The sequence below is a fragment of the Vibrio sp. T11.5 genome, from assembly GCF_027587155.1.
GTDB lineage: Bacteria > Pseudomonadota > Gammaproteobacteria > Enterobacterales > Vibrionaceae > Vibrio > Vibrio neptunius.
In genome coordinates, this window is record NZ_JAPPTP010000032.1 from 1 (window position 1) to 48,992 (window position 48,992).

Annotated in this window: 47 protein-coding genes, 1 pseudogene and 1 riboswitch; of the genes and pseudogenes, 34 read left to right on the plus strand and 14 right to left on the minus strand. The window is 45.3% G+C overall.

Going from position 1 to position 48,992, the window contains the following annotated elements; genetic code table 11:
- The first annotated feature begins 379 nt into the window (after positions 1 to 379).
- From OH455_RS21035 to thiH, 8 genes are all read left to right on the plus strand, one after another.
- Positions 380 to 1,762, plus strand: coding sequence for a multicopper oxidase family protein (locus tag OH455_RS21035; protein WP_269982705.1), 1,383 nt, complete (start codon positions 380 to 382; stop codon positions 1,760 to 1,762).
- Positions 1,763 to 1,872: 110 nt separating this feature from the next.
- Positions 1,873 to 2,256 (plus strand): fluoride efflux transporter CrcB, encoded by a 384-nt coding sequence (gene crcB, locus OH455_RS21040; RefSeq protein WP_269982706.1) that lies wholly within the window; start codon positions 1,873 to 1,875, stop codon positions 2,254 to 2,256.
- Between the two features lie 68 nt (positions 2,257 to 2,324).
- Positions 2,325 to 2,423, plus strand: a riboswitch (TPP riboswitch).
- A gap of 171 nt (positions 2,424 to 2,594) precedes the next feature.
- On the plus strand, positions 2,595 to 4,535 hold the full coding sequence (thiC, locus tag OH455_RS21045) for a phosphomethylpyrimidine synthase ThiC (protein WP_269982707.1): 1,941 nt from the start codon (positions 2,595 to 2,597) through the stop codon (positions 4,533 to 4,535).
- Complete coding sequence (locus tag OH455_RS21050; protein WP_269982708.1) at positions 4,535 to 5,806, plus strand: thiamine phosphate synthase; 1,272 nt, start codon at positions 4,535 to 4,537, stop codon at positions 5,804 to 5,806. The genes thiC and OH455_RS21050 overlap by 1 nt, the downstream gene beginning before the upstream one ends.
- Positions 5,800 to 6,555, plus strand: a complete 756-nt coding sequence (locus OH455_RS21055; RefSeq protein WP_206371112.1) for a HesA/MoeB/ThiF family protein — start codon at positions 5,800 to 5,802, stop codon at positions 6,553 to 6,555. Before OH455_RS21050 ends, OH455_RS21055 begins: the two co-directional genes overlap by 7 nt.
- 31 nt (positions 6,556 to 6,586) lie before the next feature.
- Entirely contained in the window at positions 6,587 to 6,796 is a 210-nt protein-coding gene (gene thiS, locus OH455_RS21060; protein WP_269982709.1) for a sulfur carrier protein ThiS, read from the plus strand.
- A 5-nt stretch (positions 6,797 to 6,801) separates the two neighbouring features.
- Entirely contained in the window at positions 6,802 to 7,569 is a 768-nt protein-coding gene (locus OH455_RS21065) for a thiazole synthase (protein WP_269982710.1), read from the plus strand.
- Between the two features lie 18 nt (positions 7,570 to 7,587).
- Positions 7,588 to 8,700 carry a 2-iminoacetate synthase ThiH gene (gene thiH / locus OH455_RS21070; RefSeq protein ID WP_269982711.1) on the plus strand — a complete coding sequence of 371 codons (1,113 nt, stop codon included), beginning with the start codon at positions 7,588 to 7,590 and terminating at the stop codon, positions 8,698 to 8,700.
- 83 nt (positions 8,701 to 8,783) lie between these two features.
- Here the strand turns inward: thiH and OH455_RS21075 are convergent, their stop codons facing one another.
- Positions 8,784 to 10,574 carry an aminopeptidase P family protein gene (locus tag OH455_RS21075; RefSeq protein WP_269982712.1) on the minus strand — a complete coding sequence of 597 codons (1,791 nt, stop codon included), beginning with the start codon at positions 10,572 to 10,574 and terminating at the stop codon, positions 8,784 to 8,786.
- An 89-nt stretch (positions 10,575 to 10,663) separates the two neighbouring features.
- Entirely contained in the window at positions 10,664 to 11,605 is a 942-nt protein-coding gene (locus OH455_RS21080) for a LysR family transcriptional regulator (RefSeq protein ID WP_045977558.1), read from the minus strand.
- 109 nt (positions 11,606 to 11,714) lie between these two features.
- On the opposite strand from OH455_RS21080, the gene OH455_RS21085 reads away from it, so the two are divergent.
- Both OH455_RS21085 and tsrA read left to right on the plus strand, forming a co-directional pair.
- Positions 11,715 to 12,908, plus strand: a complete 1,194-nt coding sequence (locus OH455_RS21085) for a multidrug effflux MFS transporter (protein ID WP_206376358.1) — start codon at positions 11,715 to 11,717, stop codon at positions 12,906 to 12,908.
- 85 nt (positions 12,909 to 12,993) lie between these two features.
- Complete coding sequence (gene tsrA, locus OH455_RS21090) at positions 12,994 to 13,278, plus strand: H-NS-like global regulator TsrA (RefSeq protein WP_269982713.1); 285 nt, start codon at positions 12,994 to 12,996, stop codon at positions 13,276 to 13,278.
- A gap of 30 nt (positions 13,279 to 13,308) precedes the next feature.
- Here the strand turns inward: tsrA and asnC are convergent, their stop codons facing one another.
- On the minus strand, positions 13,309 to 13,773 hold the full coding sequence (asnC, locus tag OH455_RS21095; protein WP_269982714.1) for a transcriptional regulator AsnC: 465 nt from the start codon (positions 13,771 to 13,773) through the stop codon (positions 13,309 to 13,311).
- 93 nt (positions 13,774 to 13,866) lie between these two features.
- On the opposite strand from asnC, the gene OH455_RS21100 reads away from it, so the two are divergent.
- The 3 genes from OH455_RS21100 to OH455_RS21110 all read left to right on the plus strand — a co-directional run bounded on the left by OH455_RS21100 (position 13,867) and on the right by OH455_RS21110 (position 18,510).
- The gene (locus OH455_RS21100; RefSeq protein WP_269982715.1) at positions 13,867 to 17,013 is read left to right on the plus strand and encodes an ABC transporter substrate binding protein; all 3,147 of its coding nucleotides are present in this window, start codon (positions 13,867 to 13,869) and stop codon (positions 17,011 to 17,013) included.
- 52 nt (positions 17,014 to 17,065) lie between these two features.
- A complete protein-coding gene (locus OH455_RS21105; RefSeq protein ID WP_045977553.1) occupies positions 17,066 to 17,845 on the plus strand; it encodes a class I SAM-dependent methyltransferase in 780 nt (259 codons plus the stop codon).
- Positions 17,846 to 17,946: 101 nt separating this feature from the next.
- Entirely contained in the window at positions 17,947 to 18,510 is a 564-nt protein-coding gene (locus tag OH455_RS21110; protein WP_269982716.1) for a hypothetical protein, read from the plus strand.
- A 33-nt stretch (positions 18,511 to 18,543) separates the two neighbouring features.
- On the opposite strand, the gene OH455_RS21115 is transcribed toward OH455_RS21110, so the two are convergent.
- Both OH455_RS21115 and uspA read right to left on the minus strand, forming a co-directional pair.
- Positions 18,544 to 19,428: a carboxylate/amino acid/amine transporter gene (locus OH455_RS21115; RefSeq protein WP_206371106.1), complete on the minus strand. Its 885-nt coding sequence runs from the start codon at positions 19,426 to 19,428 to the stop codon at positions 18,544 to 18,546.
- A 56-nt stretch (positions 19,429 to 19,484) separates the two neighbouring features.
- On the minus strand, positions 19,485 to 19,910 hold the full coding sequence (gene uspA, locus OH455_RS21120; protein ID WP_045977550.1) for a universal stress protein UspA: 426 nt from the start codon (positions 19,908 to 19,910) through the stop codon (positions 19,485 to 19,487).
- Between the two features lie 155 nt (positions 19,911 to 20,065).
- Between uspA and ftnA the strand changes: the two genes are divergently transcribed.
- The 3 genes from ftnA to OH455_RS21135 all read left to right on the plus strand — a co-directional run bounded on the left by ftnA (position 20,066) and on the right by OH455_RS21135 (position 22,291).
- On the plus strand, positions 20,066 to 20,593 hold the full coding sequence (gene ftnA, locus OH455_RS21125) for a non-heme ferritin (protein ID WP_045977549.1): 528 nt from the start codon (positions 20,066 to 20,068) through the stop codon (positions 20,591 to 20,593).
- 73 nt (positions 20,594 to 20,666) lie between these two features.
- Positions 20,667 to 20,990, plus strand: coding sequence for a universal stress protein UspB (gene uspB / locus OH455_RS21130; RefSeq protein WP_045977548.1), 324 nt, complete (start codon positions 20,667 to 20,669; stop codon positions 20,988 to 20,990).
- A gap of 107 nt (positions 20,991 to 21,097) precedes the next feature.
- Positions 21,098 to 22,291 (plus strand): NAD(P)/FAD-dependent oxidoreductase, encoded by a 1,194-nt coding sequence (locus OH455_RS21135; RefSeq protein WP_269982717.1) that lies wholly within the window; start codon positions 21,098 to 21,100, stop codon positions 22,289 to 22,291.
- A gap of 63 nt (positions 22,292 to 22,354) precedes the next feature.
- Here OH455_RS21135 and OH455_RS21140 read toward each other — a convergent pair whose 3' ends face one another.
- From OH455_RS21140 to OH455_RS21155, 4 genes and pseudogenes are all read right to left on the minus strand, one after another.
- Positions 22,355 to 23,836 (minus strand): aerolysin family beta-barrel pore-forming toxin, encoded by a 1,482-nt coding sequence (locus OH455_RS21140; protein ID WP_206371104.1) that lies wholly within the window; start codon positions 23,834 to 23,836, stop codon positions 22,355 to 22,357.
- 300 nt (positions 23,837 to 24,136) lie between these two features.
- The gene (locus tag OH455_RS21145; protein ID WP_269982718.1) at positions 24,137 to 24,598 is read right to left on the minus strand and encodes a hypothetical protein; all 462 of its coding nucleotides are present in this window, start codon (positions 24,596 to 24,598) and stop codon (positions 24,137 to 24,139) included.
- Complete coding sequence (locus tag OH455_RS21150) at positions 24,595 to 25,362, minus strand: winged helix-turn-helix domain-containing protein (protein WP_269982719.1); 768 nt, start codon at positions 25,360 to 25,362, stop codon at positions 24,595 to 24,597. The genes OH455_RS21145 and OH455_RS21150 overlap by 4 nt, the downstream gene beginning before the upstream one ends.
- A gap of 113 nt (positions 25,363 to 25,475) precedes the next feature.
- Positions 25,476 to 25,718 (minus strand): annotated as a pseudogene (locus OH455_RS21155) (hypothetical protein); the annotation flags it as partial.
- Between the two features lie 161 nt (positions 25,719 to 25,879).
- Between OH455_RS21155 and OH455_RS21160 the strand changes: the two are divergent.
- Positions 25,880 to 26,704, plus strand: a complete 825-nt coding sequence (locus OH455_RS21160) for an HDOD domain-containing protein (RefSeq protein WP_206371101.1) — start codon at positions 25,880 to 25,882, stop codon at positions 26,702 to 26,704.
- Between the two features lie 5 nt (positions 26,705 to 26,709).
- On the opposite strand, the gene OH455_RS21165 is transcribed toward OH455_RS21160, so the two are convergent.
- On the minus strand, positions 26,710 to 27,615 hold the full coding sequence (locus OH455_RS21165; RefSeq protein WP_269982720.1) for a DMT family transporter: 906 nt from the start codon (positions 27,613 to 27,615) through the stop codon (positions 26,710 to 26,712).
- A 164-nt stretch (positions 27,616 to 27,779) separates the two neighbouring features.
- Here OH455_RS21165 and rmuC point away from each other — a divergent pair, with 164 nt between their 5' ends.
- From rmuC to tatC, 7 genes are all read left to right on the plus strand, one after another.
- Positions 27,780 to 29,330 carry a DNA recombination protein RmuC gene (rmuC, locus tag OH455_RS21170; protein WP_206371099.1) on the plus strand — a complete coding sequence of 517 codons (1,551 nt, stop codon included), beginning with the start codon at positions 27,780 to 27,782 and terminating at the stop codon, positions 29,328 to 29,330.
- A gap of 55 nt (positions 29,331 to 29,385) precedes the next feature.
- Positions 29,386 to 30,168: a bifunctional demethylmenaquinone methyltransferase/2-methoxy-6-polyprenyl-1,4-benzoquinol methylase UbiE gene (gene ubiE / locus OH455_RS21175; RefSeq protein WP_269982721.1), complete on the plus strand. Its 783-nt coding sequence runs from the start codon at positions 29,386 to 29,388 to the stop codon at positions 30,166 to 30,168.
- A 15-nt stretch (positions 30,169 to 30,183) separates the two neighbouring features.
- A complete protein-coding gene (locus OH455_RS21180) occupies positions 30,184 to 30,789 on the plus strand; it encodes a ubiquinone biosynthesis accessory factor UbiJ (protein ID WP_269982722.1) in 606 nt (201 codons plus the stop codon).
- Positions 30,786 to 32,420, plus strand: coding sequence for a ubiquinone biosynthesis regulatory protein kinase UbiB (gene ubiB, locus OH455_RS21185; RefSeq protein ID WP_045977538.1), 1,635 nt, complete (start codon positions 30,786 to 30,788; stop codon positions 32,418 to 32,420). The genes OH455_RS21180 and ubiB overlap by 4 nt, the downstream gene beginning before the upstream one ends.
- A 49-nt stretch (positions 32,421 to 32,469) precedes the next feature.
- Positions 32,470 to 32,706, plus strand: coding sequence for a Sec-independent protein translocase subunit TatA (gene tatA / locus OH455_RS21190; protein ID WP_045977537.1), 237 nt, complete (start codon positions 32,470 to 32,472; stop codon positions 32,704 to 32,706).
- 3 nt (positions 32,707 to 32,709) lie between these two features.
- On the plus strand, positions 32,710 to 33,138 hold the full coding sequence (gene tatB / locus OH455_RS21195; protein ID WP_045977536.1) for a Sec-independent protein translocase protein TatB: 429 nt from the start codon (positions 32,710 to 32,712) through the stop codon (positions 33,136 to 33,138).
- Between the two features lie 61 nt (positions 33,139 to 33,199).
- Positions 33,200 to 33,952 carry a twin-arginine translocase subunit TatC gene (tatC, locus tag OH455_RS21200; protein WP_045977535.1) on the plus strand — a complete coding sequence of 251 codons (753 nt, stop codon included), beginning with the start codon at positions 33,200 to 33,202 and terminating at the stop codon, positions 33,950 to 33,952.
- A 53-nt stretch (positions 33,953 to 34,005) separates the two neighbouring features.
- Here tatC and OH455_RS21205 read toward each other — a convergent pair whose 3' ends face one another.
- A complete protein-coding gene (locus tag OH455_RS21205; RefSeq protein WP_206371095.1) occupies positions 34,006 to 34,767 on the minus strand; it encodes a TatD family hydrolase in 762 nt (253 codons plus the stop codon).
- 148 nt (positions 34,768 to 34,915) lie between these two features.
- On the opposite strand from OH455_RS21205, the gene hemB reads away from it, so the two are divergent.
- The 4 genes from hemB (at position 34,916) to OH455_RS23445 (ending at position 40,113) form a co-directional block, all read left to right on the plus strand.
- The gene (gene hemB / locus OH455_RS21210; protein ID WP_269982723.1) at positions 34,916 to 35,962 is read left to right on the plus strand and encodes a porphobilinogen synthase; all 1,047 of its coding nucleotides are present in this window, start codon (positions 34,916 to 34,918) and stop codon (positions 35,960 to 35,962) included.
- A 60-nt stretch (positions 35,963 to 36,022) separates the two neighbouring features.
- Positions 36,023 to 36,457, plus strand: coding sequence for a GNAT family N-acetyltransferase (locus OH455_RS21215; RefSeq protein ID WP_269982724.1), 435 nt, complete (start codon positions 36,023 to 36,025; stop codon positions 36,455 to 36,457).
- 619 nt (positions 36,458 to 37,076) lie between these two features.
- A complete protein-coding gene (gene polA, locus OH455_RS21220; protein ID WP_269982725.1) occupies positions 37,077 to 39,872 on the plus strand; it encodes a DNA polymerase I in 2,796 nt (931 codons plus the stop codon).
- 193 nt (positions 39,873 to 40,065) lie between these two features.
- A complete protein-coding gene (locus OH455_RS23445; protein WP_438356636.1) occupies positions 40,066 to 40,113 on the plus strand; it encodes a hypothetical protein in 48 nt (15 codons plus the stop codon).
- A 211-nt stretch (positions 40,114 to 40,324) separates the two neighbouring features.
- On the opposite strand, the gene OH455_RS21225 is transcribed toward OH455_RS23445, so the two are convergent.
- The gene (locus OH455_RS21225; protein ID WP_269982726.1) at positions 40,325 to 40,573 is read right to left on the minus strand and encodes a hypothetical protein; all 249 of its coding nucleotides are present in this window, start codon (positions 40,571 to 40,573) and stop codon (positions 40,325 to 40,327) included.
- Positions 40,574 to 40,621: 48 nt separating this feature from the next.
- Positions 40,622 to 41,284 (minus strand): ribosome biogenesis GTP-binding protein YihA/YsxC, encoded by a 663-nt coding sequence (gene yihA / locus OH455_RS21230; RefSeq protein ID WP_269982727.1) that lies wholly within the window; start codon positions 41,282 to 41,284, stop codon positions 40,622 to 40,624.
- 148 nt (positions 41,285 to 41,432) lie between these two features.
- Here yihA and OH455_RS21235 point away from each other — a divergent pair, with 148 nt between their 5' ends.
- The 5 genes from OH455_RS21235 (at position 41,433) to hemN (ending at position 46,104) form a co-directional block, all read left to right on the plus strand.
- Positions 41,433 to 42,050 (plus strand): c-type cytochrome, encoded by a 618-nt coding sequence (locus OH455_RS21235; protein ID WP_045977530.1) that lies wholly within the window; start codon positions 41,433 to 41,435, stop codon positions 42,048 to 42,050.
- 787 nt (positions 42,051 to 42,837) lie between these two features.
- The gene (locus tag OH455_RS21240) at positions 42,838 to 43,476 is read left to right on the plus strand and encodes a class I SAM-dependent methyltransferase (RefSeq protein ID WP_269982728.1); all 639 of its coding nucleotides are present in this window, start codon (positions 42,838 to 42,840) and stop codon (positions 43,474 to 43,476) included.
- Complete coding sequence (gene yihI / locus OH455_RS21245) at positions 43,476 to 44,033, plus strand: Der GTPase-activating protein YihI (RefSeq protein ID WP_269982729.1); 558 nt, start codon at positions 43,476 to 43,478, stop codon at positions 44,031 to 44,033. Before OH455_RS21240 ends, yihI begins: the two co-directional genes overlap by 1 nt.
- A gap of 8 nt (positions 44,034 to 44,041) precedes the next feature.
- A complete protein-coding gene (locus OH455_RS21250; RefSeq protein WP_269982730.1) occupies positions 44,042 to 44,530 on the plus strand; it encodes a DUF2489 domain-containing protein in 489 nt (162 codons plus the stop codon).
- Between the two features lie 185 nt (positions 44,531 to 44,715).
- Positions 44,716 to 46,104, plus strand: a complete 1,389-nt coding sequence (gene hemN / locus OH455_RS21255; RefSeq protein ID WP_269982731.1) for an oxygen-independent coproporphyrinogen III oxidase — start codon at positions 44,716 to 44,718, stop codon at positions 46,102 to 46,104.
- Positions 46,105 to 46,181: 77 nt separating this feature from the next.
- Here hemN and ilvY read toward each other — a convergent pair whose 3' ends face one another.
- Positions 46,182 to 47,072, minus strand: a complete 891-nt coding sequence (ilvY, locus tag OH455_RS21260) for an HTH-type transcriptional activator IlvY (protein WP_206376396.1) — start codon at positions 47,070 to 47,072, stop codon at positions 46,182 to 46,184.
- 145 nt (positions 47,073 to 47,217) lie between these two features.
- On the opposite strand from ilvY, the gene ilvC reads away from it, so the two are divergent.
- Positions 47,218 to 48,702, plus strand: a complete 1,485-nt coding sequence (ilvC, locus tag OH455_RS21265; RefSeq protein ID WP_045977524.1) for a ketol-acid reductoisomerase — start codon at positions 47,218 to 47,220, stop codon at positions 48,700 to 48,702.
- Positions 48,703 to 48,992 lie beyond the last annotated feature (290 nt).

Genomic DNA, 48,992 nt, shown 5'->3' on the forward strand with positions numbered 1-48,992 from the left:
CAATCTCTCCATCCCTGCCATCTTCAGAAAGACTAGAGCCCTTTTCAATTCACTGTTTACTGATTACCCTAATTACCAAAGCATCACATATCAGGAATTTCTATTTTCTAGAGCATATGACATATGAATAGTCATCTCATATCGACTGCGAGTTCCAGCTACAAGAGCAGAGCATCCGGCCCTAAATTCCAACTAATCGCTTAAGTCGTATAGGCCAGTACTCTTTTAGATTGAGCAGCAATGAATGAGATATTTCTTAAGCCAACTCCAAATTGGTACATCCAATTTATCGTGGTTTGCCAAAACTTGCTCTCTTGGTGAGAATTATTACTAATAGTTTGTTACATTTTGCGGATGCATCATTAAAAGTTATAAGTATATGGAAATTTCTCGTCGTCGCTTCCTGCAATCCTCACTCGCCATTTCGGCGCTCAGTATTTTGCCCGCTTGCTCAGTCAATCGTTCAACCGATCCTGAGGGGCGCTATGTCTACGATATAACGGCTGAACCTGCTACTGCAGAATTGGTGCCTGGTTATCAAACCCAAGTGCTTGGATTCAATGGACAGATTCCTGCCCCAACGATTCGTTGTCGTCAAGGTGAGCCTGTCATCATAAGATTCACTAATAAGCTATCAGAGCCTACTACCATCCATTGGCATGGCCTGAGAATACCGATTGAAATGGATGGTGTCCCATTCCTTAGCCAGCCTCCTATCATGCCAGGTGAGACCTTCAGCTATGAATTTACACCACCTGATGCCGGCACATTCTGGTACCACCCGCACATGAACAGTGTTAAGCAGCTTGGAATGGGGTTAGTTGGGCTGATCATTGTCGAAGAAAGTCAGCCTGTTGTCTTCGATGAAGAACACGAGTTGATGCTCAAGCACTGGCACCTCGATAAACAAGGCCAGTGGAAAGACTTAATGATCCCGCGTATGAGCGCGCGAATGGGCACTCCAGGGGAGTGGAGCAGTGTGAATGGAGTACATGAGCCGATTTACCAACTCAAGACCAGAGCAACAACACGGTTACGAATCGCCAACGTCGATAATACCATTACCTACCCGATTGTAGTGGAAGGTGCTGAGGCATGGGTCATCGCTATCGATGGTAACCCCGTAAAAACGCCCTATAAGCTATATCAGCATAAAGTTGGCCCAGGAATGAGGGTTGATATAGGTCTTATTGCTCCTCAAGCTGGCGAACGTGTCTATGTTCGTCAAATGAAGGGGCGTTTCCCATTTCCTTTGTGTGAATTCGAAGTTGTCGATTCCTCTTTGCCTGAGTCTCAGCTGTTGCCCAAGTTACCATTGAATCCAGTGCCCCAGCTTGATTTGGCTAATGCTGAGGAAATTGACTTTGTTTTTGAGTGGGAGGGAGCGGTTACTCCAACGAGTAAAGATGGTAAAGCTATGCCCAAGTTCTGGTTAACCAATAAGAGAGCGTGGGAAGGCATGAGTAAAGATAACATCCCGGCTCCGTTGGCGACGCTCGAGTACGGTAAAACTTATATATTTGATTTGAAGAACGTTACCCAATATCACCACCCAATTCATATTCATGGTCATACATTCACTGTTCTGGAAATGGACGGTAAAAAGATTGCTGAACCGTTCCATACCGATACCGTACTACTAGGTAAAAACGGTAGAGCCAAAGCGGCGTTTGTTGCCGATAATCCAGGGCGCTGGATGTATCACTGCCACGTCATTGAACACATGAAAACCGGACTAATGGGTTACATCGAGGTAAAGTGACTCCTGTAACTTTTTAAATTTCAAAATTAATTTGAGATAATGTGTTGCGATTTTGATTCGAAAATAGCCTTATTCCAGATACAATACGGCAGAATGTGACAGGAGGAACCATGGGACAACTTTCTATACTTGGATTTATCGCATTAGGTGGTGCCTTTGGTGCATGCTCACGATACTTGGTTTCAGAATTTTGCGCGGTATTACTCGGGCGAGGTTTCCCCTATGGTACGCTCACGGTCAACGTTGTGGGTTCATTTATTATGGGCTTGTTGATTGCCGCTTTTGAAAATGAAGTGTTGGCCACCGAACCATGGCGTCAAATCATCGGCCTAGGCTTCCTTGGCGCACTGACCACCTTCTCAACCTTTTCCATGGATAATGTACTTCTTATGCAACAAGGTGCATTTTTCAAGATGGGGCTAAATGTACTGCTCAATGTTGTCTTGAGTATATCGGCGGCTTGGATTGGCTTTCAAATTCTGATCAAAAGCTAATACTTGATAAAATTGTTCTAAAAATAGACAGCTCGGCTTGGTTTCACCAGGCCGTTTTTATATACTGATTTTACTTGTCGGAGTGCCATAAGGCTGAGACCGTTAATTCGGGATCCGTTGAACCTGATCAGGCTAACACCTGCGAAGGGAACAAGAGACGATACCTACACCAGAGTTCTCTCTGGGTGCATCTATCAAATAGTCGAAGTTGTTTCGGTGATCATTAGTTAACACTCTAGTCGCATCACCTGGATTTTGACTCCTCTTGTCGCATCTATCCGCCAAGCATTTTTATCCAAAATCTTTTTATCTAGAATAACAAAGCAAGGAAAAATGCTATGTCGAGTCGCAAGCAAGCGAGACTGGAAGCAAAACAGTTCATTGATTCTCTTTCTGTACAACCGTACCCAAATTCTCGCAAAGTATACGTTGAGGGTTCACGCCCTGACATTCGTGTCCCGATGCGCGAAATATCTCTCGCAGATAGTTTGATTGGGGGTACCAAAGACTCTCCAATTTTTGAGCCAAATGAGCCAGTACGTGTTTATGATACTTCAGGCGTCTATACCGATCCTACGCATAAAATAGACCTGTACAGTGGCTTACCTAAACTGAGAGAGGAATGGATAGAAAAACGTAGCGATACAGAAGTACTCGATGATGTCAGCTCTGTATACACCAAGCAGCGATTGAAAGATGAAACGCTCGATGAGCTTCGATATGGCAACTTGCCACGCATCCGCCGTGCGAAAGATGGCCAATGCGTTACTCAGCTGCACTATGCCCGCAAAGGTATTATCACACCTGAGATGGAGTACATTGCATTACGCGAAAATATGGGCCGAGCAAAGTATCGGGATCAGGTTCTCAATCAGCAGCACCCTGGGCAAAGTTTTGGTGCCAATCTTCCCGATGAAATCAGCGCTGAATTCGTGCGAAAAGAAGTCGCCGAGGGTCGTGCCATTATCCCTTCAAACATCAATCACCCAGAATCTGAGCCTATGATCATTGGTCGTAACTTTCTTGTGAAGGTAAACGCCAACATTGGTAACTCCTCTGTGACCTCATCAATTGAGGAAGAAGTTGAAAAGCTGGTTTGGTCGACACGTTGGGGGGGCGATACAGTGATGGACTTGTCTACTGGTCGTAATATTCACGAGACTCGCGAATGGATTCTGCGTAATAGCCCTGTCCCAATTGGTACAGTACCTATGTATCAAGCATTGGAGAAAGTGAACGGCGTTGCTGAAAACCTCAATTGGGAGGTGATGCGCGACACTTTAATTGAGCAAGCGGAGCAGGGCGTCGATTACTTTACTATCCATGCGGGCTTACTCCTTCGCTATGTACCTATGACAGCCAAACGCGTGACAGGCATTGTTTCACGCGGTGGCTCTATCATTGCTAAATGGTGTCTTGCTCATCATCAGGAAAGCTTCCTCTATACCAACTTCCGCGAGATCTGTGAAATCTGTGCTAAATACGATGTGGCGCTTTCGCTTGGTGATGGCCTGCGTCCTGGCTCTGTCGCCGATGCAAATGATGAAGCCCAGTTTGCAGAATTACGCACCCTTGGAGAGCTTACAAAGATCGCATGGGAGTATGATGTTCAGGTGATCATTGAAGGCCCAGGACATGTGCCAATGCATATGATTAAAGAGAACATGGAAGAGCAGCTAGAGCATTGTCATGAAGCCCCTTTCTATACGCTCGGCCCTCTAACCACAGATATTGCTCCGGGCTATGACCACATTACATCAGGTATTGGTGCGGCGATGATCGGTTGGTACGGGTGTGCAATGCTGTGTTATGTGACCCCAAAAGAACACTTAGGCCTGCCTAATAAAGAAGACGTAAAAACTGGGCTGATTACCTATAAACTTGCCGCGCACGCTGCCGACTTAGCTAAAGGGCACCCAGGAGCACAAGTGCGCGATAATGCACTATCAAAAGCACGATTTGAGTTCCGTTGGGAAGACCAGTTTAACCTTGCGCTCGATCCTGATACTGCACGTGCTTTCCATGATGAAACCCTGCCTCAAGAATCGGGTAAAGTCGCCCATTTCTGCTCTATGTGTGGTCCAAAATTCTGCTCAATGAAGATCTCACAAGAAGTGCGTGAATACGCCAAAGATACTGAGCAAGTAGCAGCGGACCAAGCGATCAGTGTCAAAATGTTGGATGATCCACTTGAAGGTATGCGTCAGAAGTCGAAGGAGTTTCGTGACACGGGCTCAGAGCTTTACCATCCCGCTGCTACGGCTGTAACGGAGGAGTAATGGCAAAGATCCTTATTCCAACAGCGTTAGCTGATGTCAAACCTGAAATTGAGCAATGCTTACAGCTGGCCAAGGAAAAAGGTTTCGAGATACAAAACATTGAGCTGGGCGTCAGTCCAGCTCAAACAGTTCAAATATCTCATGGCTCAGAATGGACAAAGTTGGCTACAGATTTAGTGGAGTCCGTTGTGGTGGGCCATGAATGCACGTACTTTATCGAGTATTGCTCTGGGATCACTATCAAGCCATCTAGGTCCATAATAGCTTCATCTCACGCTTACATTGATGTCTTAGATGTAAATCAGGTACTAGATATCTGGCTAGACCCTAGTCGTGATCAAGTATGTGCGTTAGCGAGTTCAGTCAATCAATCAGAGTTTGATCGTAAACGTCACTTTGCATGGGTTGTTACCCTCATCAGCTTGGCATTTACACTTGAAGATGCTCTTACACTTTCACGAGCCATGGTGAATGTTTCACGTGAAACATGGGCGGAGAACATTATCGATTTTCCATCCCCTGTTCTCGAAGATCACCGACTAGGAATTAGCGCTGACTGGATTAAATCAGGTAACCAATTGGCATTTCCATCCGTATCTAAATGTGATTTAGGGCTTTACCCAGTTGTTGATAGCGTTGAATGGGTCAAGAAGCTTTTAGAAAGTGGTGTCAAAACTGTTCAGTTGAGAATTAAAGACCCACTGGCAAATGATTTGGAGCAACAAGTTAAAGATGCGGTTGCACTTGGTCGTCGACATGATGCTCAGGTTTTTGTCAATGATCACTGGCGCCTAGCAATTAAACATCAGGCTTATGGTGTTCATCTAGGTCAAGAGGATATTGAGGAAAGCAACTTAGCTGAATTAGCTAAAGCCAATTTGCGTCTAGGGTTATCGACCCACGGTTATTATGAGTTGCTTCGAGTTGCACAGACTAATCCAAGTTATCTAGCTTTGGGTCATATTTTTCCCACCCAGACGAAACAAATCGCAACCAACCCTCAAGGGCTAGTGAAACTGGCACTCTATCAAAAGCTGGTTAATACCATGCCTTATATAAATTCGACAGGCATACCTACCGTCGCGATTGGTGGCATTACTCAATCCAATGCGCGTTCAGTATGGAATTGTGGGGTTACTAGCTTGGCGCTGGTGAGTGCTATCACTAACGCGCCATCACTGGAGCATGCGATTGAATTCTTTACTCAGTTAACAGCCGAAGAGCGGGGAAACATTAGTGTTGATGTTTTGAAGGAGGTTTCTGCATGCTAAGTGACCAAGATTTCCTACGTTACCAAAGGCAGATTTCTCTGCCGGAAATTGGCGAGTATGGGCAGGAAAATATTACTCAATCGCATGTTTTGATTATTGGCTGTGGCGGATTGGGCAGTGCAGCGAGTCTGTATTTAGCTGCAGCTGGAGTAGGGCGAATGGTGTTGGTCGATGATGATGATGTTGATTCTAGTAATCTACAACGTCAAATTGTCTATCGTGAGGACAATCTCGGTAAAGCCAAAACAGAGGCCATACGCCAACAGTTAAACCAGCTGAATGCAGGTGTGCAGATACGCACCATTGGCAAGCGGTTAGAGGCACCTCAATTAGCATTAGAAGTGATGTTAGCGGATGTGGTTTTAGATTGTACCGACAATATTCAAACGCGTCAGTTGATTAACTTAGTTTGCTATCAACAAAGTAAGCCGCTTGTTTCCGCGGCCGCTATTGGTTGGCAAGGACAATTTGCTGTCTTCGATTATTCATCGAACAAGGAGTCTGGATGTTATCGATGTCTCTACCCCTTTGATGAGCTAATCAAACCAAGCAAATGCAGTGAAAATGGAATCATGGGTCCTGTCGTCGGCACCTTAGGCAACTATCAAGCCTTAGCGACATTACAGAAATTGGCATTAGGACATTTTGATTTTCCGATTGGCCAATTGCACCTATTCAATGGACTAAAACTTAATTGGCAAGTGATGACGATTACACGCGACCGGCAGTGTTCTGTGTGCAGTCAATAACAACCAAACTACATAATTAAGAAGTGAAGCAATGAGCGAAATACACATAATCATCAATGAACAGTCTCAGCGTGTCAGCGCAGGTGCGAGCCTAAAAAATATCATTCAACAGTTTTCACTGCCTGAAGTCGGATGCGTCTTTGCCATTAACAATACCGTTGTGCCGCGTAGTGATTGGCCAACCACTTGCCTCAATGAAGGCGATGCGATTTCACTTTTTCAAGCCATGGCTGGGGGGTAATAACGATGCTTAACATTGCAGATAGAGAATTCAAATCACGACTGTTTACGGGCACTGGAAAGTTCGCCAACAAATTTCTAATGGAACAGGCGATTAAGGTGTCGGGCTCACAACTGGCGACTATGGCTTTGAAGCGTGTTGATATACACGATCAACAAGATGATATTCTTCAGCCTTTAATTGAAGCAGGAGTGCATTTATTGCCTAACACTTCGGGAGCAAAGAATGCCAAAGATGCAGTATTTGCCGCGCACTTAGCAAGAGAGGCTCTGGGTACCAATTGGCTCAAACTTGAGATTCATCCAGACCCTAAGTATCTAATGCCTGATCCGATAGAAACGCTATCTGCAGCGGAGCAACTGGTCAAAGATGGGTTTACGGTACTGCCTTACTGTCATGCTGATCCTGTTTTGTGTAAGCGATTGGAAGAGGTAGGGTGTGCAGCAGTGATGCCTTTAGGAGCTCCAATTGGCTCAAATAAGGGCATAGCATCGCATGATTTTCTTGAGATCATTATTGACCAAGCTAACGTTCCTGTTGTTGTTGATGCTGGTATTGGCGCACCTTCCCATGCAGCGCGCGCGATGGAAATGGGTGCAGATGCCGTATTGGTCAATACTGCGATTGCTGCCGCAGCCGACCCGGTTACGATGGCGACTGCATTTAAAATGGCCGTTGAATCTGGGCGAATGGCCTATGAAGCCGGTTTAGCGGGCCAGGTCTCTCATGCGGTGGCATCAAGTCCGTTGACGTCTTTTCTCGATGAACTTTAGTTAGAGTAGGTATTGAGAATGACTTTTGTTGATCAATTCAAAAAGCTGAGTTGGGATGACACTTCGATGTCAATTTATGCCAAGACAGCTAAGGATGTTGAGCGAGCGCTAGCGAAACCCAAAAGAGATCTGGAAGATTTCAAGGCGCTACTATCACCAGCAGCTGAACCCTACTTGGAGCAAATGGCTCAGCTGTCATACGCATTAACTAGAAAGCGATTTGGTAATACGCTGTCATTGTACATTCCCCTATACTTATCGAATTTGTGCGCTAATGCTTGTACCTATTGTGGCTTTTCAATGGAGAATCGTATTAAACGGCGAACATTGAATAAAGATGAAATCCAAGCCGAGGTTGAAGCCATTAAACGCATGAAGTTTGATAGCGTTCTCCTAGTCACTGGTGAGCATGAAACTAAAGTCGGGATGAATTATTTTCGTGAGATGTTGCCCGTTATAAAAGAGAAATTTAATTATTTAGCGATGGAAGTGCAGCCGCTTGAACAAGAGCAGTACGCAGAACTCAAAACACTGGGTCTCGATGCTGTCATGGTGTATCAGGAAACTTATCACCCTTCGACGTATTCGGAACATCACTTGCGTGGCAACAAAACGGATTTTGAATATCGCTTGGAAACTCCGGACCGGTTAGCAAAAGCAGGTATTGATAAGATAGGAATTGGTGCATTGATTGGGCTAGAAGAATGGCGAACTGACTGCTTTTATGTAGCTGCGCATCTCGATTATCTTGAACGCACCTATTGGCAAACTCGATACTCGATCTCTTTCCCACGCTTAAGGCCTTGCGAGGGTGCGCTTCAACCTAAGTCAGTGATGACAGACAAACAACTAGTACAGCTTATTTGTGCATTTCGCTTACTGAACCCTGAAGTTGAACTGTCATTGTCTACTCGCGAGTCACCGGAATTTAGAGACAATGTTTTGCCGCTTGGTGTTACGTCAATGTCCGCCGCATCGAAGACTCAACCCGGTGGCTATGCCAATGGAGAAGCAGAATTAGAACAGTTTGAGATAAGTGATGAAAGAAGCGCTGGTTCAGTAGAGGCGATGATTAGAGCGAAAGGGTTTGACCCTGTTTGGAAAGACTGGCACTCAGCTTACTCTGGTTGAATCGTAAAAGCAGTTATGTTTCACGTGAAACATCAATAGAAGCTCTCCAATGGAGAGCTTTTTATTTGCTGAAGAAATAGCGATCAGCTATGTGCTATTGGTTGAGTTGATTTTTCCAACCAAGTTTTAACATCACCTTGCACTAATGGGCTGATATCGTTCCAGACTTTTTGGTGATACTCATTTACCCAATTCAATTCTGGTTTAGTCAACATGTCGACATTGATGTTTCTAGTATCAATCGGACAACGAGTGAGGGACTCGAAACAAAGGACTGGGAAATCGCCGTTAGTTTTTGTTTCTACGACCAGTTCAAGGTTTTCGATACGAATACCAAAAGCATCAGCGCGGTAATACCCCGGCTCGTTTGAAAGCACCATGCCTTCGACTAAAGGAACATCAATCTGTCGCTTCGATATACTGGCAGGGCCTTCATGGACATTGAGGAAGTGCCCCACACCATGGCCTGTGCCATGGTCATAATCAAATCCCTCAGCCCACAAATGCTGGCGTGCTAATGTGTCAATCTGATAACCACGTGTGCCTTTCGGGAAGCGTGCGCGAGCAACACCAATATGGCCTTTCAGTGCAAGTGTGAATTGCTTAATCATTTCGTCACTTGGTTGACCAATAGCGATTGTACGGGTGATGTCTGTGGTGCCATCGAGGTATTGACCGCCAGAGTCGACCAAGTAAAGTGTATTGAGTTCTAGCTTACCAGGTTCAGGCTGATTCTCATGATTGTAGTGACACATGGCTGCGTTTCCGCCTGCTGCGGAAATCGTATCAAAGCTAAGATCCATCAAGGTTGGATCTTGTCTACGGAATGATTCCAGCTTGTCTGACAAAGTAGCTTCATCATGCAGTCTTTCATTTGCTACTTCATCATCTAGCCAACACAAAAACTGACTCATCGCCACGCCATCACGAATATGACACGCTTTCATACCAGCAATTTCAACAGCGTTTTTCGCTGCTTTTGGCATAAGACAAGGATCGGCAGCACTTACAACGTTAGCACCACTGTTCTGAAGTACTAACTTAAACCATGCGTTGCTTGTCGCTGAGTCGACTAAGACACTTTTTCCTGACAAAGCTTCGAGGCGCGTTTTTAGGGCTTCTGGGTGATGCACACTTACGCCTTCACCTACGTGTTGAGCGAAACCTTCAGGTAAGCGAGTAGGGTCTAGGAAATATTCCAAAGTTGAATCGGCATGGAGAATGACATGTGATAACAAAACAGGAAGACGAGATACATCTAAACCGCGCACGTTGAGCAGCCAGCAGACGGAATCTAAAGCGGTTATTACCGCGCTATCGGCGCCTGCCTGAGCAACCAGCTGGGCAATCTCTTTTCGCTTAGACTCACATGATTGCCCCACGGCTTTTGTCGCCATCAGACGTACGTCTGAAACGACGGGGTCAGGGCGGTCATGCCAAAGTTCGTCGATAGGGTTACTAGCAATTACTTTTAGTTCCAGTGAACCTGCAAGCTTTGATTGTGCCATCGTTAGCCAAGCGGAATTGTGCATTCTTGGGTCTATCGCGACCGTTTGGCCTTGAGAAAGCTGGTCTTTCACCCAGTCCAAAGCTGGCTCTTCGATCAAGTGACGGTATTCGAATAGATCGGCTGGTACTTCTTTGGTCACCTGAACGGTGTAGCGACCGTCGACAAACATTGCGGCTTTGTCTTGTGTAATTACTGCAGCACCCGCAGAACCAGTAAAGCCCGTCAACCAGTGCAAGCGTTCGTTATGAGCGGGCACATATTCGCCTAGGTACTCATCTTCATGTGGGATGAGCAACGCATCTATATTGTGCTGAACTAGCCATTCACGAATGGCCGCCAAACGTTGTTCAGTAGTGGTAAGCATCTATTAATCCTTTATCATTTATTCACGCGTCCTTTCAAGAAAACGGACGATGTGGCAATAAGCTACTCCTTTTACCGTCAGCCTGCAAATCATCTCAATGCAGTGGTTTTATCCGTAATTATTCGACGTAACCAAGACAACGCAGGATCATTTTCTCTATCTCGATGCCAGAACAAAGTGTAGGCCATCGGAGGGAATTCTAGTGGTAGAGGCAATACGGTGAGGCCTAGTTGTTTAGACGATAACTTCACGAAATGACTAGGTGCTGTGAAGATGAAATCGGTATAGGAACAGAGGCTAGCTGCGCTATTAAAGTCTGGTACCGTGATGGCGATATCGCGCTCTTTACCTATGTCTGCGAGTCTGTAATCCAATAACCAGCGGTCATTACCATCACAGCGAACTTGAACGTGCCTTTGTTCAAGATAAGTATCGAGATTCCAGCTACCTGAGAGAATCGGGTGGTTATGGCGCAACAGACACATCTGATTGTCTCGATAGATTTCTTGCTCACAAATATCGTTGGGCGGCAACATGGTCAGCTTAGCATCATTGATATCGATGTCTTTTCCTGTGATACCGAGATCAATTTCGCCACGTTGAATCTGCTTAAAGGTTTGGTCTGCCCAAGAATGTGTGCTGATGGTGACGCCTGGTGCCCGCTTAAAAATCTCAGGTAAGAAATGGGGTAGGATCAACGGATACACACTTTCTACAGCGGCAATTTGGAACTTGTGATCACTCGAGTCTGGTGCGAATTGTTCTGGTTGAGTGATTTGTTCCAAATGGTTAATCAGGCTATCCAGTTTGGGCTTGAGGAACAGTGTTTTTGGTGTCGGCTTTAATCCATGAGCGTGGCGAACAAAAAGAGGATCTTCAAACTGTATGCGTAACTTGGCGAGGCTTTTACTGACCGCCGATTGGCTTAAGCACAAACGGTGGGCGGCTCGAGTGACATTAAGTTCTTCAGCAAGTACTTTGAGGCAGACTAAAAGGTTGAGGTCGAGACGGGCGAGTTTTTCTATATGCACATGAAATTCCTTAAGGGAATATCTTTAATGATAAAGCGTCATTGGAAGTCATATCTAGACTAGCTTACACTGCAAACAATTTCATCAATTCTATGCGGGAGTCTTCTTCGTGCAAACTGCTTCTCAACAAAATCACGGTAAAATGCAAATGGTGTTGCTCACCTTGTTGGTGCTATTCAGCCCCTTGGCAATTGATATCTATCTGCCTGCTTTACCTCAGATTTCTCAGGCGTTTCACGTGGAACACGCACTTGCGCAAGATACGATTACATGGTTTTTGTTCGCTATGGGTGTTGGTCAATTATTTGCTGGCCCACTAGCTGACAAGATAGGACGTCGAACTGTTGCATTGGGTGGTATTAGTATCTATGCATTGAGTGCCTTATTGGCGTGGGGGGCTCAAAATATTGAATGGATGCTAGCTGCTAGGCTGCTGCAAGGCTTAGGTGCGTGTGCGACATCAGTGGCAGCTTTTGCAACAGTTCGCGATATTTTTGGACCACAAAAAAGTGGCAAGATGATCAGTTACTTGAATGGCGCTATTTGTTTTATTCCGGCATTAGCTCCAATTCTTGGCAGTTGGCTTACTCAACAGTTTGGTTGGCGCTCTAACTTCTCATTCATGGCTGGGTTTGCCATACTCGCGTTTATTGTGATGTGTATGGGTATGAAAGAGACCAATCCGGCACCCAGCAAAGAGCCCGTATTTCGTCTCAGCCGCTATCTAGCGGTCGTTAAAACACCTTCATTCTTATTCCACGCATCACTCTGTATGTTGGCGATGTCTGTCATTCTAGCTTATGTTACCTCTGCACCTGTTGTTCTTATGGAAAAACAGGGGCTCACCATGAATGAATTTACCATGTGGTTTGGTATCAATGCAGTGATCAATATCGTCACTTGCATGACGGCACCTAAGTTTATGGAAAAGTATGGAACACATAAAACATTGGTCGTGGGCATCATGACGCTTGGTTTCGGTGGCATCGCAATGCTGGCCCTAGCTGAGATACAGACAGCCTTAGCGTTTATGTTACCAATCTTCTTGTCTTCGATTGGATTTGCTTTGGTTTTGGGTGCTGCAGCAGGTAAAGCCTTGGCGCCATTTGGCGACAAGGCTGGAACTGCTGCCGCTTTATTGGGCTTGTTCCAGATGAGTGGTTCTGGATTAGTGGTTGGGACAGTTCAGCGACTGGGAATGGAGCCTCAAGTCATGATTGCTGTGCAGATGTTGATTATTGTTCCAGGTATTTTTGTACTGATGAGTAAAGCGGGTAAAAAATGGCATACAGCAATGGCGTAAGTTTGGCCTAATTGCTTTGAACAACTAAAAAAACATTGTATATTTGAGCTTCACTTCTAATAACTATTTTGGATACTAAACCTCGATGTCGATGACAACTTATGAAATGGCTCGTGTACTTGAACAACTGGAAGATGCTCCTGAAAAAGTGATGTTTGGGAAACTGTTAAACGAGCTAGGCAATCAAAGTGGCGAGCGCATTCGCAGTGCGGCGAAGCAAGTTCCACTTCATATGTTGCGTGATATTGTATATCAGTTTCAGCAAGTGGTTGATGACCGAAAAGAGGAAGAGACAGCTTCAATTGCAAAAAATATCGCAGAGCAAGGTATTTCGGCAGAAGAACTGAAAAAATATTTCGAATCCAAATAGCAAAAGGCTCGCATCATGCGGGCCTTTTGTTTATGGATTGACGTTACGGTTGATAGGATTCTGCAGAGAAATTAAGGTTTCAGTTGATTGCACCTCGTCAATAGCTTGCAGTTTATCAATCAGAACATACTGTAGCTCTTCAATCGAACGACACATCAATTTTACGAAGATGTTATAAGCCCCAGTAGTGTAATAAGCCTCAACCACTTCTTCCAAAGCATTGAGCTTTTCAAGCGCCGAATGGTAGTCACGTGCAGCATTGAGGTTAATGCCGATAAAGCAACATACATCGTAGCCCAGCTTTTTGGTATCAACGATGACTTCTGTGCCTTGTATGATGTTTGCCGCCTTCATTTTTTCGATACGCACATGAATAGTCGCTGGGCTGACTTCGAACTTTTTTGCCATTTCCGCATAGGCGGTTTTGGCATTTTCCATTAGTGTTTTTAAGATCGCTCGGTCAAGCTCGTCGAGCTTGTTATGCTGAGTTTGCATCTTTATCCCTACTTAACGCTATGTATGTGTTCAAAATATCAACAAGAGTGATAATATTAAAGTAATTGTTAACCTCACCTGAGAGCTATTTTAGTGCGCTTTTGCCTGATTCTTCTAGCCGTATTTTCGACAGTCCTTTCACATGCACATGCGACAGACAAAGATGTACTAATTGTTCATTCTTATCATCAAGGTTTCTTTTGGACTGACGCTTTTCAGCATGGTCTTGAAGACGTGTTATCAGGGGAAGATATCACCACGCGAGTGGTGTATCTAGATTCGAAACGACTACAAAACCCTGCATACTTGGAGCAGCTTTATAAGCTCTATCAAACCAAATTTTCTCAAGAAACCTTTGCTGCTATCGTTGTCAGCGACAATAATGCCCTCAATCTCATCCAACGGCTCGCCCCTGAAGTGGGTAATACTCCAGTGATATTTGGAGGCATCAACAACTACAGCCCACAAATGCACTCGCAGCTCAGAGCTACGGGCGTGATTGAAGATATTGATATTTACAGCAACGTTAACTTGATTGAGCGTATTCAACCGAAAGTAGAGAAGATTTATGTCGTTAGTGACTACTCGGTGACAGGAGAAGCAGTGAGGTTACAAGTTGAACGCTTTCTCGCTCTCAATAATCAATATCAGCATATGGTTGAGCAGTTAGTGCCTGAAAGCTATGAGCAACTAATTGATTTTTCTTCCAACCTAGATGCTACCAGTAGTGTGTTGTTTTGGGTGTATTACCGAGATAAGCAAGGTCGGATTGCGACAGATAAAAATTGGAAGAGGTTCAATCAGGTATCCAAGTCTCCTATCTATATGGTGCATGACCTCGGGCTTGGCAATGGGGCTGTAGGTGGCGTTATTTTAAATGGCCGGACACAGGGGCAACAAACAGCTAAGCAACTTATCAAAGTACTCAAGGCGAATAGTGGAGAATTACCCAAAGTAGAAGTGGGTACTCCTGAAATAAAACTCGATTATCAAGCTGTTGTTAAATGGGGATTGGGTATCGATGGTGAGGTTGCTACAACCTTGTTCAACAAACCTCAGTCTTTTGCTATTCGGTATCAGAAAGAACTTAAAGTGATTGGCAGTCTAGTCGTCTTTCTTTCTCTCGTTATTCTGGTCTTGATTTATTACTTGAGCCGATTGAAAAAAAGTGAGGCTCTGGCCAAAGAGAGCCAGACGCTAATTGAGATGGTGTTTGACCAGAGCTATCACTTCATCGGTTTACTTGATGGCCAAGGTCGAACTATTTCAAGCAACAGTAAGTTGCAGGATCTTCTTTATCATCAGGACTTCAGTATAGACAGACCTATTTGGCAGCATCAGCACTGGGAAGACCAAGCGGTTGACAAACTGAAGCGTTATTTTAACGGCCACCAGAAAAACCAAAATACTCAATTTGAAGCGGAAATTTGGCATCCAGAGCAGGGAGCTATGGTGCTTGAAGTATCTTTAAAACCTTTACCAGAGACAGGTCAAGGCGCTGAATATCTTTTAGAAGCGCGTGAGATAACTTCTAGGAAGATAACTGAGGCTCGACTCTACCAGCGAGAAGTTAACCTTAGCCATTACTACGATCAGCAACCTGTGATGATGATTACTCTCGATGAGCACAATCGCATCCAACAGGTAAATCAGTTTGCGGAGCAGCTTTTGGGCTTTTCATCCGATAAAGTGCTTGGCCATCGATTGAGTGAGTTTTATCTGCATTCCGATGCGATTATTCCTCGTCAGGTATTGTTACAGCCCAAGCAGGCAATGCGTGGAGTGTGGCGGCGTGAAATTGAGTACCGTCATGCCGATGACAAACCAGTATGGATTCGAGAGAATATTCGTCCACTTATCGAATCAGGACATTTACTGATTGTGGGTGAGGATATTACAGAAACCAAGAAGCTAGCGGAGCAGCTAGAGTATCAGGCGCGCCATGACTTGCTGACTGGTACGTTTAATCGCAACCATTTCGAAATGGAGCTAGCGAAATCGCTGCTGGAGGTAGAAAGCTACACACGTACTCATGCGATGTTGTATTTGGATCTCGACCAACTCAAAGTTCTCAATGACACAGCAGGCCACGAAGCAGGTGATACCGCCATTCAGTTCTGTGCCAGTATGTTGGAAGAAGTGCTACCTTATAACGCCATTTTGGCGCGTATGGGCGGAGACGAGTTCGCTGTGTTACTCAAAGACTGTACCGAGCGTGATGCCAAAAATGTTGCCAATACCATTGTGATGACGCTTGGTGAGCAGCCTTTTGTCTGGGACGACATTCGTCTCAACATGACTTGCTCGATAGGCATACGTTTGATCGACCATACTGCGGATTCTCCGCAAATGGTTCATGCTCAGGCTGATACGGCTTGTCATGCCGCCAAAGAGGAAGGGCGCAACCGTTATAACCTCTACTGTCAGGATGATGCAGATTTACGTCGACGTGAACAGGAAATGGAATGTGTCAGCATAGTACATAAAGCGCTGGCGAATGATCGGATTGAATTGTTTGCTCAGCAGATCATCGCTTTGAACCAAGACGATACACTGATGCACTTTGAGATCCTGATCCGTATTCGCAATGCCGAAGGGGAATACATTTCGCCGGGTATCTTTATGCCAGCGTCAGAGCGTTACAATATTGCTCAATTGTTAGATAAACAAGTGGTCACTCAAACGTTAGACTGGCTAGCTGCCAATCCCGTGGCGTTAGCGAATCTTGGCATGTGTTCTATTAACTTATCTGGCCACTCGATGGGAAATAAGGAGTTTATTGCCTTCTTGCTGGATAAGCTTCAGTACAGTTCTGTTCCGTGCGAGAAAATCTGTCTTGAAATCACAGAAACAGCGGCAATGAGCAACATGAACCAGGCTATCGATCTGTTTTCTCAGTTCAAGCAATTGGGTTGCAAAATTGCACTCGATGACTTTGGTTCTGGCCTCTCTTCGTTTGGTTATCTTAAAAAACTGCCAGTAGATATCGTGAAAATTGATGGCTTGTTTGTACGCGACATTGATGTCAATGAAGTTGATCACCTAATGGTCCGTTCAATCAATGATTTAGCTAAACAGATGGGTAAAAAAACCGTTGCTGAATTCGTTGAGAACAATCGTATCATTGATCTGCTGGTGGAATTGGGTGTGGATTACGCACAAGGTTATGTTATTGGTAAGCCTAAGCCACTAGAAGCGCTAGTAGCAGAGCTATTGAACAACAAGCGTAGTGTCGAATAGCAAAATCCATTACACTGGCGGCCCGACAACATGACCCCCAATGGAGCCCATCGTGCAGTTACAACTCATTAGTGAAGACCCGAACCGAAATGAGCAACTGAATCAGTTGGCTCAACGCTGGGGGCTATCACATGATGAACAAAGCGCTTTTGCGTTGGTTCTGACTGCGGAACGTTTAGAGCTGCGTAAAGTTGATGAGCCTAAGTTGGGCGCTATCTGCGTCGATTTAGCGGGTGGGGCAGTGGCTCATAGGCGCAAGTTTGGTGGTGGAAAAGGGCAGGCGATTGCAAAAGCCGCTGGTTTGAATAAAGGTGTGATTCCTACAGTACTTGATGGCACAGCTGGGCTGGGGCGTGATGCGTTTGTACTCGCTTCACTAGGGTGTAAAGTGCAAATGGTAGAACGCCATCCTGTTGTGGCTGCATTACTTGATGATGGCCTTGAACGTGCGAAACAGGACCCAGAAATTGGAGACTGGGTCAGTGAGCGAATGTCCTTACTTCATGCCTCTAGCCATAACGCCCTAGAATCTCTGGCTAACGACGCTGAGTTTGCTAAACCTGATGTGGTGTATTTAGACCCGATGTACCCACATCCAGAAGGTAAAAAGAAAAGTGCGCTAGTTAAAAAAGAAATGCGAGTGTTTCAGTCTTTAGTAGGTGCCGATCTGGATGCTGATAAGCTGTTAGAACCTGCGTTAGCCCTTGCGAGTAAAAGGGTGGTGGTTAAGAGACCTGACTACGCAGAGTGGCTGAATGGGCAAAAGCCCGCGATGGCAATTGAGACGAAAAAAAATCGTTTTGACGTTTATGTGAATGCATCAATGACTTAGCACTCAATCGTATTTGACAGTGTTATTTAGTGCTTGCTTATTCGTCACCATGCAGGTATATCATACTAAGAATTATTCGTATTCTTAGCTGGAGTAGTAGCATGGCTAAACGACTTTGTAAGATGAATCGTAAGCAAATAGCTGATGGATTGAATGAAATCCATCGTTTGGTGGTTGCACCTAAGTTTGTCTGTCGTTCTTGTGCTCGTTCTTCAGCAGATAAAGCTTCCTTGTGCAAACCTGCAGCCATTCCTCCTCAGCAGTGCCAGAACAAACCTATAGAGCAGCAACGCGCCTGTGGTTTGTTAGCGGAAGCCTTGCCATCGCAAGATAATCAAATAAGTCAACTTTCTGAACAGAAGTCCCAAGCAGTTCGCCGAGTCCTTGAACGGGTCAAAGAGAAGGCTCAGCCTAAGGTATCTACAGCAGCCAAAACCACTGCCGACGAGCTGACGCTGGATTTGTCCGACAAGAAAGCGATTAAGAAGGCCAAGAAAGCGCTGAAGAAACAGTATAAACAGCAGAAGAAGCTCTTAAAGCTAGTTAAGAAGCAACATAAATTGCAAAAGCACGAGTTTCGAATCAAGGCTCAACTCAGTCGGAAACCTGCTCTGAGTTTGTCGCCTGAGCAGTTTGAACCCGCATCGACGTCCAATATGCATTGATAAAAAAACGCTCTCCAGTTGGAGAGCGTTTTTTTATTCGCTTACCGAGTGATAACTTTGGGCAACTTTGCGTTTGACCCATGTTTCGTTAATCCACAACGACAGCATGATGATCGTACCACCAATTGATAGGCGGACGAGATCAACATCTCGGTTCCAAATCACTATATTGACGATCAGTCCTGCAGGAACCAGTGCGTTATTCATGACCGCGAGAGCACCAGCGTTAACCATAGTCGCTCCTTTGTTCCAGGCAAAGTAGCCAAAACCTGAAGCAATCAGTCCAAGGTAGATCAGGATGCCCCATTGCGTGTTGGTAGTCGGCATCTTTTCGATGTTGCCCATTAACGCGAAAGCCACCAAGGCAACACACAGAGCGCCTAGGTAGAAATAACCAAAAATTGTATGCTGCGGCAATTCAACCGGCTGTTTCTCCATCAAATATTTGTAGCCTACCTGACCAATGGCAAAGCAGACATTAGCACCTTGAACGACAAGGAAACCAAGAATGAAGTTTTCATTAATACCTGCGAATTTAATAAACGCTGCGCCAGCGACAGCAATGACGGCAGTGACCAAATACCAAGGAGAAAAGCGACGTTTAAGTAAATCGTAAATTAGGGTCACGTAGATCGGTGTGAAAATGGTGAAAAGTAGAACTTCTGGCACGGAGAGCAAAAGAAAAGACTGGTAGTAGAAGCAATACATTAAGCCAAGCTGGAAACCACCCACGGTCATCAGCTTAATGATCAAAGATTTATCTACCCCCCTAAACTTGAGGAATGGAAGAAATACCAAACTCGCCAGCGCAACGCGCATCAGTACAGAAAACCATGAATCGACCTGACCAGCGAGATAAACGCCGATTAGGCTAAACGAGAAAGCCCACAAAAGGGTGACTGCAGATAGATAACCCATAATTAATACTCATTATCAATAACTGCTCTGCAGTCTATACGAAAACGATGCTGCGATCAGTCTTTAAGTGGCACGACCAACATGTCAACCGGAGAGCAATTGATCAATTGTCGGGTTGACGAGAGCAGTTTGCTCCAGAAATCCTGATGATGACCACATACCACCATGTCGATATTGAACTCTCGGATGGTATCGCACAATTCATTACTCAAATCACCGCTACCCACCAGCGTATGTTTGATCGGATAGTTGGCGTGCTCGGCAAAGTTTTTCAACTGTTGTTGAGATGCTTCAATTGCTTGATGCTGGGTTTCAGCCAAGTTGATATCAATCAAGCCAGTGTATAGTTCTGCGTAGTTGACATCGATATGAATGAAAGAGACATCGGCGCCGAGAGGTTTGGCAAGGGCTACCGCTTTATCGACTAAGGTTTTGCTGTCTTCGGACAGGTCGATGGCAACTAAAATATGCTGATAACTCATAGTGCTATCTCCATTTAAGTATCTAATCAAAGGTTAGCATTAAGGTCAGAATATTTTTGTCGCAGTGATCTCAGATCCACATTCATTCGTCAAAGTGTTATTGTGAGCTAATGATATAGTTCATAAAAGTTTATCGAGTTAATTAGGAGTGATAAATGCTTTCACAGGCAATGGTTGATCAATTGAATGAGCAAATTAATCTCGAATTTTTCTCATCCAATCTATACTTACAGATGAGTGCTTGGTGTGAAGACAACGGTTTCGAGGGTGCTGCTGAGTTTTTACGTACACACGCCGTAGAAGAAATGGAGCACATGCAGCGACTATTCACTTATGTGAGCGAGACTGGCGCGATGCCAATTCTAGGTGCGATCGATGCACCAAAACATGAATTCGGCAGCTTAGGCGATGTTTTCCGTGAAACCTATGAGCATGAGCAGATGATAACTCAGAAAATCAATACGCTTGCTCACCTAGCTTTTACGTCCCAAGATTACTCTACTTTCAACTTCTTGCAGTGGTACGTCGCTGAGCAGCACGAGGAAGAGAAGTTGTTCAAAGGGATTTTAGATAAGCTAGAGTTGGTTGGTGAAGACGGCAAAGCGCTGTTCTTTATCGACAAAGACCTAGCCGCTCTAGCGAAAGAAGGTTCATCTTCTATCATGGATGCCTCTGCTGAATAAACTTCAGCGAAAGACGCGCTAAATCGATCGTCTTTTTCTTCTGGGCTGAGGGTAGAAGAGTAGGGAGGAAAAGATGATCAATGCTGATACTATTTTATTCACGCTTATGTTGATAACGCTGGTAAATATGCTCAGATACCTGACTGCACTGCGTTCTCTTATTTATATCATGCGTGAAGCCCACCCGCTGCTCTATCAGCAAGTTGATGGGAATGGTTTCTTCACCACTCATGGCAATGTTTCTAAACAAGTGCGCTTGTTTCATTACCTGAAGAGTAGAGAATATCACCATCATCATGACGAAGTGTTTACCGGCAAGTGCGAACGAGTCAGAGAACTCTTTATTCTTTCTACTTCACTACTCGGCGTCACTTTATTTGCAGCGTTCATCTTATAATTGGTGAATTGGCAAGCGTTCCATTTATCGCTAGAATAGCGTCGAAACTGGCTAAGGATGTGCTAAATGCACATCCTTTTTTATTGGATTTTGGTTGAGAAAAGGTCATGGCGGAAAAGTTTGATGTCGTCGTCATCGGTGCAGGTGCGGCAGGATTAATGTGTGCTGCAGAAGCGGGCAAGCGTGGGCGGAAAGTCCTCGTGCTGGATCACGCTAAGAAACCGGGCCGCAAGATTATTATCTCGGGTGGTGGGCGTTGTAATTTCACTAACTACGATGTATCGGCCAAAAACTACCTGTGCAGTAATCCGCATTTCGTCAAATCGGCGCTTGCCCAGTACACCAACTGGGACTTTATTTCGATGATCTACAAACATGAAATTCAGTTTGAAGAACGCGATCATGGTCAACTGTTCTGTGTCGGTGATTGCGACTCTAAAGACATAGTCAAAATGCTGTTGGCCGAGTGTGATTTACCAACCGTCGAACAACGTTATCGTCAAGATATTCACCATATTGAAAAAACGGACACGGGCTTTGAGCTGCACGCCAATACCGATGTGATTGAATGTCAGTCCTTGGTCGTGGCGACTGGCGGATTGTCGATGCCAAAACTGGGTGCCACGCCCTTTGGCTACAAAGTGGCAGAGCAGTTTGGTCTGCCTGTGCTGCCGACAACGGCGGGCTTGGTACCATTTACCTTACACAAAGAGGATAAAGAGGACTTTGCCGAGCTGTCTGGTATTGCAATTCCTGTCGAAATCACCACGCAAAACAATACCACTTTCAAAGAAGCTTTATTGTTTACTCACCGAGGGTTATCTGGTCCGTCTGTCTTACAGGTTTCGTCCTACTGGAAGCCTGGCGAAGCGGTAACCGTGAATCTAGTGCCGGAAGTGGATCTAGATACCTTGCTGAATCGTTCTCTGGAAAAGCACCCAAATCAAAGCCTGAAAAACACCTTGGCCAAAGTCTTGCCAAAGCGTTTGGTTGAAGTGTTGATTGAGCGTAAAGTGCTGATCGATTTGCCACTTAAGCAATTCGGTATCAATCAGTTGAAGCAGATTGTTCAGCAATTAGAAAACTGGACCATCGCGCCCAACGGCACCGAGGGGTACCGCACTGCGGAAGTAACGCTAGGTGGTGTTGATACCGATCACCTGTCTTCAAAAACGATGGAGTGTAAGGAGATCAAAGGCCTGTATTTCATCGGTGAAGTCATGGATGTGACGGGCTGGCTCGGAGGTTATAACTTCCAGTGGTGTTGGAGTTCCGGTTTTGTAGCTGGCCAGTGGGTATAAATCCCTACTAAAAAAACGGAAGAGCGGGGAACTCTTCCGTTTGTGTTTCGGGCTACAGGCAAGTTATTTAGCAGGAGTGATGGTCAGTTGAGCATCACCAAAGCCAAGTGCCTCAAGTTCTTGTGCGTCAAAGTTGGTTGTGACTTCTATATCACCGATATGTTCACTAACCAGAGCTTCCGCAGAGCGTTTGACGCGGCTGCTTTGTGCTGCGTTGCCAATCGGTGTGGCTTGACCTATTTCGATCGTGCCAGCAAATTGAGATTCCGCGTAGAAATCGCCGGAAACATGAGAGTAAAACGGGCGTAGGCTTGCTCCAGTCGCGTACTGCATATTACCTAAGCCATTTTCATTGATGGCCCAGCTCCAATCCCACCATTTGACTTCACCTGGGATATAACGGTGATCCCATTGATAACGAATATCTGCCGAGTTCTCGCTACCGCGTCCCATTGTAAAGGTGTGAGCTTTGTATGGACGGTTGTCTGGGTGAGAATGCCAAGCGTTGCCACCCCAGCGCAAGAAGCCATTAAATTCGACGTCGTAGCTGATATCTGCGCCAAAGCGATATGGATAAGAGATGCTAGAGCGGTAGAGCTCGACACGAATTGGAATTTCCGAGTTCGCGGGAACCGTAGGCCTTGCCTGAAGCGTTACCTGTTCGCTGCTGGAACCACCATTGGTATTAGCGAAGCTTTGGTTGGCTTCTAGGGTAATGGTTAGCTTGGTATCGCCGACCAAAGGCCATTTAAACGTGTTTTCTGTCGATACTTTCTGAGCAAAGCCATAACTATTGGTTTTTGACCAATTGGTTGACTCATCGACTTTCAGATCCACGACCACCTGTTGCGGGATGTTACTGTGGTTGCGAGCCATCGCCGTCACGGTTTTCACTAGCTGGCGATCAGACTCGGTTACAGTTCCATGCCAGAAATCGCTGTCATTGAGGGTATAGGCAAAGTTATCGACAGTGATTTTGGTTTTTTCATCGCAGCGATAGCCGTTACATGAGCCGCCATTGTTACCTTGAATCACCCATCCGTTGCCTTCACGTCTGACATCCATATCTTCGCCGACATATTGGCCATGATTGCCCCCAACCCAAGCATAACCAAGGTAATGAGCGAGATAGCTCAAAGGGCGAACAAAATTAGAGTGGTTGGTCACCAGCTCATACTGAATGTCCAATTCGTCACCTTCTGGAATGGACTTTGAGGCGTAGCTTGGAATTTCAGACAAAGCATCGTCAGGGTAGCACCAAGTACTGCCATTGGGATTATCCTGCTTAATTTGACCATGATAGCCAGGTCCCATGATCACCCAATTGTCTTTTAAACCAGCGATTTGCCACTGACCCATTCGAGAAACAATGTAGTCCTTTTGTTCGGATGCTTCGAAGCGGTCAATCGGGCGGTAGCCAGAACGGCAGACATCTTCACCCAGTTGGTCAAGTACTAACTGGTCAGGATAAATCTTAGCTTGTACCCCAGCAGACAGGACGGAAAGAACCGCAGCTGATAACACATGTTTTTTCACCGTAGACATAGACGTTTCCTTTCGTAACTTTTCTTAGTTTTATGATGTTGTGTTGTCATTGTTGGCTGCTTGTTAAAAGCAACAGGTTTACCTTTCCATAGTCATATTATTTACAGTACTGAAAAGAGTTGAATTTTATTACCATTAAAATTCAATGACTTGTATTATTTGTTTTGTATATTACATGCAAGTTAAGTATGGGTTATGTGCTGATTGTGATCTTGCTTCGATGAGATTTAGAAAATTGTTGGGTGTTTAAATAGGGGAAAGACAGAGAGACTAGCCCAAGTAAAGACTGAGCACGTAAGTTTAGCGTTTAGCGAGCAGTTGAGTCCGACCCGTTTTTCTATCACGTACTATTATGAAGCAGTTAGCCGAATAAAGGATGTCGATATCAAGAGTGTAAGGGTCGTCATTGAGCAGCAGATATGGCGAGATGGTGGCATCATTCATAACAGGTCTTAACTTATGGACCGAGAGTAGATTAATGATACCAGAGAGTGAAAACCCAAACTGGCTGAACGACTCTGCTTGTCCTTCAAAACGAATTACTATCGGCTGTTCCATCTTGTCATCTTGAAGTGAGGCAAGATGAACGATCTTGTTGTTGTCAACTCGTGTTATCCCATCTGAACGAAAAATATGGTTGTCTGATTGAATATGAATCTCGCTGTGCTGGTAACGGTGATCCTCAATACGATTGGACCAAGGTAGGCTGAGGACAATAGAAAAGATGACCGTGGCGATGATCAATGTGAAGTATGGGATCATTGTTTTCCCTCCTGTAAAAAGCGTTCAATCTGAACGGATACCTGTTTTAGTTGGTCAGGTGTGTAGAAGACATTAATCGCCTGTTGACGCTGTCTATCTAACCATGACAGTTCTGAAAATTGGGCGTTTTCTTCTATGTAAACCACGCAATCACATTGGTTCTGTGATAGCAGTTGTCGCAGTGGTAGGCTGAGTTGAGTGTGGGATTCGGTAAAGACTTGAAGTTGGCCGACGCTATGCTGATTCAGGTACTTATCAGTAGGAATATCCTCCCAGCGCCAGCCATGCACCTTACTGAGTGCCAAAATACTGGAGGCAAATAGCAGCGCTATTGCTGCAACGTAACACACGGGTGATTTGCACTCACTAAAAGATAAATTAGATGTGAGGCGACGATTTGATATGGAAGCCGAACTGGATAGTTCGGGAGTCGATTTGGCAGTGGATAGGTCTGGGATCGGTTCTGTGGGGGCATAGTCAATACAGTGGCTGACGAGTCGATAGCCGACTTTAGGCACAGTGACAATCGGAGATTCTTTAGCACCAAGCTTAACTAAGGCTTGCCTCAGTGTACTGATGCTTTTAGCGAGCGATGTATCACCAATGTACTCACTGCCCCATGCATGCTGGATAATGTCGTGTTTCTTGACGACCTCTGGGGAATGTTGGAGTAGCAGGTCAAGCACCTGTGCTTCACGATAACCAATCTTAATGACGCGTTGTGTGTTAGAAAGTTTGTTCTGAACGGAGTGAAATATAATCATACAGCCAGCGTTTTATAGTTATTGTTGTCATCTCAAATGTTATTGAGAGTATCAATATACTATTATGCTGGTTCAACCGCATGAATATTTTTTAATCAATTATCGACTTTGTCTCATTGAATTGACATCTTGTATTGATGTGATTTAGGAGACTTATTAGAGCTGAGAATGAATATAGGATGGAACGCGGAAAAAGAGGCGTACCGAATGAACTTTTGAGTGTTTTCCCACCAAGGACTTTGCACTGTTTTATCTAGATTGAGATACAACTTGCCGTTTTCTATCTTCCAAGCTTTTGGTTCGGTCTCGAACTTTTTACCCATAGCAACGCCAAAGGCACAATAGCCACCATATCGGGTGTCTATCGGTGGCGCAATCTTTGCCGTTGCAGCGAAAGCCATTGAAATTGGTTGCGATATACACACTAGCAATAGTGCGACTGCACCTCCGTTATTAATCTTTTACTCAATTTATGTCCTATAGTAAATGAGAACAGAACGTGCTTAAGGAGTGGTATATGAGCTATCAAGCGCTGATCTCAAGAATCAATGAACTACCTAGAATCGAAAGTGTGCTTCAGGAATTGCTGGAGATGGTGAACAGGGAGCAAATCGATTTTGGGGAACTGGCAAAGAAAATGGCCATGGATCAGGTATTGTTAGCGCGTGTGCTAAGGATGGCAAATTCAGCACAGTTTGGTGGCGTAAAAGGGGTATCAAACATCAATGATGCGATCGTGCGTATTGGCGTTGGTGCGATTCGAAATTTAATTTCTTCTTCGATTCTAGCCTCCACTTTCCCCAAGCTGGAAACCCTTAACATCAAAGACTATTGGGCAAGCACTTTTGAAGTCGCAACTATTGCCAGTACCATTGCCAAACAAGCCAAAGTCGATCCCAATGAGGCATTTATTGCTGGCGTTCTTCATAATATTGGTGAACTGATGATTCACTCTTTGGAGCCTGAACAAGCAGTGAAGATCAGCCGTCGCGTGGAAGATGGTGAAAAGCCCGTGGAAGTACAAAGAGATGTGTTAGGTACTGATGCGCAGCAACTGGGTGCTGCGTTAGCTGAAAGCTGGAAATTTCCTTCTGAACTCATTGACGCGATTGCGAATGTGAATCACCCGAACAAAGCAATGGAGTCGAAGCGACTAGCTTGTCTGATGTTCTTAGCACGTGATATTGATCATCAGTGGGATTCAATGCTAAGTAGTGATGAAAAGCAGAGTTATCTCAGCCAACACAAAGCGGCGATCGCGTTACAAATTTCCCCAGACTTCACAGAGAAAATTGATGAAGTGCGAGGTCAGGGAAGTGAGATGGCCTACCAGTTGTTTTAAAAATGTTAACTCACAGGCCGTGTGAGATCTTTCTTGCCGAATTTGATCTGCTGGATCACAAGCCCTGCAATGATCAACATTAAGCCCACCAAGGTTGTAGGATGAATTTCTTCACCAATGACAGTTGCCAGCAACGCCAGAGAAATAAACGGTGAAGCGAATATCAGATTGCTGATACGTGCGGTGTTTTGCGTCAGTTTGAGTGCGCTGAGCCACAGTACGAAGGTTACGCCCATCTCAAATAGGCCAACATAGCTGACCGCGAGCCAACCTTGCAGAGAAATACTGTTCCAACTGGTGCCTTCGTATAGGCTCAGGCCAATTGCGAAGGGTATTGCAACCAAAAAACCGAGTAATACGCCGACAATAGGGTCGGCTTTGTTTTTGGTATTGAGTATCCAGTAGCTGGCCCAAAGCAGAGTTGATAGCAAAGCCAGTCCCACCCCTAGCGGGCTCTCGAAACTCAGGCCCAGCACATCGCCTTTAGTGGCAATGACAATCACGCCAAAGTAACTCAGCGTGCAGGCTATCCAGTCCTGCTTGCGGATTGTTTGGCCAAGGAAGACGGCGGCCATCAGAGTCAAAGTGATAGCCCAACTATAGTTGATCGCTTGTGCTTGTGAGGCGGGAAGTAAATCATAGGCTTTAAATAAGATGACGTAGTACGCCAATGGATTGATCAAACCAAGTAGCAAGTAATACCAAGGGTTGGCGAAGAAAGTACGGGATAATAAAGACAGTTTACCTTGCAGCGCACACACGGCGGTTAGAGCGAGAGCAGAAACCCCGCTAGCCGCGGTAACCATTTGAATCGGAGTAAGTTCGGCGAGAGTCAATTTAAAAGCCGTAGCGACAGTAGACCAAAGCAAGACGGCAGACAGACCAAAACCTAAAGCATGGCGCTCGTTCATGATGTTCCTTCATAAAAACCAACGTTAGACTTGTTGGTGACTGATGGTAGGTAGAATTAAGAGCACCTAGTCTAGCTGTTCGATATCTAGCCGACAAACTGGACATTTATCCAGTGGTAAAATACCATTGAAACAGTACATGAAATAAGAGTTAACCCTTTATTATGCAATGGATTCTGGATAACCAAGCCCTACTTATCAGCGCTATTAGCAGTGCGGCGATCAGCGGAGTCGGAGTGGGCTGGTGGATCAGGCAGAAAACACGTTTTGATCAACAGCTTTTGAAACAACAACTTGAATCCAACCAGCAACTGGCAACAACACAGATCAGCCAGTTACAAAAAGAGCTAGAACAAGCACAGCAGGAACTGGACGAGCTAGATAGTGAGCGTGATAAAGCTGCTTATGAGCTCAAACAGTCGCACGGTAAATTGATGGCAGTATTGGAAAAGTTGCGTTACTTCGAGGCAGTTAAGCAAGAGCGACAACAATATGCTGAGGAACTGACTCAAAGCCGCGATCAGAAAGCTCAACTAGAGGCTCAACTTAGAGAGCAAGAAGCTCGCCATCAAGAAGAGAACAAAGCCAACCACGACAAATTGCAACTACTGGAACAAGCCGAATCTCGTCTTAAACAGCAATTTGAACATCTGGCCAATCAGTTATTTGAAGCAAAGACTGCCAAAGTCGACCAACAAAACCGACAGAGTCTTGAAGGTTTACTTTCTCCTTTAAAAGAACAACTCGATAGTTTTAAGAAGCAGGTAAACGATAGCTTCACGGTTGAAGCCAAGGAGCGACACACCTTAGTTTATGAACTGAAGAACCTGCAACGCCTCAATGAACAGATGACGCGTGAAGCAGTCAACCTGACTCAGGCCCTCAAAGGCGACAATAAACAGCAAGGTAACTGGGGAGAGGTCGTCCTTGCTCGCGTTTTGGCAGAGTCTGGACTGCGTGAAGGGCACGAATACCAGACTCAGGTGAGCCTGCAAAACGAAGCGGGTAAACGCTATCAGCCGGATGTGATTGTCTACCTCCCGCAAGACAAACAAGTGGTTGTTGATTCAAAAATGACCCTGGTCGCTTATGAGCGCTATTTCAACGCCGAATCAGAGTTAGATAAAGAGCAATCTTTAAGTGAACACTTACTATCGGTTAGGAATCATATTAAAGGGCTGTCACAAAAGGACTATCATCAGCTTAAAGGGATTCAGAGCCTCGACTATGTGCTGATGTTTATTCCCGTTGAGCCAGCGTTTCAGGTAGCGATTCAGGCAGACCCAGATCTTGTTAAGGATGCGATGGAGCAAAATATCATTCTAGTTAGCCCGACAACCTTGCTGGTGGCATTGCGTACGATCGATAACTTGTGGCGCAACGAACGACAGAATCAGAATGCACAAGTCATTGCTGAGCGAGCCAGTAAGCTCTACGACAAGTTGCGCTTGTTTGTTGATGATATGGAAAGCTTAGGTGGTGCGCTGGATAAAGCGAACCAGAATTATCAAGGTGCGATGAACAAGCTCGCCACTGGCCGAGGAAATGTGATTCGCCAAGCTGAAAGCTTTAAGCAGCTTGGTGTTGAGGTAAAAAAACCAATATCTTCGAGCCTGACAGAACTGGCTCAATATGATGGGCTCACAGAAAACAACTCGGTGAGTGAAAATGATTCTATCGCTGAAAGACATCCGACTGAGGATAAAGTAAACTAATCGCCCGCAGCGCTCAGTCGTATTTATTCATAGCGTTGCTCGAAGAGGAATCATCATGACAGATACAAGCGTGCAGTCGAATACAGCTTTAGAATCAAATGAAACCACGCATTTTGGTTTCACCACAGTCGCCAAAGAAGAAAAAGTCACCAAGGTAGCAGAGGTATTCCATTCTGTTGCAGCTAAGTACGACATCATGAACGACTTAATGTCTGGTGGTGTGCATCGCCTTTGGAAGCGTTTTACGATTGATTGTAGCGGCGTACGCCCTGGTCAACGCGTGCTGGACTTGGGGGGAGGGACTGGCGATCTAACCGCGAAGTTTTCTCGTATCGTGGGTGAAAAGGGACATGTGGTTCTGGCTGATATCAACAACTCAATGCTGAATGTTGGTCGTGACAAACTGCGTGATAATGGCATTGTTGGTAACGTGCATTATGTTCAGGCTAACGCCGAAGAGCTGCCTTTCCCAGATGATTACTTTGACGCCATTACGATAAGCTTCTGTCTGCGTAACGTGACAGATAAAGACAAAGCCCTGCGCTCAATGTTCCGCGTTTTGAAGCCTGGTGGTCGTCTTCTTGTGCTCGAATTCTCTAAGCCTGTGTTTGAACCTCTGTCAAAACTCTATGATGCTTACTCATTCCACTTATTGCCGAAAATGGGTGAGTTGGTAGCGAATGATTCTGAGAGCTATCGTTATCTGGCAGAGTCTATTCGTGTGCATCCGGATCAAGAAACCCTTAAAGGTATGATGGAAGAAGCCGGCTTTGACAATACCAGCTACTACAATCTTACGGGTGGCATTGTTGCGCTCCATCGTGGCTACAAATTCTGAGGTTAAAGGATCGTTATGCCATTTGAACCTCTTGTAACTGCTGCGATTGAATCGACACTCAATACACTGATCAACGACGACCCTGAGTTGGGGCGTCGTCTTGCTCGTCTTAAAGGACAGGTGATTCAAGTTCACCTCAAAGAGCTCAATAAGACACTGACTTTTATCTTCAGCCAGCAAATTGATGTTTTGGTGAATTACGAAGGCCAGCCAGACTGCTACCTATCATTGAACCTATCGGTATTGCCAGAGCTGCGTGACCAGTCCAATATCACCAAGTTGATTAAGCAAGACAAAGTGATACTGGAAGGGGATATTCAGCTGGCACAAAAATTCTCTCAACTCATGACGGACTGTAAACCAGATATTGAAGAATGGCTTTCGCGCGTCACAGGTGATGTAGTCGCGCACAATTTAGTTCAAGGCGTGTCCAACTTAGGGCAGTTTGTCAAAGCGAAAGCGGATAAGCACCAGAACCACCTTGCTCAGGTCATTACTGAAGAGTGGAAGCTGGCGCCAGCGCCGTTGGAAATTGCGCATTTCTGCGATCAGGTCGACGACGTCAGAAGTCAGGCTGCTCGTGTTGAAGCTAAGTTAAATCAGCTACTGGAGCGCGCATGACTCCGGCTGAACTGAAACGACTTTACCGCATTATCAAAGTTCAGCTCGAATACGGTCTCGACGAACTGCTGCCTAATCACCAGTTAACCAAAGGCCCTCTGCTTGCTCGAAAAGCGCTGTTTTGGATTAAAAACCAACATGCTGACAAAGAGTTAGGTGAAAGGTTACGCCTTGCTCTGCAGGAGCTTGGTCCAGTATGGATCAAGTTTGGTCAGATGATGTCGACCAGACGTGACCTCTTCCCTGCGCACATTGCCGATCCGCTGGCGTTGCTGCAAGACCAAGTCTCTCCCTTTGACGGTCAGTTAGCTAAAGAGCAGATTGAGCTGGCGTTAGGTGGCCCGTTGGAAAATTGGTTGACCGATTTTGATATCAAACCACTGGCTTCCGCATCGATCGCTCAAGTCCACACCGCCAAGCTTAAGTCGACTAACCAAGAAGTGGTATTGAAGGTTATCCGGCCAGATATTCGTCCGGTCATTGATGCAGATCTAAAACTGATGTACCGAATGGCGCGTATAGTCGCCAAAGCACTTCCTGAAGCACGTCGTTTGAAACCAGTTGAAGTGGTGCGTGAGTATGAAAAAACGCTCCTTGATGAGTTGGACTTACGACGAGAAGCGGCCAATGCGATTCAGCTGAGAAGAAACTTTGAAGGCAGTGATGAATTGTATGTTCCTGAAGTAATTACGGACTTTAGTAATGAAACTGTCATGGTTTCTGAGCGAATATACGGCATCCAAGTTTCTGACATAGAAGGCTTGAAGGCCAACGGCACCAATATGAAGCTCTTGGCCGAGCGTGGTGTGAGTGTCTTTTTCACTCAGGTGTTCCGCGACAGCTTTTTCCATGCCGATATGCATCCGGGCAACGTTTTTGTTAACCCCGAGCACCCGGACAATCCACAATGGATTGGTTTGGACTGTGGCATTGTTGGAACGCTGAATAGTGAGGATAAACGCTATCTGGCGGAAAACTTCCTCGCCTTCTTTAATCGTGATTACCGTCGTGTGGCTGAGTTACACGTAGAATCAGGTTGGGTTCCACGTGAAACGAACATTGATGAGTTTGAGTTCGCCATTCGCATTGTGTGTGAACCGATTTTTGCGAAGCCGTTGTGTGAAATCTCGTTCGGACATGTATTACTGAATCTGTTTAACACCGCGCGTCGTTTCAATATGGAAGTGCAGCCACAGTTGGTCCTGCTGCAGAAAACCTTATTGTATGTAGAAGGCTTGGGACGTCAGCTCTACCCACAGCTTGACTTGTGGGAAACTGCGAAGCCATTTCTTGAAAAATGGATGATGAATCAAGTAGGGCCGCAGGCGGTGATTAATGCAGTTAAAGATCGCGCACCGTTTTGGGCAGAGAAGTTGCCTGAATTGCCAGAGCTACTGTATGACAGTTTACGTCAGGGCAAGATGATGAATCAGCGTATGGATCAGCTTTATCAAGGCTACCGTACAACGAAACGTCAGCAGGCAACGGGGAAATTTTTATTTGGTATTGGGGCCACATTAGTCGTATGCTCGGCAATATTGGTCAACAGTGCATATGAGCAGCTATCCATGGTAAGCGCTATCGGTGGTGTCACATTTTGGTTGCTCAGTTGGCGAGCTTATCGTCAATAGACGTTAAGCTCTTGAAATAATTTGTTTAATAAGACCCGAGGTATAAAAAATGGGTGGTATTAGTATTTGGCAACTTCTGATTATTGCTGTCATTGTTATTCTTCTGTTCGGTACTAAGAAACTACGTGGTATCGGTGGTGATCTAGGTGGCGCAGTGAAGGGCTTCAAGAAAGCCATGAACGATGACGATCCGGCGAAAAAAGACGCGGATTTTGAGCCAAAAAACATTGAGCAGCAGAAAGCTGAAGCTTCTGCTGAAACCAAGAAAGACAAAGAGCAGGCGTAACACGTGTTTGATATCGGTTTCTGGGAACTGGTATTAATATCTGTCGTCGGGCTGGTGGTTCTCGGTCCAGAGCGGTTGCCTCATGCGATTCGCAGTGTGTCACGATTTATCGGCGCAGCGAAAAACATGGCAAACAGTGTGAAGGACGAGCTTTCGCATGAATTAAAGGTTCAGGAACTGCAAGAAAACTTGCGTAAAGCTGAGAAAATGGGGATGGAAGATCTATCACCAGAGCTAAAGTCTTCTGTTGAAGAACTCAAGCAAGCCGCGCAAGATGTGCAACGCCCATATGCGAGTAAAAGCGCTCCAACGCCTACCAGCGTTGAAACTGAAATGGATAAACCGTCCATTACAGAAGCGAAACACTCCATAGACGCGGTCGAGTCACTGGATACTGAGCCAGCACCTCAGGCAGATAAAAAAGCCGAATAGTCTCGTATTAGGGGAGCTGCTGTGAGCAGCTCCTTTTCGATCTTTTAGAGTAGAGGTTTTCATGTCTTCTGTAGAGCAGACACAACCTTTGATCAGCCATCTTCTAGAACTGCGTAATCGCCTGTTACGAGCGATTGTTGCCGTTCTAGTGGTGTTTATTGGCCTGATCTATTTCGCGAATGACATCTATGAGTTTGTCTCGTCGCCTCTCGTTGAACGCTTACCTGAAGGGGCGACAATGATTGCGACCGATGTTGCATCGCCTTTCTTCACACCACTTAAACTGACTTTAATCGCGTCAATTTTTGTGGCTGTGCCGTACATTCTTTATCAGGTCTGGGCGTTTGTTGCTCCCGGTTTGTACAAGCATGAACGACGACTGATCATGCCACTGATGTTTTCCAGCTCGCTGCTGTTCTATTGTGGCGTCGCTTTCGCGTACTTCGTGGTATTCCCACTGGTGTTTGGCTTTTTCACGGCGATATCACTGGGCGGTGTAGAGTTCGCTACGGATATTTCCAGTTACCTCGATTTTGTGCTGGCGCTGTTCTTAGCCTTTGGTATTGCGTTTGAAGTGCCGGTTGCGATTATATTGTTGTGCTGGACGGGGGCGACGGATCCGAAAAGCTTAAGCGAAAAGCGCCCATACATTATCGTTGGTGCGTTTATCGTCGGCATGATGCTGACGCCGCCGGATATGATTTCGCAGACGTTGCTCGCGATCCCGATGTGCTTGTTGTTTGAGGTTGGCCTGTTCTTTGCCCGCTTCTATGTGCGTAAGAGTGACGATGAAGAGCAACAAGAAGAAGCCTGATATCAGGTTATGATCTAAGAAAAAGGCTTGCCACTTGGCAAGCCTTTTTTGTACTACAGCTGGAATAGTTGAGTAGCGTTGGATGTGGTGATGGCATCGACTTGGTCGACACTGATGTCACGTAAATCAGCGACTCGCTGGGCAACCAAGGATGTGTATGCAGGTTCATTGCGTTTGCCGCGGTGTGGCACTGGAGCTAGGTAAGGGCAGTCCGTTTCAAGGATCACATAGTCCATATCCAGCGACGGAATGACTTTATCCATCCCGCCATTTTTAAACGTCGATACCCCACCCAAGCCGAGGTGAAAGCCTAATCCATTGATCGCTTTTGCTTCGTCAATGCTGCCACCAAAACAGTGGAAAACACCAGACAACGATCCATCCTGTTCCTGCTTAAGCAGTTGGAGCGTTTCTTCAATGGAATCGCGGGTATGAATGACGACAGGTAATTGCATCTCTTTAGCCCAGTTGAGCTGGGTGACAAATGCCATTTCTTGTTCGGCTTTATAAGTCTTATCCCAGTAGAGATCGATGCCGATTTCCCCTACAGCAATAAAGTTGTGTTTCTCAAACCAATGGCGAATGACTTGCAGTGTCTGTTCAACATTGCCATCGACATAACATGGGTGAAGCCCCATCATAGAGCGACACACCTGAGGATAGGCCGCCTCGGTTTTTAGCATAGGCTCAATAGAATCTAGATCGATATTAGGCAGCAGGATTTTGTCTATTCCTTGAGCTAAGGCTCTTTCTACCACTTGATCGCGGTCATTATCAAATTCGCTAGCATAGATATGGGCGTGAGTATCGATCATGATTTGTCTCTCTAAAGCAGGATTGGCCAGAGTATACGGCAGTGTGAGCATTTGGTCATTTTTTGCATTTTTATCGCTTGCCGCTAGCGTCACCACACAAGAGTGATATTATGCAAATCAAGCACTTTCACCACACAAGGAGAACAGAGTGTCAGTTTCCATTCAAGGTCAGTTCCCTGGCCGTCGCATGCGTCGTATACGCAAGCATGACTTTAGTCGTCGCCTCATGGCTGAGAATCAATTAACCGCAAGCGATCTGATTTACCCAATGTTTATTTTGATGGGGAAAGACCGCCGCGAAACCGTTGACTCTATGCCTGGAATTGAGCGCCTGTCTATCGACCTGATGTTGGAAGAAGCACAATACTTAGCCAGACTCGGTGTGCCGGCGATTGCATTGTTCCCTGTGGTGAATCAGGACGCAAAAAGCTTGTGTGCGGCTGAAGCATACAACCCAGAGGGTTTGGTTCAGCGCGCGGTTCGTTCTTTGAAAGAGCATGTGCCAGAAATTGGCGTAATTACCGATGTGGCATTGGATCCGTTCACGACTCATGGTCAAGATGGCATCATCGATGATGAAGGTTACGTCCTGAATGATGCGACGACAGAAGTTCTGGTCAAACAGGCTTTGTCCCATGCGGCAGCGGGCGCTGATGTCGTTGCGCCGTCTGATATGATGGATGGCCGTATTGGTGCGATTCGTGAAGCGTTGGAAGAAGCAGGGCATATCAATACTCAGATCATGGCGTACTCTGCGAAATACGCATCTTACTACTATGGGCCTTTCCGTGATGCAGTCGGTTCAGCGACGAACCTTAAAGGTGGTAACAAGAAAAACTACCAGATGGATCCGGCCAACAGTGATGAAGCGGTGCACGAGGTTGCGATGGATGTCAACGAAGGCGCGGATATGGTGATGGTCAAACCGGGTATGCCATATCTTGACGTGGTGCGCCGTGTTAAATCGGAACTGCAAGTCCCGACGTTCGCTTATCAAGTATCGGGTGAATACGCGATGCACAAGGCGGCATTCCAAAATGGTTGGCTTAAAGAGCGCGAGACTGTGATGGAATCACTGCTTTGCTTTAAGCGCGCAGGAGCCGACGGCATCCTGACTTATTTTGCTAAAGATGTCGCTGAGTGGTTAGCCGAAGAAAATGCTCAGCCTGCTCAGTTTCTAAAAGACGCCGAATAGCTCAGTTTACAAAGATGAAAAGGCTGGCTTTTGCCAGCCTTTGTTGTTTAAGGAGGAGCGATGAGCGTTGAATATCGACTTGGCACACTCGAAGAGTGTGTTGAGATTGTTGCGACTATCAAAGAGTTCATACACAAAGAAAGCGTAGAAAGCTTGTCCGAACGATTAGAAGGTAAGCGGCACCTTATTCAAGTGGCTGAAGAAAATGGCCAATTACTTGGGTTTAAAATTGGATATGAGATCGACGAAAACACATTTTATAGCTGGTTTGGTGGGGTATCACCATTGGCTAGAAATAAGGGGGTAGCACAGAAGCTGCTCGATTATCAGGAGATCTGGGTCAAAAAACACGCTTATTCTAAACTTAAGGTGAAATCTCGTAATCAATTTCCTTCCATGTTGAGACTCTTGCTTAGGAATGGCTATCTAATTGAAAAATTTGAAGTAAAAGATCCTCTCGTCGAATCAAGAATTCACTTCGTGAAACAGTTTTAGCCCTGTCATAAAAATTAAATGAGATTTTTTCTCATTTAGGGGTTGACGAGATAAATGAGAATAATTATTATTTATCTCGTCTTAGGGAATAAGAGAAGTTCACAAGGACGTCGAGTTACCAGATTCAACTTGGAGACGGTGATGACACTGAACTTAATTGAACTTGCACTAGTTCTTTTTGACACGACATTGCTCACATTGCTTCCAGTGTAATTTATAGCTTTATGGTAAAGCGCACTATTCGATTGAATAAGCTTTAACCCCTTTTTGCTAGGCGACATCGATAAGATGTCGCTTTTTTTATGTCTAAAATTCATGGCTGTATAAAAGGACACCGATGACCTTTTCCACAGTTAAAGATCATGTTCGGATCGTTATTATGATGCTGGATCTAATTATTTATTGTTAAATATCAATTAATTAAAATGTTTAATTGCAGTTTTGTGACTGATTTCAGTATTGGGGGGTAAATAATATAAACAGAGTTATCCACAGATTGGGGTGCGGTTCAGAGGATTATTCGTTAAATGTGTGAGTAGTGCAGGCAGAGTTAAAATGGATCCACTGAAAGAGTCATGGCATCCTAGGCAGATCTTTTTTCTTTGGATGCTTAAAGACTATGGCTCGTATTCCTGACAACCCGTTGATTTTGATTGACGGTTCTTCTTATCTTTACCGCGCATTTCATGCTTATCCGGGCACTATGAGCAATGGTGATATCCCGACTAATGCGGTTTATGGCGTTGTGAATATGTTGCGCAGTATGATGCGCCAGTTCGCGTCTGAACGCATAGCTGTGGTGTTTGATGCAAAAGGGAAAACATTCCGTGATGAGATGTACCCGGAATACAAAGCCAACCGTCCGCCAATGCCAGATGATCTCCGCTGTCAGATTGAACCTCTGCACAATGTGATTCGTGCAATGGGTCTGCCTTTAATCTGTGTACCAGGTGTGGAGGCTGATGATGTCATTGGTACATTAGCTTACCAAGCATCACAAGCGGGGATGCCAGTGTTAATCAGTACTGGCGATAAAGATATGGCGCAGTTGGTGGATGACAACGTGACGCTGATCAACACCATGACCAATGTGGTGATGGATCGAGAAGGCGTGATTGAAAAATTTGGTATCCCACCAGAGCTGATTATCGACTATCTCGCCTTGATGGGCGATAAAGTTGATAACATCCCAGGTGTGCCGGGTGTCGGTGATAAGACCGCAACCGCGTTACTGCAAGGTATCGGTAGCTTGAAAACGCTGTATGACAACCTTGATGACATCGCACCGCTTGGGTTCCGTGGTTCGAAGACCATGGCGAAAAAGCTGGTCGATAACAAAGAAGAAGCGTTTCTTTCTTACGAGCTCGCCACGATTAAGTTGGATGTTGAGCTGGATGAAACACCAGATTCACTGCTCAAGGCCGAACCGAATACTGACGAACTGATCAAACTCTATGGCCAGTTAGTATTCAAATCCTGGCTCAATGAATTACTCGAAGGTGGTACGGGTGTTGTCTTGGCAGATGAAAAGTCCGGTGCAGCGTCGGGGGCAGGAGTCTCTGCGACAGCCAGCGAAATTGACACCTCTGCAGTGACCATCGATCGCAGTCAGTACGAAACCATTCTTGACCAACAGGCATTCATCACTTGGTTGGATAAACTCAAAGCGGCGGACGTTTTTGCGTTTGATACCGAAACCGACAACCTCGATTACATGGTCGCTAATCTGGTTGGTGTGTCGTTTGCGACAGAAGAAGGCATCGCTGCATACGTACCTGTGGCACATGATTACCTTGATGCCCCGCAGCAGCTAGAACTTGACTGGGTTTTAGAACAATTGAAGCCGATTCTTGAAGATGATGCTCAGGCGAAAGTGGGACAGAACCTAAAGTACGATGCGTCGGTATTGGCTCGTTATGGCATTGAGATGAAAGGCATTGAGCATGACACCATGTTGGCGTCTTATGTATACAACAGTGTCGGTGGTAAGCATGACATGGACAGTCTAGCATTGCGCTTCCTACAGCATAGCTGTATTTCTTTTGAGCAGATAGCGGGTAAAGGCAAAAAGCAGCTTACGTTCAACCAGATTGAATTGGAGCAAGCCTCACCATACGCGGCGGAAGATGCTGATGTGACGCTTCGTTTACACAATCGCCTATTAGCCAATATTAAACAAGACGAAAAACTGAAAACCATCTATGAAGAGGTCGAGGTCCCTTTGGTTCCTGTGCTATCACGTATTGAGCGCACTGGTGTTCTGATTGACGACATGAAGTTAGCGGCTCAGTCTCAGGAAATTGCACAGCGTTTAGACGAGCTAGAGCAGAAAGCTTATGAGATTGCTGAGCAAGAGTTCAATATGAACTCTCCGAAACAGCTACAGGCACTGTTATTCGAAAAAATGGGTCTGCCGGTCATTAAGAAGACGCCGTCTGGCACGCCTTCAACCAATGAAGAGGTTCTACAAGAGCTGGCATTAGATTACCCGTTGCCTAAGTTAATTTTGGAGTACCGTGGCCTGGCTAAGCTTAAGTCAACCTACACCGACAAACTGCCGAAGATGATTAACTCTGAGACAGGGCGTGTACATACTTCTTATCATCAGGCTGTTACCGCGACAGGCCGTTTATCATCGACTGATCCTAACTTACAGAACATCCCTATTCGTAATGAAGAAGGTCGTCGTATTCGTCAGGCGTTTGTTGCTCCACATGGTTACAAGATCATGGCGGTCGATTACTCCCAGATTGAATTACGTATTATGGCGCACCTTTCAGGAGATAAGGCACTGTTAGACGCTTTCCAGCAAGGAAAAGACATTCACGCAGCCACAGCTGCAGAAATTATGGGTACGACTATCGACCAAGTGAGCTCAGAGCAACGTCGTCGTGCTAAAGCCGTTAACTTTGGCCTGATTTATGGCATGAGTGCATTTGGTTTGGCCAAACAGTTGGGCATTCCACGTGGCGAAGCACAGCAATACATGGATACCTACTTTGAGCGCTACCCAGGTGTGATGCAATACATGGAAGACACACGTAGCGCCGCCGCTGAACAAGGTTATGTCGAAACCATCTTTGGCCGCCGTTTGCATCTTCCGGAAATAAAATCACGTAATGGTATGCGTCGCAAAGCGGCAGAGCGTGCCGCGATCAACGCACCAATGCAAGGCACAGCAGCAGATATCATTAAGAAAGCCATGTTGCTGGTTGACTCATGGATTGAAAACCAAGGTCAGGGGCGAGTGAAGCTGTTAATGCAAGTACACGATGAACTTGTTTTTGAAGTTCAAGAGTCAGCTTTAGCCGAAATTGAAAGTAAAGTACAAGAATTGATGGAGTCAGCGGCTCAGCTTGATGTGCCTTTGATAGCCGAATCTGGTCATGGCGACAACTGGGATCAAGCACACTAGCCAGAAAATAGCGTAAATTCGCCGAATTACATGAGCCAGCGCCCAATCGCTGGCTTTTTTTTGAGTCTAAAAAAGCCAATGTTTATAAGTGAGTAATGTAGTTAAATAAAATCTTAATGAAAAAAAATTACAAAAACAGTTTCCATTTCTGACCAATTGTTGTACATTAATCTGCGTAGGGTACAGAGGTAAGATGTTCTATCTTTCAGACCTTTTGTTTCACGTTATTGGATTAGGCTGATTCAGCCGCCCCAGTCAGTATTTGACTGGGGCGTTTTTTATTGTGCAAAATAAAAACTTTATATATTTCAAAAACTTTCTGCAATTCCCCTATATTGTGCCTCCTTGTTCAGTATCTATCACCAGATCACATATTCTTAATCGTGAGTATTGAGAGTATTTGGTAACTCAGGCCAATTTTGTAATAAAACTTCAGTCACACTTTTATTTTTTCAACTAGAAAACCAAGCCTTAACTTGTGCACATAGTTTGGTGGTTAGAGTTTTATTTCTTATATTTATCATGTTTTTAGATATAATTTTTGTGGTGAGAGAGCAAAGGAGAAGAGAGAAAACAAGCGTTGCATTGTCTGCGGCTTTGAATAATTCTACTGGGATAATAATAACAACCATTATTTCTCTCCCGTTACCCCACCAAGTGGTGGGGATTTTTATTTTGTACGTTCCTTGTTGTGCTGACACAAAAAAGCCCCACTGGAACAGTGAGGCTCGTGTTACTCAAAAGTGTGATTATTCTTGTTCGTCGCTTTGCTGGTCTTCAATAATCTCACCCGTTAACTGTTGTGCGACGGCAGGCGCAAACCACTCATCGAGTTTGTTACGCAGTACGTCAACGCCAAGACCTTTCAAAGAAGAAAACGCTGCGACACTAACGTCGCCACCAAAGCCGACCGCGTCATTTTTAATCTTCAGTACCTGGGCTTTGCGTGCTCCACTTTTGAGCTTGTCGGCCTTAGTCAACAGCACTTGCACTGGTATACCGCTGTCTACAGCCCAGAAAATCAGTTGTTGATCTAGGTCTTTCATTGGATGGCGGATATCCATCAGTACCACCAGCCCTTTTAATGATTGACGCTTTTGTAAATACTCTCCCAATGACTTCTGCCATTTCTTTTTCATCTCCAGTGGAACTTGGGCGAACCCGTATCCTGGTAGATCGACGATGTGGCAACCTTCAGTGACTTTAAATAGGTTGATCAATTGAGTTCGGCCTGGTGTCTTACTGGTTTTTGCTAAACTCTTTTGGTTGGTAAGTCGGTTAAGAGAACTCGATTTGCCCGCGTTGGAGCGTCCCGCGAACGCAACTTCGATACCTTCATCTTCAGGCATGTGACGAATATCAGGTGCGCTGGTGATGAAATGGGTGTTTTGATAATGAATTTTTACGCTCACTGTTAACTCCATCTCGACTTTGTGTAGTCGATTGATTACTTTTATGTGAAATTGTGTAAAATAACCGTGCTCGGCATAAGGTCGCCTATTGTACCATGAGTGGCAACTCGGAGTGGTACTGGAAGCTTGATAATTATAATGGAATGTCATGAAGAAATTAGCGCTAATCTTGAGTCTTTTAGCCAGCTGCTCTGTATGGGCCCAAGGCAGTATCGAAGCTGGTAAAGCAAAATCCCAAACTTGTGTTGCTTGTCATGGTGCTGATGGCAACAGCCAACTCGCAATGTACCCTAAACTAGCAGGTCAGCATGCTAAGTATATTGAGAAACAGCTGAAAGACTTCAAACTGGGTATGACCAGTGGTGGTCAGCAGGGTCGTGTGGATCCAGTCATGGGCGGTATGGCGATGCCACTGTCTGAGCAGGATATGAAAGATCTTGCGGCTTACTATACATCTCTACAAATTTCTCACAACACGACGCCTGAAAACGTGGTGGAGCAAGGCAAAACCCTATATACAGCGGGTGATGCAAAACGTGGTCTGACGGCATGTATTGCATGTCATGGCCCTCGCGGTAACGGTACTGAGCTTTCAGGTTTCCCTAAAATTTCAGGTCAGCATGCTGACTACATTAAAGCTCAGCTAGTAAAATTCCGTGATGGTTCTCGTGCTAATGATATGAATGGCATGATGCAAGATATCGCGAAGAAACTGACAGACGAAGACATCGATACTTTGTCTAAATATGTTGGCGGCCTACACTAAGCCCTATTAAATACTGCCCGAGCAATGTTGTATTGAATGAGCCCAGACGAAAGTCTGGGCTTTTTCGTATGACACACGTCACATCGGGTTTTTCCTTGTGTGGCTCCATCTTTCCCGAGTTTTTGTGAGAGATCGGCTATGCTATCTTGTGCTCATTTCTTCACACTGTTTATAACTGTTTGAAAAATAATGGAAGAGGATTGAAGGGAAAAAAAAAGACGTTTTTTTTCTTCAAGTGGATTGTTCAAAATTGGTCAATCGTTAAAGTGTATTCATCGGCAGGGCGCTGATACGGAATTTAGACCATGATGGTCTCCAAGGATGCAGGCGATGGATGCTTGGAGGTCTTAAAGGAATATAGGTAAGCAGGAAGCTTACTGGATAGGGATGGTCGACTCGTCTAATGGTGTAGACAGCGAAAAGGATCAGGCTAAGGACTAGCCCAGATACGGGAAGTAAACGGAAAGCCAAAATTCACCAGGACGGTGAAAAACGACACCTTTTGCAGGGAAAGCGCCTAAAACAAATGGAAATTTGGTGCACGATAATCCGTGTAACACAGTTTCGCCGAAAGGCATTTTTAGAAAGCGATAGAGTTATCTATCGCTTTTTTTATATCTGAAATCCACTAGCCTCTATCTCTCGTCAACACGGTTGCTTTATTCCATCGATAAGATTATTGCTCGGAGAGGGAATATTTCACTGAATCGATGATTATTTGCACAATAGTACTCCACTCTCTGGCCACTTTCTGGTATGTTTCGCATCCCTGTTTGAGGATGTCATCATGCACCACTGCCCACTTTGCCATAACCCGGAATCAATGAATTACTTTGGAGACAAGCGTCGTGAGTATCTCCAATGTCCGCGATGTGAGCTGGTGTTTGTTAACCCAGAGCAAAGATTGGATGCAAAGGCTGAAAAAGCCCACTACGATCTGCATGAGAACGATCCAAATGATGCTGGCTATCGTACCTTTTTATCGCGGGTTGCAACCCCCATATTGGAACGTATTGAGTCTGGCTCGACAGGAATAGATTTTGGTTGTGGCCCTGGGCCAACACTCTCCTTGATGTTGCAAGAGCAGGGACACAACATGTCGTTGTACGACCTTTATTATCACCCCAATACTGAGGTGCTAAATCGTACTTATGACTTTATGACTGCCACTGAGGTGATCGAGCATTTGTATTATCCAGATCAGATATGGCAGCAATGGTTGAATTTAGTTAAGCCAGGTGGCTGGATTGGTCTGATGACCAAGATGGTCATTGATGTCGAAGCGTTTGCTAGATGGCACTATAAAAATGACCCAACGCATGTGGTCTTTTTTAGCCGTAACACGTTTAAGTACTTGGCAGAGCGGGATCAGCTCAAGCTTGAATTTATTGGTAATGATGTAATTTTACTGAGGAAAGCCCAGTAATGAGCCGTAGTAAGAAAGTAAGATCGGGCGGTAATGGCGACGTTATTGTTGTTCGAAATCGTACAGAAGCTGACGTTGAAGGACGTCTGCGTAAAAAAGAGAAGAAACGTAAAGGTCTAAAGACCGGTGGTCGCAATTCTGAAGCGAAGCAACTTAAACAGCAGACAGCGGGACAAAAGCGCGATACACGTCTAGGTAGCAAGAAGAAAATTCCTCTCGTGGTTGAAGCGGTGAAGAAGCCAACCAAGGCCGAACGTCGTGTTAATGCAGAACAAGAGCTGGAGATGCTGGAAAATGACGCCCAGTTGAATGTCCTGCTTGATCGCCTTGATAATGGTGAAAGTTTAGGTGCAGGTCTTCAGAAGTATGTCGATGAGAAATTGGCACGTATTGAAATACTGATGAAGCAACTAGGCCTCTATGAAGAGGAAGAAGAGCCAGAAGTCGTTGAAGAGCCGAGCGCACCGGTAGCGAAAAAGGCGAGCAAGAAAACCTCATCAGAAGATGAACTGCTATCGCAGTTTGAAGATCTAGATTTGGACCAGTTTAAAGGGTAAAGCGATTCATGAACGTAACCTTGTTAGCCATTGCTGGTGGAGTCATTGTTCTCGGCTTAGCGTCCTATGCAGGTTACCTTCTGCTCCAGTTGAAGAAGCAAAAGGAATTGCAGGAACAGCATAAGAAGCTGGCCATCGAAAAGCGTAACGCCAACATCTTTGAAAACGTCCATATATTGTGTATGGCCGGTATTCAGGGCCAGTGTGATTTATCGGAAATCAGTATTCGTGTCTACAACATCATGGACTACGTTCAGGGTGAAGATCGTGTTGATTTTGATAAGGAATTTCCGGCGACAGCCGAGCTTTTCCACATTGTAAAAGATATGCCTCGTGGTGACGATCGCCAACAAATGGCGAAGAAAGATCGCATGAAGCAAAATCTGCAACGCCACAAAGCCGAGTCGCGTCTTCAGGATGCGATCGTCGAAGAGCTAAAACTGCTGCAGAAAAAAGTTCAGCCTTTAAACAACCAGATCAACATTCAGATGATCTAGATTGATACTTTAGTCACTCGATCACTTACACTGATGAGTGAGTGATCGAGTTATCAATTCTGACTATTGTCACTCAATAATTACGTTGCCACCCGGTGACCCGCCTCAGTGTGTGGCAAAATAGCCCCAAATTTATCACGGTCAATCACACCGGATACGCATTACAGCATTAACGGAAGTACACCATGTCTCAGCAAGCCGTCGCAAGCCAACAAATAGTGTGGGATCAAGCCATCCTAGATAAGTACAACTATTCTGGTCCACGCTATACGTCTTATCCAACTGCCTTAGAGTTTCATGAGGCGTTTACCATTGCCGACTACGACATGGCTTGTACTGAGTATCCAGAGCGACCTCTGTCGCTTTACATCCATATTCCTTTTTGCCACAAGCTTTGTTATTACTGCGGTTGTAATAAGGTCATTACGCGTCATGCCCATAAAGCGGATGAGTATCTCGATGTACTGGAGCAGGAGATTCTGACACGTGCCGCCTTACTGCAAGGACGTAAGGTGACCCAGTTGCATTTTGGCGGTGGTACACCCACATTTTTGACCCAAGCCCAAATCAGCCGTTTGATGAATATTCTGCGCGCTGAATTTAGCTTTGAAGCTGAGTCAGAAATCAGTATTGAAGTCGATCCGCGTGAGATTGAACTCGATATGCTCGATCACTTGCGACAAGAAGGCTTTAATCGCTTGAGCATTGGTGTTCAGGATTTCAATAAAGAAGTTCAGAAACTGGTCAATCGTGAACAGGATGAAGCATTCATTTTTGCTATGGTTGAGCGTGCGAAACAGTTGGGCTTCCGTTCGACAAATTTAGATCTGATTTACGGGCTACCGAAACAAACTCAAGCTCGTTTTGCTGAAACACTGGCTCAAGTGCTTGAAATGCAGCCGGGTCGCCTGTCTATCTTTAACTATGCTCATATGCCGCAACTGTTTGCTGCTCAGCGTAAAATCAAAGATGAAGACTTGCCACAAGCAGAAGAGAAAATGGCCATTCTTCAAGACACTATCGCCACTTTGACCAACGCCGGTTACCAATTTATTGGTATGGACCATTTTGCTCAGCCGGATGATGAATTGGCTGTGGCTCAGCGTAATGGCATCCTTCACCGCAATTTCCAAGGCTATACCACGCAAGGTCAATGTGACTTGATTGGCTTTGGTGTTTCTGCTATTTCGATGATTGGTGATGCCTATGCGCAGAACCAGAAGGAGTTGAAAAAGTACTATGCTCAGGTCAATGAACAGCGTCATGCATTATGGAAAGGTCTCTCTCTTGATAGTGATGACTTACTCCGAAGAGAGGTTATTAAACAACTCATCTGTAACTTTAAGCTTGATAAAGTAGCAATAGAAACGGAATTTAATGTTCAGTTCAACCCGTACTTCAGCGAAGATCTAGAGTTGTTGCAAACCTTTATTGATGATGAGCTAGTGGAAGTCGACGACAAAGAAATACGAGTGACATTACGCGGTCGTCTACTAATTCGTAATATCTGCATGTGTTTTGATAAATATCTCCGAGCGAAGGCGCGTCAGCAGCAATTCTCGCGAGTGATTTAATCGTCTCAGTTGCCTCGATAACCATAAACAATAAAGCCACCGAAAACGGTGGCTTTATTGTTTATGCGGGTAACCAGTTAGGGCGCAATATAGGCGTCTTGTGCGACTTCCCATAGTGCTTTGACTAGTGGATTATCCAGTTGTGAACGCTTGCAGCACACCCCAAGCTTAAAGGGTTTAATCGAGGCCACTTTGAGCCGTTGAATTTTCTCTTTGACAGGGCTGTTGTTGATCACCACATCGGGTGCGATCCCAACACCGCAACCCAACGCTACCATGCTGACAATGGCTTCATGACCTGAAACTTGCGCGTAGATGTTCGGCTTAATTCTCATTGCTTTAAACCAAGTGTTGGCGCGGTCTCGTGCGGTACCTGATTCCGGCACAATAAAAGGAATAGACGACCAGTCAGGTTTATCCTTTTGTAGAGCTGGTGCAAAGTTGCTCACTCCGACCGGGGCGATCACCGACAGCGGAATCTCACTTATGGTTTCAAATTTGAGCTTGGCGGGCAGTGTTTCTGGCTGAGCAGAGATGGCGACATCGACTTCATCGTTAAGGATTTTGTCTATCGCCTGAGCCGGATCACCAGTAGACAGTTTAAACTCGATAAACGGATGTTGAAGGCGAAACTCTGACAACAGCTCAGGCAGGTGGCTATAGCTGGCGGTCACCGAGCAAAACAGGCGAATTTCACCTTTTAACTCCTCTTCATGCCCCTGTAGCTGCGCATTGAAATTTTGCCATTCTCCGAGAATCTTTAAAGCAACAGGCAAAAGTTTTTTGGCCGCTGGGGTCAACTCAACGCTGCGGTTATCCCGTACGAACAGTTCTTGGCCTGTTTCTGCTTCTAACTTTTGTACCTGACGGCTGAGAGCAGAAGGACTGATGTGCATGGCAGACGCTGTTTTGGCGAAACTTTTGCTATCACACAGGTGAATGAACAATTGCAGACTTTTAATGTTCATAAAATAAGTGCTTCCTTGTTGCATTTTTTGCAATAACTAATTGTGAATATATCACTTTAAGCAACCCAATGTCTGATTTAGTATCGAGGCATTCGGTAATGAAACACCGACCCAAACGGATAAATTCTCAAAGGAGAGCCCTAACATGGCTAACTATTTCAATACATTAAACTTACGTGAGCAGCTAGATCAGCTTGGCCGTTGTCGCTTTATGGACCGCAGTGAATTCGCGACAGAAGCGGATTATCTGAAAGGTAAGAAAGTGGTTATCGTTGGTTGTGGTGCACAAGGTCTGAACCAAGGTCTGAACATGCGTGACTCAGGTCTTGATGTGGCTTACGCACTGCGTCAGGCAGCGATTGATGAACAGCGTCAATCGTTCAAAAACGCGAAAGAAAATGGTTTTGAAGTAGGCAGCTACGAGACACTTATCCCTCAAGCAGACCTAGTGGTTAACCTAACACCAGATAAGCAGCACACCAATGTGGTTGAGACGGTAATGCCGCTAATGAAAGAGGGCGCAGCATTAGGTTACTCACACGGCTTCAATATCGTTGAAGAAGGTATGCAGATTCGTAAAGACTTAACAGTCGTGATGGTTGCGCCTAAGTGTCCAGGTACAGAAGTACGTGAAGAGTACAAGCGTGGCTTCGGCGTTCCTACCCTCATTGCGGTTCACCCAGAGAACGATCCAAAAGGTGAAGGTTGGGATATCGCTAAAGCTTGGGCTGCGGGCACTGGTGGTCACCGCGCGGGCTGTCTAGAGTCTTCATTCGTTGCTGAAGTAAAATCTGACCTAGTGGGCGAGCAGACTATTCTATGTGGCATGCTACAAGCGGGTTCAATCGTTTCTTATGAAAAGATGGTTGCTGAAGGTATTGACCCAAGCTACGCAGGTAAGCTAATCCAGTATGGTTGGGAAACCATTACAGAAGCGCTGAAGTTTGGTGGCATCACACACATGATGGATCGCCTATCAAACCCAGCAAAAATCAAAGCATTTGAGCTTTCTGAAGAGCTGAAAGAGCTGATGCGTCCACTGTACAACAAGCACATGGATGACGTAATCACAGGTCACTTCTCTAGCACTATGATGGCTGACTGGGCAAACGACGATGCCAATCTACTAGGCTGGCGTGCAGAGACAGGTGAAACAGCATTTGAAAACTACCCAGCAGGTGACGTTGAAATCTCAGAGCAAGAATACTTCGACAACGGTATCCTAATGGTTGCAATGGTTCGCGCGGGTGTTGAGCTAGCATTCGAAGCAATGACAGCATCAGGTATCATTGATGAGTCAGCGTATTACGAGTCACTACACGAGCTACCACTAATCGCAAACACAGTAGCACGTAAGCGTCTGTACGAAATGAACGTTGTTATCTCTGATACAGCTGAATACGGTAACTACCTATTCGCTAACGTCGCAACGCCGCTACTGCGTGAGAAGTTCATGCCTTCAGTTGGCACTGACGTTATCGGTAAAGGTCTAGGTGAGACGTCTAACCAAGTAGACAATGCAACGCTGATTGCGGTGAACGATGCGATTCGCAACCACCCGGTTGAGTATATTGGTGAAGAGCTGCGTGGTTATATGACTGATATGAAGAACATCGCGGTAGGCGGCTAATTTTCTTCGCTAAGGAGCTTAATTTCTTTGTCGGTAATACTCATTTGCTCGCGCAAACTCCGTGTTACCTCCGCGAACTTAAGCTCTTAGCTGTGAATATTAATTTACAGCGAAATTCACTAACCTAAGTTAGTCGAGAACTCCAGGCAGACTGGGGTGATAAATACAAAACAAACACAACATCTAAATGAAAAGGCTTGGTCGCCGTTGACCAAGCCTTTTTTGTTTTTGGGGCAGCGCTTTATACCCTTCGAGAGATAAACCGTCATTCCCTAGACTGACGAAGGAAG

Excerpts from the sequence above, each read along its gene's own strand:
- uspB (WP_045977548.1), top strand. The coding sequence starts at position 20,667 with ATGATCAATGCTGATACTATTTTATTCACGCTTATGTTGATAACGCTG.
- hemN (WP_269982731.1), top strand. The coding sequence starts at position 44,716 with ATGTCTCAGCAAGCCGTCGCAAGCCAACAAATAGTGTGGGATCAAGCC.
- OH455_RS21055 (WP_206371112.1), top strand. The coding sequence starts at position 5,800 with ATGCTAAGTGACCAAGATTTCCTACGTTACCAAAGGCAGATTTCTCTG.
- thiS (WP_269982709.1), top strand. The coding sequence starts at position 6,587 with ATGAGCGAAATACACATAATCATCAATGAACAGTCTCAGCGTGTCAGC.
- ftnA (WP_045977549.1), top strand. The coding sequence starts at position 20,066 with ATGCTTTCACAGGCAATGGTTGATCAATTGAATGAGCAAATTAATCTC.
- OH455_RS21140 (WP_206371104.1), bottom strand. The coding sequence starts at position 23,836 with ATGTCTACGGTGAAAAAACATGTGTTATCAGCTGCGGTTCTTTCCGTC.
- OH455_RS21250 (WP_269982730.1), top strand. The coding sequence starts at position 44,042 with ATGAACGTAACCTTGTTAGCCATTGCTGGTGGAGTCATTGTTCTCGGC.
- OH455_RS21050 (WP_269982708.1), top strand. The coding sequence starts at position 4,535 with ATGGCAAAGATCCTTATTCCAACAGCGTTAGCTGATGTCAAACCTGAA.
- OH455_RS21160 (WP_206371101.1), top strand. The coding sequence starts at position 25,880 with ATGAGCTATCAAGCGCTGATCTCAAGAATCAATGAACTACCTAGAATC.
- OH455_RS21165 (WP_269982720.1), bottom strand. The coding sequence starts at position 27,615 with ATGAACGAGCGCCATGCTTTAGGTTTTGGTCTGTCTGCCGTCTTGCTT.
- OH455_RS21215 (WP_269982724.1), top strand. The coding sequence starts at position 36,023 with ATGAGCGTTGAATATCGACTTGGCACACTCGAAGAGTGTGTTGAGATT.
- OH455_RS21240 (WP_269982728.1), top strand. The coding sequence starts at position 42,838 with ATGCACCACTGCCCACTTTGCCATAACCCGGAATCAATGAATTACTTT.
- ilvC (WP_045977524.1), top strand. The coding sequence starts at position 47,218 with ATGGCTAACTATTTCAATACATTAAACTTACGTGAGCAGCTAGATCAG.
- thiH (WP_269982711.1), top strand. The coding sequence starts at position 7,588 with ATGACTTTTGTTGATCAATTCAAAAAGCTGAGTTGGGATGACACTTCG.
- tsrA (WP_269982713.1), top strand. The coding sequence starts at position 12,994 with ATGTCGATGACAACTTATGAAATGGCTCGTGTACTTGAACAACTGGAA.
- ubiE (WP_269982721.1), top strand. The coding sequence starts at position 29,386 with ATGACAGATACAAGCGTGCAGTCGAATACAGCTTTAGAATCAAATGAA.
- tatA (WP_045977537.1), top strand. The coding sequence starts at position 32,470 with ATGGGTGGTATTAGTATTTGGCAACTTCTGATTATTGCTGTCATTGTT.
- crcB (WP_269982706.1), top strand. The coding sequence starts at position 1,873 with ATGGGACAACTTTCTATACTTGGATTTATCGCATTAGGTGGTGCCTTT.
- OH455_RS21135 (WP_269982717.1), top strand. The coding sequence starts at position 21,098 with ATGGCGGAAAAGTTTGATGTCGTCGTCATCGGTGCAGGTGCGGCAGGA.
- uspA (WP_045977550.1), bottom strand. The coding sequence starts at position 19,910 with ATGAGTTATCAGCATATTTTAGTTGCCATCGACCTGTCCGAAGACAGC.
- polA (WP_269982725.1), top strand. The coding sequence starts at position 37,077 with ATGGCTCGTATTCCTGACAACCCGTTGATTTTGATTGACGGTTCTTCT.
- OH455_RS21205 (WP_206371095.1), bottom strand. The coding sequence starts at position 34,767 with ATGATCGATACTCACGCCCATATCTATGCTAGCGAATTTGATAATGAC.
- ubiB (WP_045977538.1), top strand. The coding sequence starts at position 30,786 with ATGACTCCGGCTGAACTGAAACGACTTTACCGCATTATCAAAGTTCAG.
- yihI (WP_269982729.1), top strand. The coding sequence starts at position 43,476 with ATGAGCCGTAGTAAGAAAGTAAGATCGGGCGGTAATGGCGACGTTATT.
- thiC (WP_269982707.1), top strand. The coding sequence starts at position 2,595 with ATGTCGAGTCGCAAGCAAGCGAGACTGGAAGCAAAACAGTTCATTGAT.
- ilvY (WP_206376396.1), bottom strand. The coding sequence starts at position 47,072 with ATGAACATTAAAAGTCTGCAATTGTTCATTCACCTGTGTGATAGCAAA.
- OH455_RS21115 (WP_206371106.1), bottom strand. The coding sequence starts at position 19,428 with ATGGGTTATCTATCTGCAGTCACCCTTTTGTGGGCTTTCTCGTTTAGC.
- OH455_RS21180 (WP_269982722.1), top strand. The coding sequence starts at position 30,184 with ATGCCATTTGAACCTCTTGTAACTGCTGCGATTGAATCGACACTCAAT.
- OH455_RS21145 (WP_269982718.1), bottom strand. The coding sequence starts at position 24,598 with ATGATCCCATACTTCACATTGATCATCGCCACGGTCATCTTTTCTATT.
- OH455_RS21075 (WP_269982712.1), bottom strand. The coding sequence starts at position 10,574 with ATGCTTACCACTACTGAACAACGTTTGGCGGCCATTCGTGAATGGCTA.
- tatC (WP_045977535.1), top strand. The coding sequence starts at position 33,200 with ATGTCTTCTGTAGAGCAGACACAACCTTTGATCAGCCATCTTCTAGAA.
- OH455_RS21035 (WP_269982705.1), top strand. The coding sequence starts at position 380 with ATGGAAATTTCTCGTCGTCGCTTCCTGCAATCCTCACTCGCCATTTCG.
- asnC (WP_269982714.1), bottom strand. The coding sequence starts at position 13,773 with ATGCAAACTCAGCATAACAAGCTCGACGAGCTTGACCGAGCGATCTTA.
- OH455_RS21110 (WP_269982716.1), top strand. The coding sequence starts at position 17,947 with ATGGCTAAACGACTTTGTAAGATGAATCGTAAGCAAATAGCTGATGGA.
- rmuC (WP_206371099.1), top strand. The coding sequence starts at position 27,780 with ATGCAATGGATTCTGGATAACCAAGCCCTACTTATCAGCGCTATTAGC.
- OH455_RS21150 (WP_269982719.1), bottom strand. The coding sequence starts at position 25,362 with ATGATTATATTTCACTCCGTTCAGAACAAACTTTCTAACACACAACGC.
- OH455_RS21235 (WP_045977530.1), top strand. The coding sequence starts at position 41,433 with ATGAAGAAATTAGCGCTAATCTTGAGTCTTTTAGCCAGCTGCTCTGTA.
- OH455_RS21065 (WP_269982710.1), top strand. The coding sequence starts at position 6,802 with ATGCTTAACATTGCAGATAGAGAATTCAAATCACGACTGTTTACGGGC.